53 protein-coding genes (1 of these 53 cut by a window edge) are annotated in these 55,921 nt (G+C 68.9%); 24 read left to right on the forward strand and 29 right to left on the reverse strand.

Going from position 1 to position 55,921, the window contains the following annotated elements; genetic code table 11:
• Positions 1 to 500 (reverse strand): TonB-dependent receptor plug domain-containing protein (locus ABC419_RS00005; RefSeq protein WP_412878760.1); only part of this gene is annotated, 500 nt, incomplete at its 3' end.
• A 167-nt stretch (positions 501 to 667) separates the two neighbouring features.
• On the opposite strand from ABC419_RS00005, the gene ABC419_RS00010 reads away from it, so the two are divergent.
• Positions 668 to 2,563 (forward strand): BCCT family transporter, encoded by a 1,896-nt coding sequence (locus tag ABC419_RS00010; RefSeq protein WP_412876736.1) that lies wholly within the window; start codon positions 668 to 670, stop codon positions 2,561 to 2,563.
• 72 nt (positions 2,564 to 2,635) lie between these two features.
• Positions 2,636 to 4,288: a serine hydrolase gene (locus tag ABC419_RS00015; protein WP_412876735.1), complete on the forward strand. Its 1,653-nt coding sequence runs from the start codon at positions 2,636 to 2,638 to the stop codon at positions 4,286 to 4,288.
• Between the two features lie 21 nt (positions 4,289 to 4,309).
• Here ABC419_RS00015 and ABC419_RS00020 read toward each other — a convergent pair whose 3' ends face one another.
• A complete protein-coding gene (locus tag ABC419_RS00020; protein ID WP_412876734.1) occupies positions 4,310 to 4,525 on the reverse strand; it encodes a hypothetical protein in 216 nt (71 codons plus the stop codon).
• A gap of 1 nt (position 4,526) precedes the next feature.
• Positions 4,527 to 4,868, reverse strand: a complete 342-nt coding sequence (locus tag ABC419_RS00025) for a RidA family protein (protein ID WP_200168525.1) — start codon at positions 4,866 to 4,868, stop codon at positions 4,527 to 4,529.
• Between the two features lie 117 nt (positions 4,869 to 4,985).
• Between ABC419_RS00025 and ABC419_RS00030 the strand changes: the two genes are divergently transcribed.
• A complete protein-coding gene (locus tag ABC419_RS00030; RefSeq protein WP_125899391.1) occupies positions 4,986 to 5,420 on the forward strand; it encodes an SRPBCC domain-containing protein in 435 nt (144 codons plus the stop codon).
• Positions 5,421 to 5,432: 12 nt separating this feature from the next.
• On the opposite strand, the gene ABC419_RS00035 is transcribed toward ABC419_RS00030, so the two are convergent.
• From ABC419_RS00035 to ABC419_RS00075, 9 genes are all read right to left on the reverse strand, one after another.
• Positions 5,433 to 6,425, reverse strand: coding sequence for a type II secretion system F family protein (locus ABC419_RS00035; protein ID WP_412878761.1), 993 nt, complete (start codon positions 6,423 to 6,425; stop codon positions 5,433 to 5,435).
• A 16-nt stretch (positions 6,426 to 6,441) separates the two neighbouring features.
• Positions 6,442 to 7,425: a type II secretion system F family protein gene (locus tag ABC419_RS00040; protein WP_412876733.1), complete on the reverse strand. Its 984-nt coding sequence runs from the start codon at positions 7,423 to 7,425 to the stop codon at positions 6,442 to 6,444.
• A gap of 5 nt (positions 7,426 to 7,430) precedes the next feature.
• On the reverse strand, positions 7,431 to 9,014 hold the full coding sequence (locus ABC419_RS00045; RefSeq protein WP_412876732.1) for a TadA family conjugal transfer-associated ATPase: 1,584 nt from the start codon (positions 9,012 to 9,014) through the stop codon (positions 7,431 to 7,433).
• Positions 9,015 to 10,532 (reverse strand): CpaE/TadZ family protein, encoded by a 1,518-nt coding sequence (locus ABC419_RS00050; RefSeq protein ID WP_125899395.1) that lies wholly within the window; start codon positions 10,530 to 10,532, stop codon positions 9,015 to 9,017.
• Positions 10,529 to 11,218: a CpaD family pilus assembly protein gene (locus ABC419_RS00055; RefSeq protein ID WP_125899396.1), complete on the reverse strand. Its 690-nt coding sequence runs from the start codon at positions 11,216 to 11,218 to the stop codon at positions 10,529 to 10,531. The genes ABC419_RS00050 and ABC419_RS00055 overlap by 4 nt, the downstream gene beginning before the upstream one ends.
• A 5-nt stretch (positions 11,219 to 11,223) precedes the next feature.
• On the reverse strand, positions 11,224 to 12,777 hold the full coding sequence (locus ABC419_RS00060) for a type II and III secretion system protein family protein (protein WP_412876731.1): 1,554 nt from the start codon (positions 12,775 to 12,777) through the stop codon (positions 11,224 to 11,226).
• 11 nt (positions 12,778 to 12,788) lie between these two features.
• Positions 12,789 to 13,748, reverse strand: a complete 960-nt coding sequence (gene cpaB / locus ABC419_RS00065; protein WP_412876730.1) for a Flp pilus assembly protein CpaB — start codon at positions 13,746 to 13,748, stop codon at positions 12,789 to 12,791.
• A 110-nt stretch (positions 13,749 to 13,858) separates the two neighbouring features.
• Complete coding sequence (locus ABC419_RS00070; protein WP_412876729.1) at positions 13,859 to 14,371, reverse strand: A24 family peptidase; 513 nt, start codon at positions 14,369 to 14,371, stop codon at positions 13,859 to 13,861.
• A gap of 126 nt (positions 14,372 to 14,497) precedes the next feature.
• Positions 14,498 to 14,689 (reverse strand): Flp family type IVb pilin, encoded by a 192-nt coding sequence (locus ABC419_RS00075; RefSeq protein WP_412876728.1) that lies wholly within the window; start codon positions 14,687 to 14,689, stop codon positions 14,498 to 14,500.
• A 282-nt stretch (positions 14,690 to 14,971) separates the two neighbouring features.
• On the opposite strand from ABC419_RS00075, the gene ABC419_RS00080 reads away from it, so the two are divergent.
• From ABC419_RS00080 to ABC419_RS00090, 3 genes are read left to right on the forward strand one after another with little or no spacing between them, the layout of a single operon-like run.
• Positions 14,972 to 15,376, forward strand: a complete 405-nt coding sequence (locus ABC419_RS00080) for a pilus assembly protein N-terminal domain-containing protein (RefSeq protein ID WP_200168533.1) — start codon at positions 14,972 to 14,974, stop codon at positions 15,374 to 15,376.
• An 8-nt stretch (positions 15,377 to 15,384) separates the two neighbouring features.
• On the forward strand, positions 15,385 to 15,915 hold the full coding sequence (locus tag ABC419_RS00085) for a TadE/TadG family type IV pilus assembly protein (protein ID WP_200168534.1): 531 nt from the start codon (positions 15,385 to 15,387) through the stop codon (positions 15,913 to 15,915).
• Positions 15,912 to 16,469 carry a TadE/TadG family type IV pilus assembly protein gene (locus ABC419_RS00090; protein WP_412876727.1) on the forward strand — a complete coding sequence of 186 codons (558 nt, stop codon included), beginning with the start codon at positions 15,912 to 15,914 and terminating at the stop codon, positions 16,467 to 16,469. The genes ABC419_RS00085 and ABC419_RS00090 overlap by 4 nt, the downstream gene beginning before the upstream one ends.
• Before the next feature lies 1 nt (position 16,470).
• On the opposite strand, the gene ABC419_RS00095 is transcribed toward ABC419_RS00090, so the two are convergent.
• The 5 genes from ABC419_RS00095 to ABC419_RS00115 all read right to left on the reverse strand — a co-directional run bounded on the left by ABC419_RS00095 (position 16,471) and on the right by ABC419_RS00115 (position 21,162).
• Entirely contained in the window at positions 16,471 to 17,784 is a 1,314-nt protein-coding gene (locus ABC419_RS00095; RefSeq protein WP_412877990.1) for an anthranilate synthase component I family protein, read from the reverse strand.
• On the reverse strand, positions 17,781 to 18,557 hold the full coding sequence (locus ABC419_RS00100) for a tyrosine-protein phosphatase (protein ID WP_412876726.1): 777 nt from the start codon (positions 18,555 to 18,557) through the stop codon (positions 17,781 to 17,783). The genes ABC419_RS00095 and ABC419_RS00100 overlap by 4 nt, the downstream gene beginning before the upstream one ends.
• A gap of 41 nt (positions 18,558 to 18,598) precedes the next feature.
• On the reverse strand, positions 18,599 to 18,928 hold the full coding sequence (locus tag ABC419_RS00105; protein ID WP_412876725.1) for a winged helix-turn-helix domain-containing protein: 330 nt from the start codon (positions 18,926 to 18,928) through the stop codon (positions 18,599 to 18,601).
• A 1-nt stretch (position 18,929) separates the two neighbouring features.
• Entirely contained in the window at positions 18,930 to 19,556 is a 627-nt protein-coding gene (locus ABC419_RS00110; RefSeq protein ID WP_412876724.1) for a hypothetical protein, read from the reverse strand.
• Positions 19,557 to 19,716: 160 nt separating this feature from the next.
• A complete protein-coding gene (locus ABC419_RS00115; RefSeq protein WP_412876723.1) occupies positions 19,717 to 21,162 on the reverse strand; it encodes an AMP nucleosidase in 1,446 nt (481 codons plus the stop codon).
• Between the two features lie 111 nt (positions 21,163 to 21,273).
• On the opposite strand from ABC419_RS00115, the gene ABC419_RS00120 reads away from it, so the two are divergent.
• On the forward strand, positions 21,274 to 21,810 hold the full coding sequence (locus ABC419_RS00120; protein WP_412876722.1) for an SRPBCC family protein: 537 nt from the start codon (positions 21,274 to 21,276) through the stop codon (positions 21,808 to 21,810).
• Positions 21,811 to 21,814: 4 nt separating this feature from the next.
• Here the strand turns inward: ABC419_RS00120 and ABC419_RS00125 are convergent, their stop codons facing one another.
• From ABC419_RS00125 to ABC419_RS00135, 3 genes are all read right to left on the reverse strand, one after another.
• A complete protein-coding gene (locus ABC419_RS00125) occupies positions 21,815 to 22,465 on the reverse strand; it encodes an alpha/beta hydrolase fold domain-containing protein (protein WP_412876721.1) in 651 nt (216 codons plus the stop codon).
• Positions 22,466 to 22,530: 65 nt separating this feature from the next.
• Complete coding sequence (locus ABC419_RS00130) at positions 22,531 to 24,651, reverse strand: S9 family peptidase (RefSeq protein WP_412876720.1); 2,121 nt, start codon at positions 24,649 to 24,651, stop codon at positions 22,531 to 22,533.
• Between the two features lie 88 nt (positions 24,652 to 24,739).
• Positions 24,740 to 26,836 (reverse strand): dipeptidyl-peptidase 5, encoded by a 2,097-nt coding sequence (locus ABC419_RS00135; RefSeq protein WP_412876719.1) that lies wholly within the window; start codon positions 26,834 to 26,836, stop codon positions 24,740 to 24,742.
• A 69-nt stretch (positions 26,837 to 26,905) separates the two neighbouring features.
• Here ABC419_RS00135 and ABC419_RS00140 point away from each other — a divergent pair, with 69 nt between their 5' ends.
• From ABC419_RS00140 to trxA, 7 genes are all read left to right on the forward strand, one after another.
• Entirely contained in the window at positions 26,906 to 27,784 is an 879-nt protein-coding gene (locus ABC419_RS00140; RefSeq protein WP_412876718.1) for a lysophospholipid acyltransferase family protein, read from the forward strand.
• Complete coding sequence (tsaE, locus tag ABC419_RS00145; protein ID WP_412877989.1) at positions 27,781 to 28,242, forward strand: tRNA (adenosine(37)-N6)-threonylcarbamoyltransferase complex ATPase subunit type 1 TsaE; 462 nt, start codon at positions 27,781 to 27,783, stop codon at positions 28,240 to 28,242. Before ABC419_RS00140 ends, tsaE begins: the two co-directional genes overlap by 4 nt.
• Positions 28,235 to 29,323 (forward strand): N-acetylmuramate/N-acetylglucosamine kinase AmgK, encoded by a 1,089-nt coding sequence (gene amgK, locus ABC419_RS00150; protein ID WP_412876717.1) that lies wholly within the window; start codon positions 28,235 to 28,237, stop codon positions 29,321 to 29,323. The genes tsaE and amgK overlap by 8 nt, the downstream gene beginning before the upstream one ends.
• Positions 29,320 to 30,033: an N-acetylmuramate alpha-1-phosphate uridylyltransferase MurU gene (gene murU, locus ABC419_RS00155; protein WP_412876716.1), complete on the forward strand. Its 714-nt coding sequence runs from the start codon at positions 29,320 to 29,322 to the stop codon at positions 30,031 to 30,033. Before amgK ends, murU begins: the two co-directional genes overlap by 4 nt.
• Before the next feature lie 2 nt (positions 30,034 to 30,035).
• Positions 30,036 to 33,110: a double-strand break repair protein AddB gene (gene addB, locus ABC419_RS00160; RefSeq protein ID WP_412876715.1), complete on the forward strand. Its 3,075-nt coding sequence runs from the start codon at positions 30,036 to 30,038 to the stop codon at positions 33,108 to 33,110.
• Entirely contained in the window at positions 33,107 to 36,535 is a 3,429-nt protein-coding gene (gene addA / locus ABC419_RS00165) for a double-strand break repair helicase AddA (protein WP_412876714.1), read from the forward strand. Before addB ends, addA begins: the two co-directional genes overlap by 4 nt.
• A 126-nt stretch (positions 36,536 to 36,661) precedes the next feature.
• Positions 36,662 to 36,994, forward strand: a complete 333-nt coding sequence (gene trxA, locus ABC419_RS00170) for a thioredoxin (RefSeq protein ID WP_003168818.1) — start codon at positions 36,662 to 36,664, stop codon at positions 36,992 to 36,994.
• 175 nt (positions 36,995 to 37,169) lie between these two features.
• On the opposite strand, the gene ABC419_RS00175 is transcribed toward trxA, so the two are convergent.
• The 8 genes from ABC419_RS00175 to ABC419_RS00210 all read right to left on the reverse strand — a co-directional run bounded on the left by ABC419_RS00175 (position 37,170) and on the right by ABC419_RS00210 (position 44,534).
• Positions 37,170 to 38,456 carry a bifunctional folylpolyglutamate synthase/dihydrofolate synthase gene (locus ABC419_RS00175; protein ID WP_412876713.1) on the reverse strand — a complete coding sequence of 429 codons (1,287 nt, stop codon included), beginning with the start codon at positions 38,454 to 38,456 and terminating at the stop codon, positions 37,170 to 37,172.
• Between the two features lie 15 nt (positions 38,457 to 38,471).
• Positions 38,472 to 39,368, reverse strand: a complete 897-nt coding sequence (locus tag ABC419_RS00180) for an acetyl-CoA carboxylase carboxyltransferase subunit beta (protein WP_412876712.1) — start codon at positions 39,366 to 39,368, stop codon at positions 38,472 to 38,474.
• Between the two features lie 11 nt (positions 39,369 to 39,379).
• A complete protein-coding gene (gene trpA / locus ABC419_RS00185; RefSeq protein WP_412876711.1) occupies positions 39,380 to 40,222 on the reverse strand; it encodes a tryptophan synthase subunit alpha in 843 nt (280 codons plus the stop codon).
• Entirely contained in the window at positions 40,219 to 40,710 is a 492-nt protein-coding gene (locus tag ABC419_RS00190; RefSeq protein ID WP_125899420.1) for a hypothetical protein, read from the reverse strand. The genes trpA and ABC419_RS00190 overlap by 4 nt, the downstream gene beginning before the upstream one ends.
• Positions 40,710 to 41,921 carry a tryptophan synthase subunit beta gene (trpB, locus tag ABC419_RS00195; RefSeq protein WP_412877988.1) on the reverse strand — a complete coding sequence of 404 codons (1,212 nt, stop codon included), beginning with the start codon at positions 41,919 to 41,921 and terminating at the stop codon, positions 40,710 to 40,712. The genes ABC419_RS00190 and trpB overlap by 1 nt, the downstream gene beginning before the upstream one ends.
• 45 nt (positions 41,922 to 41,966) lie before the next feature.
• Positions 41,967 to 42,605: a phosphoribosylanthranilate isomerase gene (locus ABC419_RS00200; RefSeq protein WP_412877987.1), complete on the reverse strand. Its 639-nt coding sequence runs from the start codon at positions 42,603 to 42,605 to the stop codon at positions 41,967 to 41,969.
• 149 nt (positions 42,606 to 42,754) lie between these two features.
• Positions 42,755 to 43,495 (reverse strand): pseudouridine synthase, encoded by a 741-nt coding sequence (locus tag ABC419_RS00205; protein ID WP_412876710.1) that lies wholly within the window; start codon positions 43,493 to 43,495, stop codon positions 42,755 to 42,757.
• A gap of 139 nt (positions 43,496 to 43,634) precedes the next feature.
• Positions 43,635 to 44,534 carry a class I SAM-dependent methyltransferase gene (locus ABC419_RS00210; protein ID WP_412876709.1) on the reverse strand — a complete coding sequence of 300 codons (900 nt, stop codon included), beginning with the start codon at positions 44,532 to 44,534 and terminating at the stop codon, positions 43,635 to 43,637.
• Between the two features lie 61 nt (positions 44,535 to 44,595).
• Here ABC419_RS00210 and mutM point away from each other — a divergent pair, with 61 nt between their 5' ends.
• From mutM to gyrB, 10 genes are all read left to right on the forward strand, one after another.
• Complete coding sequence (gene mutM / locus ABC419_RS00215) at positions 44,596 to 45,459, forward strand: bifunctional DNA-formamidopyrimidine glycosylase/DNA-(apurinic or apyrimidinic site) lyase (RefSeq protein ID WP_412876708.1); 864 nt, start codon at positions 44,596 to 44,598, stop codon at positions 45,457 to 45,459.
• A 91-nt stretch (positions 45,460 to 45,550) separates the two neighbouring features.
• On the forward strand, positions 45,551 to 46,039 hold the full coding sequence (locus ABC419_RS00220) for a hypothetical protein (protein WP_412876707.1): 489 nt from the start codon (positions 45,551 to 45,553) through the stop codon (positions 46,037 to 46,039).
• Positions 46,039 to 46,257, forward strand: coding sequence for a helix-turn-helix transcriptional regulator (locus tag ABC419_RS00225; protein WP_412876706.1), 219 nt, complete (start codon positions 46,039 to 46,041; stop codon positions 46,255 to 46,257). The genes ABC419_RS00220 and ABC419_RS00225 overlap by 1 nt, the downstream gene beginning before the upstream one ends.
• Before the next feature lie 40 nt (positions 46,258 to 46,297).
• The gene (locus tag ABC419_RS00230) at positions 46,298 to 47,083 is read left to right on the forward strand and encodes an enoyl-CoA hydratase (RefSeq protein WP_412876705.1); all 786 of its coding nucleotides are present in this window, start codon (positions 46,298 to 46,300) and stop codon (positions 47,081 to 47,083) included.
• 166 nt (positions 47,084 to 47,249) lie between these two features.
• A complete protein-coding gene (gene rpsT / locus ABC419_RS00235) occupies positions 47,250 to 47,519 on the forward strand; it encodes a 30S ribosomal protein S20 (protein ID WP_040346357.1) in 270 nt (89 codons plus the stop codon).
• Between the two features lie 514 nt (positions 47,520 to 48,033).
• Positions 48,034 to 49,452, forward strand: a complete 1,419-nt coding sequence (dnaA, locus tag ABC419_RS00240) for a chromosomal replication initiator protein DnaA (protein WP_234287882.1) — start codon at positions 48,034 to 48,036, stop codon at positions 49,450 to 49,452.
• Positions 49,453 to 49,659: 207 nt separating this feature from the next.
• Positions 49,660 to 50,778 carry a DNA polymerase III subunit beta gene (gene dnaN, locus ABC419_RS00245; RefSeq protein WP_003166402.1) on the forward strand — a complete coding sequence of 373 codons (1,119 nt, stop codon included), beginning with the start codon at positions 49,660 to 49,662 and terminating at the stop codon, positions 50,776 to 50,778.
• 58 nt (positions 50,779 to 50,836) lie between these two features.
• Positions 50,837 to 51,121, forward strand: coding sequence for a GIY-YIG nuclease family protein (locus ABC419_RS00250; RefSeq protein ID WP_412876704.1), 285 nt, complete (start codon positions 50,837 to 50,839; stop codon positions 51,119 to 51,121).
• A gap of 164 nt (positions 51,122 to 51,285) precedes the next feature.
• Entirely contained in the window at positions 51,286 to 52,413 is a 1,128-nt protein-coding gene (gene recF, locus ABC419_RS00255; RefSeq protein WP_412876703.1) for a DNA replication/repair protein RecF, read from the forward strand.
• 136 nt (positions 52,414 to 52,549) lie between these two features.
• On the forward strand, positions 52,550 to 54,979 hold the full coding sequence (gene gyrB / locus ABC419_RS00260; RefSeq protein WP_412876702.1) for a DNA topoisomerase (ATP-hydrolyzing) subunit B: 2,430 nt from the start codon (positions 52,550 to 52,552) through the stop codon (positions 54,977 to 54,979).
• Between the two features lie 24 nt (positions 54,980 to 55,003).
• Here gyrB and ABC419_RS00265 read toward each other — a convergent pair whose 3' ends face one another.
• Positions 55,004 to 55,921, reverse strand: the 3' portion of a protein-coding gene (locus tag ABC419_RS00265; RefSeq protein ID WP_412876701.1) for a GGDEF domain-containing protein. 435 nt of this gene lie beyond the right edge of the window; 918 of the gene's 1,353 nt are visible here — the last part of the coding sequence; its start codon lies off the right edge, out of view — the gene reads right to left on this strand; the stop codon is at positions 55,004 to 55,006.

The following is a 55,921-nucleotide window of genomic DNA, read 5'->3' on the forward strand; positions in this document are numbered from 1 at the left end:
ATGACACCGCCGGAACCCTCGGGACTGTAGGCGGCGGATGGATTGGTCATCACCTCGATGCGGGCGTAGCGGTCGGCCGGCAGTTGCAGCACCGCATCGGCGCGGTTCGGGCCCGACAGGATCGCCGAGGGACGGCCATCGACCAGGATGGTGACGTTCCCATCGCCGCGCAGGGAGACGTTGCCCTGAGGATCGACATCGATGGAAGGCACATTGCGCAGGGCCTCGGCCAGGGTGCCGGTCGCCGCCTGAAGATCGTCGGCCAGGCTGTAGCTGATCGAATTGATCGAGGTGCGGACATCATTGGCGCGGGCGCTGACGACGACGTCGCCCACGGCCGCGGGTTGATCGTCCTTGTCTGCCTTCTGGGGCGGGGTCTGCGCCGGCGGGCGCTGGGTCTGCTGTGCGCCGACGGCGGGCTGCGCCGTCTGCGCCAGAACGCCCGTCGCAGGCAGGGCCAAAACCACCCCCAGCAGGGGCGCGAACTTGTATTTCGTCATGGCTGGGCGTCCTCGCACGGACGTCCCTCAACGTCCTTCACAGTCGCCGATATCAGCCCCTCGACGTATAACCGAGTTACATCTTTTTCATCCCGAAGGCGGGTCTGTGGCTTCGATTTGGAACCCCAAGCGTAGCCGTGCGTTGGGGGCCCATGCTGACATCCAAAATGAACCCTCGAGTTTTCTGGGGGGCCAGCGCCATTGCAGGCGGGCTGTTGCTGCTCGCCCTGACGGCGCCCGCCACGTCCGGCCTGCTGTTCGGACGCGCCCAGGCCTGGGTAATCGACACCTTCGGCTGGTTCTACGTGGCCTCCGTGGCGGGGTTCCTGCTGTTCGTGGCGGTGCTGGCCGTGGGGCCGACCGGGCGGCTGAAGCTGGGACCGGACGACGCCGAGCCGGACTTCCCCTATGTTTCATGGCTGGCCATGCTGTTCGCAGCGGGCATGGGCATCGGCCTGATGTATTTCGCCGTCGCCGAGCCGGTGCAGCACTACATCGCCCCGCCCGAGGCCCAGCCCGGCACCCTGACGGCCGCGCGCGAGGCCATGGTCATCACCTACACCCACTGGGGCGTCCACGCCTGGGCCATTTACGCCGTGGTGGGCCTCAGCCTGGCCTATTTCGCCCACCGCAAGGGCCTACCGCTGACCATGCGCTCCAGCCTCTACCCCCTGCTGGGCAAGCGGGTGAACGGGTGGGTCGGCGATGCGGTCGACATCTTCGCCATCTGCGGCACCCTGTTCGGCATCGCCACCTCCCTGGGCCTGGGCGTGGCGCAGATGAACTCAGGTCTGCACTACGTCTTCGGCCTTCCCAGCAATGTGATGATGCAGGTCGGGCTGATCGCCGTGGTCATGGGAGCGGCGACGATCTCGGTCCTGACGGGCGTGGACAAGGGGGTGCGGCGACTGTCCGAGCTGAACCTGGTCATCGCCGTCTGTCTGATGCTGTTCGTGCTCGTGGCGGGACCGACGCTGTTCCTGCTGCGGGCTTATGTGCAGAATTTCGGCCTCTACCTGGATCATTTCTTCGTCCGCACCTTCACCCTCTACGCCTATGAACCGCGTGCCTGGATGGCGGACTGGACTCTGTTCTACTGGGCGTGGTGGATCGCCTGGTCGCCGTTCGTGGGCATGTTCATCGCCCGCATCTCGCGCGGGCGCACCGTGCGGGAGTTCCTGATCGGCGTGTTGCTGGTGCCGACAGGCTTCACCTTCCTGTGGATGACGGTCTTCGGCAATTCGGCCATGAGCCTGGACCTCGGCATCGCGGCCGGGGCCATTTCCGAGGCGGTGCAGGCGGACCTGTCGACAGCCCTGTTCCGCTTCCTTGAGTATCTGCCGGGGACGGCGATCACCTCGATCCTGGCCATCGCCCTGGTGGCGGTCTTCTTCGTCACCTCGGCGGATTCCGGCTCCCTGGTCATCGACACCCTGGCCTCGGGCGGAGCCGAGGAGACGCCGCGCTGGCAACGGGTCTACTGGTGCGTGCTGCAAGGACTGGCGGCGGCCCTGCTGTTGCTGGCCGGGGGCCTCGGCGCCTTGCAGGCGGCGACCCTGGTGGCGGCCCTGCCCTTCGCCGTCATCATGATCCTGGCCTGTTTCGGACTGGCGCGACAAATGAACGCCGACCTGAGGGGCGAAGCCGTCGAGACCGAGGCGCCGCCGCTGCGCGAACAGCTCAAGCGCATCCTGGCCCCCGCCAGCCGCCGCGACATCGACCGCCAGATCGCCCGCCACGGCGCCCCGGCGCTGGAAGAGGTGCGCGCCGCCGTCGCTGCCGAGGGGCTGGAGAACAGCGAGGTGCAGAGCGACGACAACGGCGTCTGGCTGAGGGTCGAGCACGCCAACGGGCGGGACTTCCTGTATCGGCTGGGCGCCCGATCCAGACCCCTGCCCGCCCTGACCGCGCTGGAGGCCCCCGAGAACCGTCGCGCGCTGGAGTGGCGGCTCAGCGCCGTGACCGGCGACGGCATGCGTCCGCGCGACGTGACCGGCTTCACCCGCGCCCAGATCGTGGCGGACGTGCTGGAGCATCTGCAAAGGTGGCGGCTGGCGGCATAGGGCGCGCGACGCCCCTTGGCCCCGCGAACGGGCGGCGTTAGCGTCGCCATTCAGTCTTCAGGAGCGTCCTTGATGTCCATCCGCCTGTCGCGCCGCGCCGCGCTGATCTCTTCCGCCGTCGGCGCCGCCGGCGCGGCCCTGCCCGCTACCGGCTGGGCGCAGACCAGCGCGGACACGCGCACGGATGAGCAGATCGCCGCCGCCGCCGACGCCTGGGTGCAGCGGTGCATGGCCGCCTGGCCGGACCAGCCCGCCGTCTCCCTGGCCCTGGTGCGCGACGGCAAGACGGTGCTGGCCAAGGGCTATGGCGTGCGCCGTCAGGGCAAGGCCGAGCCCGCCGACGAACACACCCTGTTCGCCATCGCGTCGAACTCCAAGAACGTCACCGCCGCCTGCCTGGCCATCCTGGTCGATGAGGGCAAGGTGAAGTGGGACGAGCCGATCCGCACCTATCTGCCCGGCTTCACCCTGTCGGACCCGATGGTGGGCGAGCGCATCACCGTGCGCGACACCCTGAGCCACCGCGCCGGTTTCGGCCTGGGCGCCGGCGACCTGCTGTTCTGGCCCAACAGCGACCGGACGCGGGCCGAGGTGCTGGCCCAGGCCGCCTTCGTGCCGATCGAGGACGGCTTCCGCGAGGACTACCACTACTGCAACCTGATGTTCGTGGTGGCGGGCGCGGTGATCGAAAAGGTCTCGGGCCTGTCGTGGGAGGACTTCGTCCAGACCCGCATCTTCAACCGCGTGGGCATGAGCGAGAGCGTGCCCCTGGCGCGTCTGGCCGACCCGAAGAAGAGCGCCCTGCCTCACGGCCGCGTCGGCCCGCCCCTGCGCTATCAGGGGGCGATGACCCAGATCGCGGAGTCGATCGTCGAGGTGTGGAACTGGGATTCGGCGGCGGCGGCGGGCGGCATCTGCGCCAGCGCGACCGACTGGGCCAAATGGATCACCGTGCGCCTGAACGACGGCAAGCTGGCCGACGGCTCGCGCCTGTTCTCCGAAGCCGCCGCGCGCGAGATGTACAAGCCGAACATCGTCGTCTCCTCGTCCAACGGGCCGACGGCGGCCCTGCCGAACCGGGCCGTGGCCTCGACCTACGCCATGGGCTTGCAGGTTCAGGATTATCGCGGCGAGCGACTGGCCACCCACGGCGGCGGCTCGCCCGGCGGCATCTCCGCCACGGTGCTGATCCCCGGCCGCAAGATCGGCTTCTCGGTCTTCACCAACGCCGAAGAAAGCTTCCTGCTGCGCGCCCTGCGATCGGGCCTGTCGGACATCGCCATGAACAAGGTTGACGTCGACTGGATCGCCGATTCCAAGCGGATTGAGGCCGAAGGAACCGAGAAGTCGCTGAAGGCCGCCGTCGAGATCGACGCCAAACAGGCGGCGGGCGCGGCCCCGTCCATGCCGCTAGACGCCTACGCCGGAACCTGGCGCGACCCCTGGTACGGCGACATCGTCATCGAGCCGAAGACCGAGGGGCGCGGCCGCAACCGCAAGTCCGGCCTGTGGCTGCGCTTCACCCACACCCCGGCGTTGCAGGGCTGGCTGGAGCCCTACGACGGCGAGACCTTCCGCACCCGCTTCCCCGACAAGCGCGAGGAAGACGCCTTCATAACCTTCAGCATCGGCACGGCCAAACCCGCGACCGCCACGGTCAAGGGCGTCTCACCCGACATCGACTTCAGCTACGACTATCAGGATCTGCGGCTGACGCGAGCGTGAAGCCTCGGACGCCGTCCAGGCTCACCCTTCGCCCGCCGCCTCCAGCCGGGCGATGCGGCGGTCCATGTCGGCGACCTGATCCTTCAACCGTTGCGCCTCGGACGCCATGTCGACCGGCGTGCCGTCGTCATAGGTCAGTTGCGCGCCCTTCTCGATCAGGTCGAGACGGTAAAGGGCGGTGACGCGGGTCGCTTTAAACCGCTCCAGCTCGCTTTCCGGGGAGGTGACGCGGGCCATGTCAGCGCGCCGCCACGACGATGACTTCGACGAGGTAGTCGGGCGTGGCCAGCTTGGCCTCGCAGGTGGCGCGGGCGGGCGGATGGGCCGGATCGACCCAGGCGTCCCAGACGGCGTTCATCGCCTCGAAATCGGCGATGTCGGCCAGCCAGACCTGGGCCGACAGGATCTTCGTCTTGTCGCTGCCGCACTCGGCCAGGATCGCCTCGACCTCGGCCAGAGCGGTGCGCGTCTGGGCGGCGACGTCCTCGCCCGGCTCGCCGACCTGTCCGGCCAGATAGAGGGTCTGGCCGTGGACCACGGCCTGGCTCATGCGGCTGTCGGGCTGGATGCGGGTGATCATGGCGGCTCCTTGCGGTTGACGCCGGACTTATACGCGGCGAGACGAACGCTCCAAGGACAAACGCCCGGCGCCTCCGCATCTTCCTAAACCCCAAAAGCCGTGTCACAGGATGCGGCCATGGAAACGATCCGCATCGAGAACCGCATCGGCGTGCGCGCCCCGGCTGAACGCATCTGGGACGTGCTGACTGATTTTGCAGGGTGGAGACGCTGGAACCCGCACGAGACGGACATCGAAGGCGTCCTCGGTTTCGGTGCGGCGATCCGCCTGACCGAACGCCTGCCGGACCTGGGGGAGCGTCGGATCGAGGCCCGGTTGGGCGAATGGCAGCCGAACGCCCAACTGGTGTGGGCCGAGCGACGCGGCTTCCTGTTCCGCACCCTGCGCTACTATGAAATCGACGAGTTGGAGCGCGGCAGCTGCATCCTGTCTCACGGGACCATCTTCAGGGGCCTGCGCGCCGAGCTATTCCATGACAAGCATCGGGCGCGCATCCGCCCGGCCTATGAAACAATCGGTGAAAATCTGAAGCGGATCGCCGAAGAGGGCTGACGTCGCCGAACGTCAACCGCCCTTGATCGTATCGGTGATGTTGATGATCGCCGGTCCCAGGATGACGACGAACAGCACCGGCAGGAAGAACAGAATCATCGGCACGGTCAACTGGGCCGGCAGGGCCGCCGCCTTCTTCTCGGCCGCCGCCAGACGCAGGTCGCGGTTCTCCTTGGCCATGACGCGCAGCGCCGAGCCCAGCGGCGTGCCGTAGGTCTCGGCCTGGGTCATGGCCGTGGCCACGGCGCGGATGCCCGGATGCTGAGTCCGCTTGGCCATGCCCTCATAGGCCAGTCGGCGTTCGGGCAGATAGCTCAGCTCGGCCGACAGCAGGGACAGCTCCTCGGCCAGTTCGATGGACTGACCGCCGACTTCCTGGCTGACCTTCTGGATCGCCGCCTCGATGGACATGCCGGACTCCACGCAGATCAGCAGCAGGTCCAGCGAATTGGGGAAGGCCGCCACGATCGACTGGCGTCGCTTGTCGATCAGATTTTTTAGATAGATGTTCGGCGCATAGAAGCCCACGCCCGCCGCCAGAATGACGATGGAAAACAGGGTGAAGCCCGGCAGGTCCGGCTTGATGACGACGAACAGGTAGAAGGCCGTCAGCGCCATCAGGATGAACGGCAGCGAAAAGCGGAAGAAGTAGAAGGTGTTCAGCGGCCCCGGCCCACGGAAACCCGCCTGGATCATGTTCTCGGCGACCTTGGGGTCTTCCAGCAGCTTCACCAGATTCAGCCGCGCCACGACCCGACTGCGGAAGCTGTCGTCCGTGCGGCGCAGGCCGCCGCCCGTCTCGCCCGCGCCGCCGCGCATGGCCTGACGCGAACGCCGGCGCAGTTCCTCGCGACGCTCGGCCACCGCCTTCATCCGCTTGTCCAGCCGCGCCCCGCCGCCGATGAAGGAGCCCAGCATGGTCAGGACGCTGGCGAAGACGGCGACGCCCACGCCGATGCTCAGCAGGTTCTGCGGGTCTGTGATGAAGCGCATGAAGGCGTTCATGATCCGGGTTCCCCCCTCAGAACTTGAAGTTGATCATGCGCTTCATCACGAAGACGCCGGTGGCCATCCACAACACCGCGCCCAGCAGCATCACATGACCCCGAACATCCGTGAACAGCAGCATCATGTAGCTGGGGCTCGTCACCGTCACCATGATCATCACCGCCGGCGGTAGGGAGCCGATGATGCCGGCCGACGCCACGGCTTCGGACGACATGGCCTTGATCTTTTCGCCCATCATCCGGCGGGCGCGCAGCACCGAGGTCAGATTGCTCAGCGCCTCGGCCAGGTTGCCGCCCGACTTCTGCTGGATGGCGATGACGATGGCGAAGAACTTCAGCTCCGGCGTCGGCATGCGCTGATACATCTTGTCCAGCGTGTCGGCGAGCGTCAGCCCCACCCCCATGCCTTCGACCAGCAGGCGAAATTCCCCGCCCAGCGGCTCGGGGCTTTCACGCGCGATGACCTTGAAGCAGTCGTGGACGGGCAGACCCGTCTTGATGCCGCGCACCAGAACGTCCACGGCGTCGGGGAAAGCCAGGGAGAACTTCTTCATCCGCGCCTTGGCCTTCATGTTCACGATCCAGCGCGGCACGCCCAGACCCATGGCCACGCCGACGCCCAGCACGATGAAGATGTTGGCGCCCAGAACAAAGGCCAGCAGCGAGCCGCTCAGCCCCATCACCACGCTGATGATGACAAAGGTCCGCATCGACAGGCTCAAGCCCGCCTGCTTCAGTTTTGCGCTGGTGGTCATCCGCGCCTTGCGCTCGCGCCGGTCGACTTCGCGCAGCTGGACCATGATCTGCTTGCGGCGCGCTTCGGGCGTATTGGCGGCCGCGGCGCGCTTGGCCGCCGCCACGGCCTCGGTCCGACCGGCCGCCAGGCCCTTGGCGCGCTTGACCGCCTGCCCCGAAGAGTCGTCGCCGCCGACCAGCACCCAGCCGACGCCGCCGATGGTGATGAAGGCCAGGACCGCCGCGAGGATCGGAAGAAGCATCGGCCCTACTCCGCCGCGTCCAGAGCTTCGGCCAGTTCCCGTTCCAGCCCGTAATAGCGGGCGCGGTCCCAGAAGCGCGGGCGGGCGATGCCGGTCGAACGATGGCGGCCGGTGATCTTGCCGTGCGTGTCTTCACCGGTGATGTCGTAAACGAACAGATCCTGAGTAACGATGACGTCGCCTTCCAGCCCCACCACCTCGGTGATGTGGGTGATGCGACGGCTGCCGTCGCGCAGGCGCGCGGCCTGAACGATGACGTCGATCGAGCCGACGATCATCTCGCGGATGGTCTTGGACGGCAGACCGTAGCCGCCCATGGTGATCATGGATTCCAGACGGCTGATCGCCTCACGCGGGCTGTTGGCGTGCAGCGTGCCCATCGAGCCGTCGTGGCCGGTGTTCATGGCCTGCAGTAGGTCGAAGGCCTCGGGGCCGCGCACCTCGCCGACGATGATGCGTTCGGGGCGCATCCGCAGGCAGTTCTTCACCAGGTCGCGCATGGTGATCTGGCCCTGCCCCTCCAGGTTCGGCGGGCGGGTCTCCAGCCGCACGACGTGGGGCTGCTGCAACTGCAGCTCGGCGGCGTCCTCGCAGGTGATGACGCGCTCGGTCGGGTCGATAAAGGCCGTCAGGGTGTTCAGCAGGGTCGTCTTGCCCGAGCCGGTGCCGCCCGAGATGACCAGATTGCATCGCGCCGCGCCGATGACGCCCAGAACGCGCGCCCCCTCGGGACTGATGGAGGCGAACTCCACCAGATTGCGCATCGTCAGCTTGTCCTTCTTGAACTTCCGGATCGTCAGCGTCGGTCCGTCGATGGCCAGCGGCGGGGCGATGACGTTGACGCGGCTGCCGTCGGGCAGGCGGGCGTCGCAGATCGGGCTGGCCTCGTCCACGCGGCGGCCGACCTGGGACACGATCCGCTGGCAGATGTTCATCAGCTGGGTGTTGTCGCGGAAACGGACATTGGTCAGTTGCACCTTGCCGCCGACTTCGATGAAGACCCGCCCGGCCCCGTTGACCATGATGTCGGCGATGTCGTCGCGCGCCAGCAGCGGCTCCAGCGGGCCGTAACCGAGGACGTCGTTCAGGATGTCCTGGACCAGGTGCTCCTGCTCGGCCACCGACATGGAGACGTTCTTGATCGCCACAAGCTCGGCGACGATGTCGCGGATTTCCTCGGACGCCGCCTTCTGATCCAGCTGGGCCAGCTGGGCCAGGTCGATGGTGTTCATCAGGGCGTTGAAGATGGTCGTCTTCGTCGCGTGATAATAGTCGCTCTGCTCGCGCACGATTTCGGCGACGGCCTGGGCGTTCTTCAGCTGGGCCAGCCCCGCCGTGGCGCGCGGCCCCGCGCCGCCGGACGTCGGACGCGCGACCGGATCACCCTGCCCCAGCGCGTGCTCGAACGGGTCTGGCCGCTTGGGAGTCGCCGGCGTCAGCGGGTCCAGTTCCTCAGGCGGGAAGGCGTCGACGGGATCCAGCGCCCTGTGCGACGACCGTTCCGCAACCGCGGCCAGGTCCGGCTCTGGCGAAGCGGCCGGACGCAGCGGCGCAACCGCAGCTCCCGATGCTGTCCGTTTCCCGAACACCTAGCCGCGCTTCTTGCTGAACAGGCCGGCGAACAGGGACGATCCCCCGGCCGAACCCTTGGCGGCGCGCGCCTGTCCGGCGGTCGTGGGCAGTTCACGATGGGACACGATCTGGGCCAGGGTCTCGAACGCCTCGGCCGCCTTGGTTCTGGCCGCCGAGTCCACGATCATCTGGCCGTTGTTGGCGGCCGCGCCGAAGACCTTGGCGTCGAAGGGAATGACCAGGCTGGGGTGAACGCCCAGCGCGGCCCCGAAGTCCTTGACCGGGATCTCGGGACGTCCGGGAACGCCGACCTGGTTCAGCACCAGACGCGGCGGCGCGTCGTTCGGTCGCCCCTGCCTGATCAGATCGATCATGTTCTTGGCGTTGCGCAGGGAGGCCAGATCCGGCGTCGCCACCACCACCACCTCGTCCGCCGAAATCAGCGCCCGACGCATCCAGCCCGACCACAGGTGCGGCAGGTCCAGCACGACAAAGGGCGCCGTGGAACGGATGCGGCTCGTCACCTCCTCGAAGACTTCGGGCCCGAAATCCCAATCGGCGTCCAGGGTCGCGGGCGCCGCAAACAGGCTCAGCTTGTCGGTGCAGCGAACCGTCATCCGGTCCAGCAGGGTCGCGTCCAGGCGCTCGGGCTGCTTCAGGGCGTCAGCGACGCCGCCCAGCGGATCCTGGTTGAAATCCAGCCCCGCCGTGCCGAACGGCAGGTCATAATCGACGATGACGGTGTTGACGCCGATCCGCTCGCTCATGGCGTAGGCGGTGTTGTGCGCCACGGCCGAGGCCCCCGCCCCGCCGCGCGCGCCGACGAAGGCGATGGTACGCCCGACGAAGGGCTGGGCCGGATCGGCGAACAGGCCGCCGATAGCCGCGATGAGCTGCAGCGGTTGAATCGGAGCGACCAGGTACTCGCTGACCCCGCGCCGCATCAGTTCGCGATACAGCAGGATGTCGTTGGCCGCGCCGATGATCACCACCTTGGTGCCCGCGTCGCAAACCTGGGCCAGGGCGTCGATCTCAGCCAGAAGGCTCTGCGCGTCCTTCAGACTTTCGACGATGACCAGGGGCGGCGTCGGTTCGCCCTGATAGGCCTCGATAGCCGCCTGAACGCCGCCGAGACGGATCTGGGTGGCCGCCCGCGCCATGCGGCGATCCTGGCCAGCGCGTTCGGCGGCGGCGGCCGTGTCCTGGCGCTCGGCGAAGACATGGACCCCGATACGCGGAATGGAGACCTCGACCGTCGCGCCGATCGGGCTAAGGCCGGACGACGTCGCCAGGGGCGCGGGCGCAGCGTCCACGACGGGCGACGCGGCGGGTTCAACCGGCGCCGGCTCGATCTCGGGCCGGACCGCCTCAGCGGCCATCGGGGCCGCAGTGTTCATGGAAACCGCAGATCCCGCCCCCGGAGACGCAGCAGCGCCGCCCCGGTCGTTGCGAAGGTCCAGAAACTCGTCGTCCAGATCAAAACCATCCAGGGCATCGAACACGCTCGGCGCTTGGGGCTTGGCCAGGTTGCTCATTGAATGGCCTGTGAGATGCGCATCTGCGACAGCAAAGGCTCTCGCGTCGCTGAGGTGGCGGAGCCCTTGCGATAGGCGTCGAACACGACAGAGCGGCGCCCGGCTTCGGACGGCGTCATGCCGCGCGGCGCGACAATGTCGCGCGGGTCGGCGATCTGGGCGGCCAGGTTGGCGGTGACGGCGCAGCCGAAGTTCGAAGCGGACTGGTTGTCGCCGCTGCGGCCAAGATTGCCCCACTGCGTCCCGCACTGCGGAACCACGGCGCGGACCGTCTCGAAGCCGACCAGCACCGGCGCACGCGGGTCCGGCGCGGCGTAGGCCGCGACCTTGATACGGTTCTCGGGCACGCCCGCCTGGTGCAGAGCCGCCTTGACGCCCCAGGCCGCTTCGCTCGCCACCGGGTCGCCGCCCGACGGCGCCTCGATCACCAGCACAGGCGCGCCCTCCATAGCGAAGCGGTTGACCAGATCGCCCAGCGCCGCGCGCTGATTGCCGGACAGGCCCGTCTCGTGAACCGCCAGGGCGATACGCTCCAGCCCCGGCTCGACCTGGAGCGAGAAGCGCGATGTCGGCGTCAGGGGCGGCTCGCCGCCCAGACTCGCCGGGCCGCCGACGCAGGCCGACAGCGCCAGCCCGCCCAGGGCCAGGGCGATCAGGGGAAGAAAACGCGAGGCAGGTCGGGTCATGGCGTTCACTCGATCACATAGCCGACGGGTCCACGCCATCCGGCGCCCGCCTGGGCGGTCGGCGCAGGTGAGCCGTAGACCTGGTTCAACTGGCCGAAGAAGATGGTCTGGGCGTCATGCGCGATGCGCAGGCCATCGGCCGGCGTCTGCATCCGGCCCGGCGCCGTCGGCGTGACGATGTAGGGTTCGACGATGACCACCAGCTCGGTCTCGCCCATCAGATAGTCACGCGATCGGAACAACTGGCCCAGCACCGGGATGTTGGTCATGCCCGGCAAGGAATCCACCGCCTGACGCGTGCTTTCCTGCAACAGGCCTGCGATCATCATCGATCCGCCCGAGGGCAGCTCGACGGTGTTTTCACTGCGCCGCACGGACAGGCCGGGCAGGGTGACGGAAGAGGGCGTGCCGGCGCCGATGGTCAGGCCGCCGCTGGGCGTCAACTCCGACACCTCCACCTTGACCTGGAGACTGATACGTCCGCCGGAAAGCACCACCGGCCGGAAGCCCAGCGCCACGCCGTAGGGTTTGTACTGAACCACGATCTGACCATCGCGATCACGACCCGTGGGAACCGGAAACTCGCCGCCGGCCAGGAAACTGGCGGCCTCGCCGTTAACCGAGGTCAGATTGGGCTCGGCCAGGGTGCGGACCAGGCCGACCCGCTCGAACGCCTTCAGGGTCGCCGAACCCTTGTTCAGGCCGTCCGAGCCGGGCCCCGTACCCGGCTGGGCCGTCTCCCAGTTCACGGGATCACCCGGGCCGCCATCGACGATGACCGGACACATGGCGCCGTCCGGCCAGCCCGGCCCGATGCACGGCGCCTCCATCTGGAAGTTCTTGGTGGTGTCGCGGGCGATGCCCCCGGCGATCCCGCCCAGAAGAGAGCCGTTGACGCCCCAGGTCGCGTTGTTGCCCAGCAGCCACTGGGTGTCGCCGACACGACCGATCACGGCCTGGGTGTCAAAGCCCAGTTGCTTGATGACGTTGCGCTGCACCTCGACCACGCGGACCTTCAGCGTCACCTGGTCCGAACCGGCGACCGTGATCATGTTCATGACCTTCTCGGGCGCGGTGACGAAGGCGCGCGCCACCTGGGCGGCGCGGTCGGCGTCGGCGGGGCTGGCGGCCACCCCGGTCAGGATGATGCTGTCGTTGACCGCCTCGGCCTGCAGGTTAGAGCCCGGCGCGACGCGGTTCAGCGTATCCTGAAGGGCGCTGACGCCCGCATCCACCCGTACCCGCAAGGCCAGGATGGCGCGCCCCGAAGCGTCCAGGAAGACCGCGTCCGTCTCGCCGCCCTCCAGGCCGATCATGGTGATGCGGCGCGGCGTGTGCAGCATGGCCTCGGCCACGCGCGGATTGGAGATGATGATGTCCCTTGCGTCGGCGGGCAGATCGACGGCGAAGGAGGTGCCGCGCGGCAGGTTGACCAATTGCGGGGGCGAGCCCGCCGTAACCGCGGCGCGCGTCGTCTGGGCGTCGGCCTGATCCATGGGCGCGCTCGCCCCGCTCAGGGCGAGCGCGGCGACGCAGGCGGCGGCGGCGAAACGGTTCATGCTGGAGATCCTCATGGCGTCGCCACGTCCTGGGGCGCGCCGCCGCCGCGATAGACCTTCACCACCGAGCCCTGTCGTTCGCCTCCGCGTCGCACGGCGCCGGGGACATGACCCGAAGGCCCCGCCGTATCGGCGTAGGAGCGCAGCACCAAGGACAGATCGCCCTCGGACCGCGCCAGCGCCAGTAACTCGGCGTCGCGCTCGCTGACCGCCAGGGTGGCTGTGGCGCCGACCACGGCCTGCTCGTCCTCGGCGGCGCGGGTGCTCTGGTCGATGGCCAGAACCTTCATGTTGCGCATGATGGTCGCCGTGGTGAAGCGCGGCCCGGCGCCGCTGTCGTTGTTCTTGATTTCGCGCGTCATCAGCACGTCCACCCGGTCGCCGGGCAGGATGAAGCCGCCGGCGGCGGTCTCGACGGTGACGCGAATGGCCATGGCGCGCGTGCCCGGCTCCAGATAGGCGGCCATGTAGCCGCTGTCACCGGCGCGGACGATCTTGCGCGCCACGATAGGCTCTCCGGCCAGGATGGGTTCGCGCACCACGGCGCCGATGTAGTCGGCCTTGGCGCCAGGGCCGTTCAGTTCGGCGGCGGCCTTCATGGCCCGATCAACCGCCTGGGCGCGGGCCTCCTCGCGGGTCGGCTTGTCCTTGGCCTTGCCATCGACCGCCGCGTTCTCTGCGGCGGCGCCTTCAGGCTTGGCCGGAAGCGGGGTCGAGCCGTCGGTGATGAAGAGGGGATTCAGCTCCTCGACCGGCCAGTCCTTCCAGCTCAGGTCGGCGTCGGCCAGGCGGCGCCCCGGCTCCAGATCGCGCGCGGCGACCAGCACCTTGGCCATCGGCCGCGCCTCGACGGCGGCCGCTACGGACGCGGCCGGTTCGCGGCCGGGCGACCCCATGGCGCGCACCACCAGCGCCAGGCCGACGGCGGCCAGGGCGGCGATGCAGATGACGGCGATTTTGGCGGGCTTCATCGACGGTCTCCGGCAGACGCGGATCCGCGCGGATCGCCCCCTGCCGTTAACAATGATGAGGGATCGAGGTTAACGCGTCCCTAAGCGGGACAGGCCTTGGCGAACATCGATCATCCGGCGATGAAGGCGGCCATCACAGGGCTTTCCGGATAGGCCAGAAGCGCGCCGATGGCGATGGCGACGCCATAAGGGATGTCTCCCTTGGGCTGCATCAGCCGCATCATCCAGCCCGGCCCGGTCTGGGCCAGAATGGGCAGACGGCTGCGCGCCGTCAGCAACAGCATGCAGAACGCCCCGCCCGCCAGGCCCGTGTAGAGCAAAAAGTGCAACGTGCCCGACAGGCCCATCCACAGCGTGGCCGCGGCCAACAGCTTGGCGTCGCCGCCGCCGATCCAGTTCAGGGCGAACATGCCCGCTCCGATGAACAGGCCCGCCACAGCCATCCCGGCCGAAACCCCGACCACGCTCAACGGAAACCCCAACGCCAGCGCCGTCGGAAAGAAGCCGACCACCAGGGCGATCGAGATCCAGTTCGGAATCTTCATCGTCGTCAGATCGTACAGGGCCGCGACGACGGCTAGAACCGGAAGAATGGCGAGGAGAAGAAGCGAAAGCTGGTCCATGCCGTCAGCCTGACCTCAAGTCTTTAAGACTCTGTTTCCTGGTGAAGTTCTGCAAGATGACTCTCGGTCAAAGGAAAACGGCCGGAGCTTTCGCTCCGGCCGTCGCAACCAAACCTGGATAAGGTCTTAGCCTTCCTCAGCAGGAGCAGCCTTGTCCAGTTCGGTGTTCACGCCGTCGAACATGCCTTTGACCTTCGGGCCAATGGCGACAAGCGCGCCGATGATGATACCCACCGAGATCAGGGCGGCGATCAGGCCGTATTCGATGGCCGTGGCGCCGGATTCGTCCTTGGCGAAGCGGTTGATGAAATTACGCATGAGATGTCTTCCTTTGTTATAAGCGAGCAACAGTTCCACCATTCAGGGTCACCGGCTTTGCCCGCTTGACCCCCGTTTGCATGACGACAATGCCGCCTCGTGGATTAAGGACGAGTAAAATCTACCAGCCTCCCGCATGAATATGATGGTTACTTTGATGTTTACTATAAAAGTCCCTGCCGACCGGCATTCTCTGGAATTTCAGGAAATCTTGACCTTTGGGTCGCACCTTTCGTGCGCGGCGTCGCGCGCGCCGGTTCCTTTGACTCCGGAGGCCCCGACATGCCGGCATCGGCCAAGCCCAAGGGCGCAAGCCTGATCCGCACCCTGTTCGTCGCCTTGCCGATCGCGCTGGGCGCAGCGCCGGCATCGGCGCAGGAGCGGCCGCTGGAGGTTCGAATTCATCAGGCGACGCGCGTCAATCTGAGCGCAGCCGCCGGATCGGTCATCGTGGCCAACCCCGGTATCGCCGACGTGGCGGTGACGGACGCCCGGACCCTGTTCATCACCGGCAAGGATTACGGCGTGACCGAGATCATCGCCGTCGACGCCCTGGGTCGGCCCCTGTTCCAGCGCCAGGTCGTGGTGGCCCCCGCCGGAACCGGCGCCGTACGAGTCTGGCGCGGCCGCGAGGCGACCGAAGTGACCTGCGGCACGGCTTGCGCCCCCGCCGGGCGCGGCTCATAGGCCCGGCCTTGTCAACGCGCCGCCAGGCTCGGGATCGACGCGAAGGCTCGACGGCGATCGAGTTCGGGCTGGTTGCGATCCCGTTCTTCCTGCTGCTCTTCGGCATTCTGGAGATCGGCCTGATGCTGCTGGTCGACGCCCTGGTCGAGACGGCCGCCTCGGACGCTGCGCGGCAGATCCGCACCGGCCAGGCCCAGGAAGAGAAGCTGACGCCGGAACAGTTCAAGACCCACTTCTGCTCTGAAATGGGCTTCTTCTCCAGCAACTGCGGCAGCCGCGCCTTCATCGATGTGCGCGTCATCGACGATTTTTCGCTCAACGATCCGAACAAGCAGCCGCCTGACCCGATGAGCGGCGCGCGGTTCGACTCCAGCCAGCTCGGCTTCGAACCCGGCGCGCCGGGCGAGCGGGTTCTGGTGCGCATCTGGTACGAACAACCGATCTTCACCCCGGTGATCGCCCAGGCCGTATCGCGCACCAAGGATAACCGGGTGATGCTGACGACCACCCTGGCTTTCCGCAACGAGCCCTACCAATGAGCCGGCGCCCGCGCTTCACCCCCCTAAGGCGTCTGCCTCGCGACCAGGGAGGCGCGACAGCGATCGAATTCGCCCTGATCGCGCCGATCATGATTCTGCTCTATTTCGGCCTGGTCGAGTTCAGCCAGGGCTTCATGGCCCAGCGCCGCGCCAGCCACGCCGCCTCGGTCGTGTCCGATCTGATCGCCCAGAGCGAGCGGACCAGCCGCGCAGGCATCGACGCGGTCTTTGCGGTCGGCGGACTGATCATGCGCCCCTTCCCCGCCAGCGAGCTATCGGTCCGGGCCTCCAGCATCGCCGTCGACGCCAACGGCAAAGCGACGGTGGAATGGAGCCACGGCAACGGCAAGGCGCTGGCCCCGCTCCAACGCGACGATCCGATCACCGACCTGCCGTCCGACGTGGTCGAGAAGGAACAGACCATCATCATGGGCGAGACGGAATACGTCTATCAATCGCCCTTCGCCGCGGTCCTGCCCAAACCGGTCACGCTGTCTCGCCGTTACTTCTTGCGCCCGCGAACCGTCGATCGCGTCGTCTGCACCGACTGCTGACCTAACCGACCAGAGCCTCCTTCAGCGCCAGGATCTTGGCCTCGGTCTCCAGCCGCTCGGCGTGCGGGTCGCTATCGGCGACGATGCCCGCGCCGGCCTGGGCGCGCCAGCCCCAGCCCGCCGCATCCTGCACAAAGGCCGCCGTCCGGATCAGCACAGACGCCGTCAGCGCCTGATCACCGTCCAGCCCCAGGCCGAACAGGGAGCCGCACCACGGCCCGCGCGGCGGCTCATGGCCCGCGATCACCTTCATGGCCTGATGCTTGGGGGCCCCGGTGATGGAGCCGGGCGGAAAGGCGGCTTCCAGCACGTCGGCCGGGCCGAAACCGTCCGCCGCCTGGGCGCTGACCGTCGAGACCAGATGATGCACGGTCGGATGACGCTCGACCTCGAACAGGCGCTCGACCCTGACCGAGCCCGGTCGCGCCGCCCGCGCCAGATCATTCCGCATCAGATCGACAATCATCAGGTTCTCGGCCCGATCCTTGGCGCTGGCGGCCAGTTCAGCGGCCAAGACGGCGTCGATGGCCGGATCGGGATCACGCGGACGCGTGCCCTTGATCGGCCGGGTTTCCATCCGCCCATCGACGCCGTCAAAGGTCAGGAACAATTCGGGCGAGTTCGACACGATGGCCCGCCCGCCTAACCGCCAGAAGGCGCCGTAGGCCGCGCCGCGCGCCGCCGATAGCCGAAGAAAGACGTCGAACGGGTCTCGCCCGGCCTCCAGCCGCCCGGACCAGGCGCGAGCGATATTGGCCTGGAACAGCTCGCCGGCTGCGATACGCGCCACGACGTCCGCCACCGCCGCCTCATAGACCTCAGGCGGCGCCTCGCCGTCAAAGGCGGATGCGGGCGCGGACGGCGCATCGGGCGCTTCGGTCAGCGTCAGCCATCCCGCCGCCCGGCGGACCTGCTCACGCGCCTCCGCCGCCGTGCGCCCGCGCCCCACGGCGTGGACGACCTTTTTCTGATGATCGAAGGCCAGCACGGCCGGATAGCGGGCCAGCATCAAGTCCGGCCAGGCCCCGCTCCGCTCGCCCGTCGCGGAACGCGCGCCGGCGTCATAGCTCATCAACCCGACAACGCCGCCTCCCGCAAAGCTCAGATCACGCAGAGCCTGGAACAGGGCCGCGTCATCCGCCCGCCCCGCCACGCTCAGATCCGGCTCGCAGGCGACAAAAGACAGCCTCCCGCCGTGCGCGGCGGGATCGCCCGCCCCGGCGATCAGCGCCAGCGCGCCCTCGCGCCGGTTCAACCCCGCCGCGACAGCCAGCGGATCGACCCAGCCGCACGGCTCGATCTGCAGAGCTTTCAGCGACACAGCCGCGCCCGTATACGATCGGCCCGGTCCGCATCCACGCCCAGAGCCTGATCCAGATAGGCGCGGATCGAGCCGTGCCGCATCTCGATGGCGGTGAAGGCGGCGTGCAGATAGCCGCCCTCCACCCCGAGAAAGGCGACGACGGCCCCGTGCGAAGCCATGCGGCCGGTGAAGGCGGTCAGCTTGCGCGCCATCTCCTCGGCCCGCTCGTCCAGTCTCACAGCCTGATTGGTCAGCAGGTAGTCGGCCATCAGATCGTCGCGCGATACGCCCAGCAGGCTGTGGGTCAAGGCCGCCAGCAGGCCGGTCCGGTCCTTGCCCGCCGCGCAGTGGATCAGCACCGGCCCCTCGACCTCGGCCAACAGGCGGAAGTAGCGGCCGAACAGGTCGACATGAGCCGCTTCGAAGGGCAGGCGGCGATAGGTCTCGGTCATGAAGGCGCGACCGGACGCCTCGGTCAGGTCGGCGGTCTTCAGAAAAGTCAGGTGCGGCGCCTCGCCGCCGTCGTCATGGTCGCTTTCGATCAGCGTCCCGGCCCAGCCGACCGGACGGCGCGAAGGTTGGGCGCGGCGCTCGCTGGGCCGACGCAGGTCGACCACGGCAGCCAGCTTCAGCGTCTCCAGTTGCGCCACGTCCGCCTGCGTCGCCCGCGCCTGATGCGCCGAACGATACAGCCGCCCGCGCGCCAGAAGACAGTCATCCACGGCGTAGCCGCCATAGTCGCGGAAGTTGTCGATGGCCTCGAACGGCGAAAGGCGGTCGCTCATGACCGCCTTCCTTAGACTGTTCCTCGAACGACGCCAGTCGCCTAACGCCCCGCCACCAGGGCCGACATGGCGTCCAGATAGGTAAGGAAGGCGTCGCGGCCTATCTCTGTCATGCTGGCCCGCGTCAGGGGCTTGCGGCCCTGAAAGCTCTTGGACACGGCGACGAAGCCCGCCTCCTCCAGCTTGCGCAAATGCACCGACAGATTGCCGTCCGTCGTCTGCAGCCGGGCCTTCAGTTCGCCGAAGTCGGCGCTCTCCACCCCGGACAGATAGGCCATGATCCCCAGACGCACCCGGCCGTGGATCACCTCGTCGATGCGGGCGATGTCGAAGTCGTCGCCCGCATCAAGCGCCGGTTCAGAGGCCGCCATGTTAAACCACCTCCGTCGGTTCCTGACGCACCAGGATCAGGCCCGGGATCAGCGCGAACAGGAACACTCCAGCCGCATAGCCCAGCCACATCAGGGGACTGCCGATCAGAAAGGCGATCAGCGGCGTCGCGATCCAGCAGCCGATGGCCAGATACCACTGCCACTTCTGGCCGCTCATGGTCGCCGACACCGCCCAGGCGGAGCCGTAAAGAGCGAAGATCAGCGAAGGGAAGATCATGGCCGGCGCCTCGCTTTGCGTCTTCCATCCGATCACCCCCATGGCCAGGGACATGACGAAGATGCCCAGACCGGCGCCCATCCAGCCCGCGCCGGAGGCGCGATTGCCCGCCGATTGCGCGCCCGGTTTGCGATCCGCCTGCCGGATCCCCACGACCAGAGCGCCGAAGAAGATCAGCATGGCCGTTCCCCAGACAACCGGGTAGGCGACAGGCGAAACGCCTATCAGGCCGCTGTCGACGCCGTAGTGAACGATAGCCGCCACGCCGAACACCAGGCCTGCGGTGATCAGAATGCGGCCGCCCACCAGCGGCGCCTGCCGCCCCTCCTGGGCGAGGGCCTTCATATAGGCGATGTCGTCGTGAACGGATTGAACCTGGTCGCGGGTCATGGCGTCTCTCCCTGCCTGTTGAAAGCGAGAATGGGCCAAGAACTTTATTCTGTAAAGTTCTTTCTTGAAATTGCGCCGCACGACCCTTCACCCTGCCCAGCGCCCAAGCAAAAAGGGCGCCGGGGGAGCCCCAGCGCCCTCTTCAGGTCAACGGGTCGTCTTACCGGAACGGCGGCTCGTCGAAGGCGCGTAGCTTGCGCGAGTGCAAACGGGCGCCTTCGGCGCGCAACAGGTCCACCGCCTGAATGCCGATCTGCAAATGCTCGGAGATCGAGCCTTCATAGAAGCGGTTGGCCTGGCCCGGCAGCTTGATCTCGCCGTGCAGCGGCTTGTCCGAGACGCACAGCAGCGTCCCGTAGGGCACGCGGAAGCGATAGCCCTGGGCCGCGATGGTAGCGCTTTCCATGTCGATGGCGACGGCGCGGCTCTGGTTGAAGCGCAGGGCCGACTTGGAATAGCGCAGCTCCCAGTTGCGATCGTCGGTGGTGACGACCGTGCCGGTGCGCAGCCGCTTCTTCACCTCTTCGCCCGGCGCGCCCGAGACCAGCTTGGTCGCGTCATAAAGGGCGCGCTGCACCTCGGCGATGTTGGGGATGGGGATGTCGGCGGGCAGAACGGCGTCCAGAACATGGTCGTCGCGCAGATAGGCGTGGGCCAGCACATAGTCGCCGATGGTCTGGCTGCCGCGCAGGCCGCCGCAGTGACCGATCATCATCCAGGCGTGCGGACGGGTGACGGCCAGGTGGTCGCAGATCGTCTTGGCGTTCGACGGCCCGACGCCGATGTTGACCAGGGTGATGCCCTGACCGTCCGGCCGCGTCAGATGATAGGCGGGCATCTGATGGCGACGCCAGGCCGCGTCCATGATGGCGACTTCCGGGTTCGGCGTGGCGCGGTCGATGACCACGCCGCCGGCGCACGACAGGGTCTCATAGGGGCTGTCCGGATCGGCCAGCTGGGCGCAGGCCCAACGCACGAACTCGTCGACGTAGCGATGATAGTTGGTGAACAGCACATAGGACTGCACGTCCTCGACCGGGGTGCCGGTGTAGTGACGCAGGCGGGCCAGCGAGAAGTCGGTGCGCAGGCCGTCGAACTGGGCCAGGGGGAAGTCCTCGCCCGGCTCGAACAGGCCGTCCGAGATTTCATCGCCGATGTGGGCCAGATCCGTGGTCGGGAACCAGCGGGCGATGGCCGCCGTCATGGAGCTGTCCAGCACCACGCCGGAGCCGTCCAGCACATAGGGGAAGGGGATTTCCTGTTCCGACGGCTCGACCGTGATCCGGGCGCCGTATTCGTCGGACAGCAGCGTCAGCTGCTCCAGCAGATAGGCGCGATACAGGTCGGGGCGGGTGACGGTGGTCGTATAGACGCCGGGGCGCGACAGGCGGCCGAAGGCGCGCGTCTCGAGATCCTGCGGGCGATCACCGAACCAGCTGATGGTCAATCGGGGATAGGCGAACAGGCCGGCGGCCCGGGCTTCGGGATCGGCGCGCTCGCCGGTCTCGAGAAAGCGCTTCACTGCGGTGCGCAGGTTGGCGACGGATTGGCTGTAGAGGGTTTCGAGGCGGTCCAGCGCCGCCTGGGGGGTCATCTTGTCTGTCATGGCTTCCTCTAGCGGAAAACCGTGACCTTGGCGAGACGGGGGAAACACGCTGACACGACAGTTGACCGCAGACGCGCCCGCGCGCTTCCTCGTGCAACTGGAGGATTTCCCATGGTTCGATGCTCGTTTCCGCTCATCGCCGCCGCCCTGCTGGCCGTCATCACTGTTCCGGCGCCCGCCTGGGCCGAGGTGAAGTCGGCCGCGCCGCATGGCTTCGAGGTCGGCGGGGCGCTGACCCTGAACGCGCCGCCCGCGCGGGTCTGGGCGCTGTTGACCGCGCCCGACGCCTGGTGGAGCCGCGACCACCGCTGGTTCAAGAACTCCGCCCTGTCGCTGGACCTGTCGCCCGGCGGCTGCTGGTGCGAGCGGGCGGCGGACGGCCGCGTCTCGCGCCATCTGGAGACGGTGCTGGTCGAGCCGGGATCGAAGCTCGTGCTGCAGGGCGGCCTCGGTCCGCTGCAGGGCCAGGGCGCGGCGGGCGGCCTGACGTTCAGCCTGAAGCCGGAAGGCGACGGGACGACCCTGACCTGGACCTATGTCGTCGGCGGCTACGCGAGCGGCGGGCTGGAAGCCTGGGCCGCGCCGGTCGACGGAGTGCTGTCGGCCCAACTGGCCAATCTGAAGACGCAGGCCGAGCGGGCCGACTGACGCCTCAGCCCAGCGCCTCGCGCAGGAAGGCGATCGCGCCCGTCCTATCGCCCGCCGCTCCGCGCCAGACCGACGCCGCGTCGGAGGCGCCGCCATAGGCGGACGGGTCGGTGAAGGTCGCGTCCGGCCGCTGCGGCGCGCCCAGGGCCGCCGCCGCACGCACCGCGCCGGGCGCGCCGGCCGCCGCCAGATAGCGCCGGTCCAGCGCCAGCATCAGCGCTGCACGACCGCCCTCGCCCTGGCCCAAAACGCCGATCCGCCTCGCATCGCCTCCCAGATCATCCGCCCGCCGCGCCGCCCATGCGACCGCCGCCGCCGCATCGGCGATGTAGGCTGGATAGGGACTGCCCGGCGCCGCGCGGCGGTCGGCCAGAACCACGACGAAGCCGCGCTCGGCCAGATCGCGCGCCGTGCGTTCATCCGCCGCCTCGGGCGCGCCGTCCGGCAGCAGGACCAGGATCGGCGAGCCGCCCGCCCGCGCCGGGCGATAGAAGCGCAGGCTCTGACGCGGGTCGGCGCCATAGGTCGCGCGCGCCGTGCGCCAACCGGGCGGCCCCAGCGCCACAGACGGCGCCACGCCCTCGCCGACGAACGGCGCGCAGGCGGCCGTCGCCACGGTCGCCAGCAGCGGCGCCAGAAGCCCTCGTCTCGTCATTCCGCCTCCCCGAAAGCCGAAGGGGCGCGGCCCTGTCGAACCGCGCCCCGAAGTCAAGCAGAGCCTTACTTGGCCAGATGCTTATCCAGCCAGCCGAATACCTCATTGTGCCACTGCAGGCTGTTGGCCGGCTTCAGCACCCAGTGGTTCTCGTCCGGGAAGAAGACGAAGCGGCTCTCGATCCCGCGCCGTTGCAGGGCGGTGAAGGTCGACAGGCTCTGCGAGGTCGGGATGCGGAAGTCGAGGTCGCCCTGAACCACCAGCATCGGATCGCGCCAGTTCTGCACATGGTTGGCCGGGTTGAACTTCTGATAGCCCTCCGGATTCTCCCACGGCGTGCCGCCGTATTCCCATTCGGTGAACCACAGCTCCTCGGTGCCGTAGCCCATGCCGAAGGTGTCGAAGACGCCGTCGTGGTTGACCAGGCATTTGAACTCGCCCGGCCAGTTGCCGGCGATCCAGTTGATCATATAGCCGCCGTAGGAGGCGCCCAGGGCGCAGGCGTTGTCACCGTCCAGGAAGCCGTACTTCGACTGGGCGAAGGCCCAGCCCTTCTGCAGGTCTTCCAGCGGGCGGTCGCCCCAGTGCTGGCTGATGGCGTCGGTGAACTCTTGGCCGTAGCCGGTCGAGCCGTGGAAATCGATCATCACCACCGCATAGCCCGCGCCCGCATAGGTCTCGGGGTTCCAGCGGTAGGACCAGCCGTTGCCGAACGAGCCCTGCGGCCCGCCGTGGATCAGGAACGCGACCGGATACTTCTGGCCCTCGACATAGTTGGCGGGCTTGATGACGTAGCCGTGGACCGTCTCGTCGTTCCAGCCGGGGAAGCTGAACTGTTCGGCCTCGCCGAAGGCCTTGGTCGCCAGCTGCGGGTTCACGTTCGTCAGGCGGCGCGGCATTTCGCGGCCGCGATAGGTCTTGAAGAACAGGTCGCTGGGCGAGGTCAGGGTGTCGACCGCCATGACGAAGCCCGAGGGCGTCTGCTGGAAGGCGCCGACGTGGCCCTCGCCCGTCAGCGGCGTCACCACCCCGTTGCGCGCGTCGATGGCGAACAGGCGGGTCTGACCGACGTCGCCGGCCGTGGTGTAGAGGGTGTTCCCGTCCTTCGACCATTGCAGGGTGTCAGCCGAACGGTCCCAGTTGGCCGCGATCTGGCGCGTCTGGCCGGTGGCGACGTCGCGCAGGAAGATCGAATATTTGTCGGCCTCGAAGCCCGGACGGGCCATGGCGCGGTAGGCCATGGTCTGACCGTCGGGCGAGAAGACCGGGCCGGTGTCCCAGGCCGGGTTGGCCTCGGTCAGATTGGTCAGTTGGCCCGGCGCCGAGACGGCGACGCTGTAGAGGTCGAAGTTCGTGCTCCACGGCTCGCTGTTCCCGGCCTTGCGCGCCGAGAAGACCAGCGACCGCCCGTCAGGGGCGAAGGTGAACTCGCTCTCGTCGCCGAACGGCTTGGAGGGGGTGTCGCCGTCAAAGCCCTCGGTCACCCAGACCGGCTCGCCGCCCGCCTTGCCGTCGGCGCCGATCGACTGGACGAACAGGTGGTTCTGGGTGTGGTCGTTCCACGTATCCCAGTGACGCACGAACATGCGGTCATAGACCTGGCCGGTCGACTTGCGCTCGGCCTCGGTCTTGCCGCGCGCGACCGAGGCGTTCAGGTCCGCCGCATCCGGATAGACGGCCAGAGACACGGCCACGGCATCGCCCGCGCCATTGATGCGATAGGCGTTGACGTCGGTCGGCAGGGCCGTGACCTGCGTCGCCGTCGCGCCCTTGTCGGCCGAGACCCAGACCTGGCTCGAACCCGAACGGCCCGACAGGAAATACAGCTTGCCGTCGGCGCCCCAACGGGCGGTGTTGGCGCCGCCTTCGGAGATGGCCAGCTTCTGCGGCTGGCCCTCGCCCTTCAGGCTCAGGATGTAGAGGGCGCTGGAACGCTTGTTGGCCGCCACGTCGGTCTGGGTCAGGGCATAGACCACCCACTCGCCGTCCGGCGACACCTGGGGATCGCCCAGCCGGTTGGCCGAGATCATGTCCTGATAGGTGAAGGCCGTACGGGCCTGGGCCGTCGCTGGGGCCGTCGCAGCCGCCGGAGCGACCAGCGCCCCCTCAGCCAGGGCCGGCAGGGCCGTGGCGGTCAGCAGGGCGGCGGCGCTGAGGCCGGACAGGAGATGGGGCAGGCGGCGCATTCAGGCGCTCCTCATGCGGATGTGAAGTCTGGCCGAAGGCCTAACACCGCCGCGCGCCGCCCGCAAAGTCTCCTGTTCAGCTCGCGGTTTACTGACCTTCCTTCGTCCAGTCGGCCGTCCAGTCCAGGATCTCCTGCTGCCACTCGACCCAGGTCTGCGGCTTCAAGACCCAGTGGTTCTCGTCCGGCACATGGACGAAGCGGCTGGGGATGTTCAGCCGCTGCAGGGCCGAGAAGGTCGCCAGCCCCTGCTCCATCGGCACGCGGAAGTCCTTGGAGCCGTGCAGCACCAGCATCGGCTTCTTCCAGTCGCCCGCATAGGTCTCGGGATTGTGGGCGTCATAGACCGCCTTGCGGTCCCAGGTCGCGCCGCCGAACTCATGGATGAAGGTCGAGATGTCCATGGCGTTCATCAGCTGGGGCACGTCGAACACCCCGGCGTGGTTGACCAGACAGCGCCACGGCTCGTTCCACTGGCCCGCGATCATATTGACCATATAGCCGCCGTAAGAGGCGCCCAGCGCGCAGGCTCGCTGGCCGTCGATCCACGGATTGGCCGACAGCGCCGCCTGCCAGCCCTTTTGCAGATCTTCCAGCGGACGGTCGCCCCAGTGGTCGTTGATGGCGTCGGTGAAGGCCTGGCCGTAGCCCGGCGAGCCGTGGAAGTTGACCATCACCACCGCATAGCCCGCCGCCGTATAGACCTGGGGGTTCCAGCGGTAGGACCAGCTCTCGGTCCAGGGCGACTTGGGCCCGCCGTGGATCAGATAGACGGCCGGATATTTGCGGCCCTCGACGAAGCCTGCGGGCTTGAACACCCAGCCGTGCGCCGTCTCGTCGTTCCAGCCCGGGAAGCGGATCTCCTCGGGACGCGGCAGGTCGATGCGGGCCAGCAGCTCGGCGTTGTGGTGGGTGGCCTGACGCGCGGCCTGGCCGTTCCGGGCGATGAAGACCTGCGTCGGGGCCGTGAAGCTCTCATGAGCGTAGGCCAGGACGCCGCCGACCTCGTCGAAGTCGCCGACCGAGCCGATGTCGGTCAGGGCCTTCACCGCGCCGCTGCGGGCGTCGATCTCGAACAGGCGGTTCTGACCCTCGTCGGCGGCCGTGACATAGAGCGCCCGGCCGTCCGAGCGCCAGGTCAGGCCGCTGGGGCCGCGATCCCAGTTCGTCAGGGCGCGAGCGTTCGCGCCGTTCGCATCGGCCACCATGACCACCGGCTGATCGCCGCCGACGTTCTCGCGCGGGGCCGCCAGCCAGGCCAGACGGCGTCCGTCGGGCGACAGGGCGGGCGCCCCGTCCGGTCCCGAATGGCCCTCGGTCAGATTGACCGGCGCGCCGCCGTCCAGGCTCAGGCGATACAGGTCGCTGTCGTTGGTGAAGGCGGCGCGGTCCGCCTGCTTGCGCGCCGCATAGATGAAGGCGCGCCCGTCGCGTGCGATCGTCAGTCCGCCCTCGCCGACGCTGACGTCGCCGTCCAGTCCGGCGGTCAAGTCGCGCGGCTGACCCTCGGCGAAGCCCGAGCCGTTCAGCGGCTGCAGGAAGATGTGGCTCTGGCGGCCGTCGGCCCAGCGTTCGAACACCCGCAGCGGCATCCGGTCATAGACCTGCTGGTTCGACTTGGCCCGTTCGGCCAGACGATCCTTGGTGCACTCCAGAGTCTCACAGTCCGTATAGACCGACACGCCCAGCACCAGGGCCTTGCCGTCCGGCGTGAAGCGGAAACCCGACAGGGACACCGGCAAGGTCGTCACCTGAGCCGCCGCCATGCCCTCGCGGTCCGTCCGCCACACCTGGGTCGATCCCCCGCGCGGCGACAGAAAGTAGATCGACTGCCCGTCCGGCGCCCAGCGCGCGCCCGAGACGCCGCCCTCAGAGATCGGCAGGCGACGCGGCGCCGTCGCGCCGTCGACGTCGGCCATCCACAGGCCGGTCAGGTTGCGGTTGCCGTCCCAGTCGGTGCGCGTCACGGCGTAGATGACGCGGCGGCCGTCAGGCGAGACGCGCGGATCGCTGACCCGCTCCATCATCGCCAGATCCTTCAGGCCGAGGCGGTCCGAGGCCTCGGCCGGAGCCGGCGCAACCGCCGCGGCCGGCGCTTCCTGGGCCAGAACCGGCGTCGCGGCCAAGCCGCCCGCCAGCAACAGCATCTGGACGGCCGCAGCCGTCATCCAGTGTGATCGGGTCATTACGCTACACTCCCCCAAAGAATGGTCAGGCTTCCTGCATAGGCGGCGATCCGGTCCTAGCCAAGCTGGATGGCGCTTGCCCGACGCCGCCGCCTCGGCGACAAGCAGGCGATGAGTCCGGCTCCGCACATTGTCGACATCCTGATCGCCGAGCGCGCGCCCCGCCTGACGGGATCAAGCGCCTGGCCCCTGGCGCGGCCCGCTCTCTACGGCCTGCTCGACTACGCCAAGGCGCGGCGCATGGCCGACGCCATCGGCCCCATGGGCGGTCGCCAGGCGCTGGACTACGTCTCCGACCTGCTGGAGCTGACGGTGCGGACGGCGCATCTGGATCGCCTGCCCGCCTCGGGCCGCTGTCTGGTTGTGTGCAACCATCCGACCGGCATCGCCGACGGCCTGGCCGTGCATGACGCCCTGCGCACGGTGCGAAACGACCTGATCTATTTCGCCAACGCCGACGCCCTGCGCGTCTCGCCTCGCCTGGCCGAGACCGTCGTCCCCGTCGAATGGGTCACGGCCAAGCGCACGCGCGAAAAGACCCGCGCCACCCTCCAGGCCGCGAAAGAGGCGTTCGAGGCCGAACGCTGCGTCGTCATGTTCCCGGCCGGACGCCTGGCCCGCGTCGGCCCGGACGGCCTGCTGACCGACCCCGAATGGGCCGCCACCGCCGCTTCGCTGGCCCGCAAATACGAGGCGTCGGTGATCCCGATCCACGTCGCCGGTCCGACCAGCCGCCTGTTCCACCTGTTCGACAAGGTGTCGCAGGAGTTGCGCGACATCACCCTCTTCCACGAACTGCTGAACAAGAAGGGCCGCGCCTTCGACCTGATCGTCGGCCGCCCCATCCCGCCGCTGGCCCTGGACGTCGACGCCCAGGCCGCCACCCTGAAACTGAAAACCTTCGTCGAGCGGACCCTGGCCGCCGATCCTGATGCGACCTTCGCCTGATGATTTTCGATCTTCCCGACGCCGACGCCACCACCCGCCTCGGCGAAGCCGTCGCCCCCCTGCTGGCGCCGGGCGAATCCGTCCTGCTCTACGGCCCGCTGGGCATGGGCAAGTCGACGCTGGCGCGCGGCCTGATCCGCGCCCTGACGCGCCCTGACGAGGACGTGCCGTCGCCGACCTTCACCCTGGTCCAGTTCTATGAGAGCGACCCGCCCATCGCCCATTTCGACCTCTATCGCCTGACCCGTCCGGAGGAGGCCTTCGAGGTCGGACTGGACGAGGCGTTGGACGAGGGCTGCGCCCTGATCGAATGGCCCGAACGCCTGGGCGACGATCCCGGCCGGATGCTCGGCCCCGACCGGTTGACCATCGAAATCTCCGAGGACGGCAAGGGCCGCCTTGCGACCGTAACTGGCGCAGGCTCATGGGAAGCCAAACTGAAGGAACTCCATGTCTGACCGCGAAGCCCTCCGTCTCGATTTTCTGCGCTCGGCCGGGCTGGCCGGGGCCGTCCGCGCGCCTCTGCCCGGCGACGCCTCGACGCGGCGTTACGAGCGGCTGACCACGCCGTCCGGCGCATCCCTGATGCTGATGGATCAGGCCCCCGCCGCCGAGAGCCGGCCCTGCGATCCGTCGTGGACGCCGGACCAGCGCCACGCGCACGGCTGGAACGCCGTCGCCCGCCTGTCGGCCGGACGCATCGAGGCCTTCGCCGCCGTCGCCGCACATCTGAAGTCGCTGGGCCTGTCCGCGCCCGAGATCATCGCCGTCGACGCCCCGAACGGCCTGGCCGTGATCGAGGATTTCGGCGACGCCCTGTTCGCCCGCGTCATCGAGGACGGCGCCGATCCCGCCCCCCTCTATCGCGCCGCCGTCGAGGCTCTGGCCGTCCTGCACGCCGCCCCGACGCCCGATGTCCTGACCGGCCCGGCGGGCGACTGGCCCCTGCTGACCTATGACCAGACGGCGCTGCAGGGCGGGGCCGACCTGTTCGTCGAATGGCTGCCCAAACTGATCCCCGCCCTCAGTTTCGACGAGGCCGCCGTCGCCGAATGGCGCGCGGCCTGGGCGCCGATCACGGCGATGGGCGAGGCGGGCGCGACCGTCATGGCACACCGCGACTATCACGCCGAGAATCTGATCCGGCTGGACGGCAGGACCGGCGCCGCGTCGGTCGGGATGATCGACTTCCAGGACGCCGTGAAGGCCCACCCGTCGTGGGATCTGCACTCCCTGCTGCAGGACGCCCGCCGCGATGTGGCGCCCGAGTTGGAGGCGCTCGCGCTCGACCACTACTTCACCCTGCGCCCCGAGACCGACCGCGAGGCCTTCATGGCCGCCTACGCCGGTCTGGCCGCCCTGAACGAGGCGCGCATTCTCGGGATCTTCGCCCGCCTGATCGCCCGCGACGGCAAGCCCCGCTACGCCGCCTTTATGCCGCGCATGTGGGCGCACCTGAACGCCAATCTGACGGCGCCCGGTCTCGAAGCCGTCGCCGCCTGGATGGACCGCCACGTGCCGAAGGAAGTGCGTCGATGACCGCCCCCACCACCGCCATGGTCCTGGCCGCCGGGCTCGGCACGCGGATGCGCCCGCTCACCAACGACCGGCCCAAGGCTCTGGTCGAGGTCGGCGGCAAGGCGCTGATCGACCATGTGCTCGACCGGCTGGCCGAGGCGGGCGTGACCGACGTCGTGGTCAACGTCCACTGGTTCGCCGACCGGCTGGAAAGCCATCTGGCCGCCCGCACGCGGCCGAGCATCCGCATCTCTGACGAGCGCGCCGAACTGCTGGAGACCGGCGGCGGGCTGAAGAAGGCCCGCCCCCTGCTGGGCGACGATCCCGTCTTCGTCGCCAATATCGACAGCGTGTGGATCGACCGCGGCGACGCGCTCGGCGATCTCATCCGCCTGTGGAATCCCGAACGCATGGACGCCGCCCTGCTGCTGGCCCGGCGCGAAGGCTCCATCGGCTTCGAGGGCGGCGGCGACTTCTTCCTGTCCGACGACGGCGCCCTGGCCTTCCGCGGCGAGGCGGCCAGCGCGCCCTACGCCTATATGGGCGTCCACATCACCCGGCCCGACTACGCCGACCACGGCCCTGACGGCCCCTTCTCGCTCAGCCCCCTGTGGCGCGCCTCGGCCGCCGAGGGCCGCCTGTTCGGCTGCGTGCTCGACGGCGACTGGATGCACGTCGGCGACCCGCAGGCGCGCGATGGAGCCGAGGCGCGGCTGAAGGCGGAGATCTGACCATGACGGGGGGGCGCTTCGATCCTTTCTCGGGTGACGGCCCGCGATGGCGCGCCGTGCCCGCCTGGCGCCCCTTCCTCGAAGACCTGGCGGCGGGGGTGCTGGACTGGCTGGGCGACGCCCCGCCCGAGACCCTGACCGACGCCACCATCCTGCTGCCCAACCGCCGCGCCGCCCGCGCCTTCTCCTTCGCCCTGGGCAAGCTGGCGGGCGAGCGCCCCGTCCTGCTGCCGCAGGTGCGGCCGCTCGGCGATCTGGAGGAGGACGAGCCGCCCTTCGCGCCGGGCGAACTGGGTCTGGACCTGCCGCCCGCCATCGCCCCCCTGACCCGCCGGTTCGAGATGGCGCGGATGATCGCCGAGGACTTCGAGCCGGGGATGAAGCCCCTGCGCGCCCTCGAAATGGCCGATGCGCTCGGCGCCTTCCTCGATTCCTGCCAGCTTGAGGAAGTCTCCGACCTGTCGCGCATCGCCACCCTGGCCGAACAGGATCTGGCCGAGCACTGGCGCGAGAGCGCCCGCTTCCTCGGCCTCGCCGTCGAGGCCTGGCCCAAACGGCTGGAGGCGCTGGGACTGGTCGATCCCGCCTGGCGCCGCGCCACCCTGCTGCGCCGCCTGGCCGAGGCCTGGGATGCCCGCCCGCCGCAACAACCCGTCATCGCCGCCGGCTCCACCGGCACCGTCCCGGCCGCCGCCGATGTGCTGAGGGCCGTGGCCAAGTCGCCGCAGGGCGTGGTCGTCCTGCCCGGTCTCGACCTCGATCTGGCCGCCGACGCCTGGGACCGCATCGACGACCAGCACCCGCAGGCGGCGCTGAAGGCGCTGCTGGCCCGCGCCGAGGTCGCGCGCGAGGCCGTCCAGCCCTGGTTCCAGCCCCCCCTCGAACCGGCCGACGAGGCGCGCGGTCTGGCCCGCCAGCGCCTGATCAACGAGGCCCTGCGCCCCGCCGAGGCCACCGACGACTGGCGCCGCGAGATCAAGCGCCTGCGCGCCCGCTCGGCCGAGGCGGGCCGCGCCGCCGATCCCATCGCCGAGGGCCTGTCGGGCCTGACCGTCCTGTCTGTCCGCGCCGAGGAAGAGGCCGCGACCGCCGTCGCCCTGATGATGCGCGAGAGCCTTGAGCACCGCACGCCCGACGGCCGTCCGATCACCTGCGCCCTGGTGACGCCGGACCTGCAGCTGTCGCGCCGCGTCGAGGCGCGGCTGACGCGCTGGGGCATCGTCGCAGACTCCTCCACCGGCCAGCCGCTGTCGCGGATGACGGCGGGAGTGCTGGTCGACCTTTGCGCCCGCTTCCTGGCCGAACCGCTGAAGCCCCAGACCCTGCTGGCCCTGCTGAAGCACCCGCTGGTCCGCCTCGATCTGGGCGAGACGTCGCTGGTCGACGCCGCCGAAGCGCTGGAGGAACACGCCCTGCGTGGCCCTCGTCCACGCCGCTGGCCCCAACTTCACGAACGCCTGCTGAAGGCGGCCGAGCCCCGACGCGGCGGTCTTCCGTTGGCCGACTGGAAGCTGGCCCGGCTGAAGGGCGCGCAGGCCCTCGCCGACCGGCTGGAGGCGCTGGCGGCCGCCCGCCCCTGTCCGCCGGACGAGGCCGCCCAGACCCTGACCGCCCTGATCGAAGTCCTGGCCGGTCAGAACGCCTGGGCCGGGCCCGACGGCGAAGCCGCGGCCTCCCTGCTGTCGGCCCTGGTCGAGGGCGGCGGCCCGCTGGGCGACACCACGCCCGCCGAATTCGCCGATCTGATCGCCGCCTTGCTGGCCGAGACCACGGTGCGCACCGGCGGCGCCACCCATCCGTCCTTGCGGATCCTAGGCGCCATCGAGGCGCGGCTGGCACGAGCCGACCGCATGATCCTGGCCGGGCTGGAGGAAGGCGTCTGGCCCAACGCCGCCCCGGTCGATCCCTTCCTGTCGCGGCCGATGCGCGCCGCCCTGCCCCTGCCCGCGCCCGAGCGGCGTCTGGGCCAGACGGCGCAGGACTTCGTCCAGGCCGCCTGCGCCGACGAGGCGATCCTGGTCCACTGCGAACGGCGCGGCGGCCAGCCTGCCGTGCGCTCGCGCTGGCTGTGGCGGCTGGAGATGCTGACGCGCGGCGCCCATGCCGATGACACGCCGGTCAGGCTCAGCGCCCCGGCGGGCGTCTCCGACTGGACCGAAGCCCTCGACGTTCCGCTGCACGGCCCGGCCCGGCTGGCCCCGCGCCCCGCACCCACGCCCCCGGTCGAGCGCCGCCCGCGCAGCCTCTATGTCACCGGGGTCGAACGCTGGGTCCGTGACCCTTACGCCCTCTACGCCCGCCGCATTCTCAACCTCGAACCGATGAACCGCCCCGGCGCCTCGGCCGAAGCGCTGGATCGCGGCAACGCCGTGCACAAGGCCATCGAACGCCTGACCGAGGACTGGCCTCACCATCTGCCCGACGATCTCGACGCCGTGATCGAGCGCCTGCTGCTGGAAGAACTGACCGCCCACGGCTTCGAGGACGCCGCCATGGCCCGCGAGGCGCCGCTGGCGAGGAACGCCGCCCGTTGGCTGGCCGGGTTCGAGACCGAGCGCCGCGCGCGCGGCGTGGCCCTGCTGATCGAGCAGCAAGGCGCATTAGAGTTTGACGCCCCTGGCGGCCCCTTCACCGTCAAGGCCTACGCCGACCGCATCGAGATCGGCGCCCTGACCGCCGCCGTCATGGACTTCAAGACCGGCCAGGTTCCCTCGGCCAAGCAGATCAAGGAGGGCTTCGCGCCTCAACTGACCTTGACCGGCGCCATCCTGGCCGCCGGCGGCTTCAAGGCGACGAACGGCCCCGTCCCGCCCGAAGAGCTGGCCTACGTTCGCGTCATCGGCCGCAAAAAGGCGGGCGAGGTCGCCGTACGCGCCGCCGGACCTGAGGCGCAGGCCCTGTCCGACGACGCCCTGCAAGGCCTGATGGCCCGCGTCGCCGAGTTCGACCGGCCGGAGACGCCCTATCTCTCGTGGGCCGCGCCGCATCTGATGGGCAGCTACAGCCCCTACAACCTGTTGGCCCGCGTCTGGGAGTGGCACGTCATCGGCGGCGGCGAAGAAGGAGAGGCGGAATGAACCTCCACGTTCGGGGCGCCCTCAACCCGCAGACCCGCGCCGCCGATCCGGCGCGCTCGGTCTTCGTCACCGCCAACGCCGGGTCGGGCAAAACATCGACGCTCGTCAGCCGGGTGGCGCGCCTGCTGCTGGGCGGCGCCGCGCCCTCGGCCATCCTGTGCGTGACCTACACCAAGGCCGCCGCCGCCGAGATGCAGGCCCGCCTGTTCGAGACGCTCGGCAAATGGGCCGTCATGGACGACGGCGAACTGTCGGCCGAACTGGCGAAACTGGACGACAGCGACCCCGCCGCCCTAAATCCCGCCCGCCTGTCCGAGGCGCGCCGCCTGTTCGCCCGCGCCCTGGAGACGCCAGGCGGGCTGAAAATCCAGACCATCCACGCCTTCTGCGAAAAGCTGCTGCGGCGCTTCCCCATCGAGGCGGGCGTGTCGCCGCGCTTCACCGTGCTGGAGAATGAGGCGGCGATCGCCCTGTCCCACGCCGCGCGCGAAGACCTGGCCCGCGCAGCCCTCGCCGACGCCGAGGGGCCGGTCGGCGAGGCCTACAGCCATTTCGCGGTCGAACTGGACTGGGGGCGGTTCCAGGATCTGCTGGCTCTGATCGAGAACAAACGCGCCGAACTGACGGACTATGTGACCCGCGTCGCCGACGGCCGCGCGCCCGGCCCCTACGTCCTGACCGGCGCCGATCCGCAAAAGACGCCCGAGGACATCGAGGCCAATTTCCTGCGCTGGCTGGACCGGGGCGAGGTCCGCCGCATGGCCGAGCTGATGGCCACCGGCTCCAAGACCGACAAGGACCGCGCCGCCGAACTGATCCACGCCCTCGACCACGACTGGAGCTTCCACGGTCTCGGCGTCGTCTTCCTGACCGGCTCGGGTTCGCCCCGCAAGTCGATGGCGACCAGCAAGGCCCCGCCCGACGCCGCTGAGTGGATGACCACCCTTCAGGACAAATTCCTGGCCGCCCGCGACCAGTTGCGCGCGGCCAAGGTCGCCGACGACACCATCAGGCTGCTGACCCTCGCCAACGCCCACGCCGCCCTCTACGAGGCGGCCAAGACGGCGCACGGCGCGCTGGACTTCTCGGACCTGGTGGCGCGCACGGTCGAGCTGCTGACCGTCCGCTCGACCGCCGCCTGGGTGCTGTACAAGCTGGACGGCGGCGTCGATCACGTCCTGATCGACGAGGCCCAGGACACCGCGCCCGAACAGTGGGCCATCATGCGCGCCCTGACCGGGGAGTTCTTCACCGTCCCGGACACCGACCGCACCGTCTTCGCCGTCGGCGACGAGAAGCAGTCGATCTACTCCTTCCAGGGCGCCCGGCCCGAACGGCTGCGCCAGGAATCCCAGGTCTATGACAGCCTGATCAGCGGGGCGGGCGGCGCCTTCGAGGGCGTGCCGCTGGAGACCTCCTACCGCTCGACCGAGGCGGTGCTGACCTTCGTGGACGCAGTCTTCGGCACGCCCGAACGCGCCCGCGCCCTGGTCGGAGAAACGGGCGAGATCCCGCACCATACCGCCGCCCGCAAAGGCCAGCCCGGCGCCGTCGAACTGTGGCCCCTGTTCATCGACGAGGCCCCGCCGGAGCGCGACGCCTGGACCGACCCCGTCGATCAGGAAGGAACCGCCAGCGCCCGCAAGCGCATGGCCCAGACGCTGGCGTTCGAGATCAAACGACAGGTCGAGACCGGCGCCGTCGTCTTCGACAAGGGCGGCGCCGCGCGTCCCTGCGGCTACGGCGACTTCCTGATCCTGGTCCGCCGCCGCGATGCGACGTTCGAGGAGATCATCCGCGCCCTGAAGGCGGCGGGCGCGCCGGTGGCGGGCGCCGACCGGCTGAAGCTGTCGCAGCACATCGTCTTCGACGACCTGAAGGCGCTGGCCCGGTTCGCCCTCTTCCCCGGCGACGATTTGACGGTCGCCGAGGTGCTGCGCGGTCCCTTCTGTGACGTGGACGAGGACAGCCTGTTCGATCTGGCGGGCCGCGAGAAGCGCGACAGCCTGTGGCGCGAACTGAAGCGCCGGGCGGAGGAGCGGCCCGAGTGGGGCCGGGCGCTGGACCTGCTGCGCGCGGCGCGCAGCGCCCGCGACCTCGATCCCTTCGGCTTCTTCTCCAGCCTACTGAACCGGGTCGACGCGACAGGCCAGTCCGGCCGCGCCCGCATCCTGACCCGCCTGGGGCGCGAGGCCGAGGAAGCCGTCGACGAGACCCTCAATCAGGTGCTGGCCGCCGAGGGGCGCGGCGGAACCGATCTGGAGACCTGCCTCGCCCTGCTGGAAGCCGCCGACGTCGAGGTGAAGCGCGAACTGGAAGGCCCGCGCGGCGAGGTCCGCGTCATGACCGTCCACGGCGCCAAGGGGCTGGAGGCGCCGGTCGTCATCCTGCCCGACACGACGATGAAGGCGAAGGCGCAGGGGCCGTCCCTGATGCCGGTCGCCACCGAGAGCGGCGAAGCCTGGCTGATGTGCCCCGGCTCGTCGAAGGAGGACTGCCCCGCCTCGGCCGACGCCCGCGCAATCCGCGAGGCGCGGGTCGGCGATGAATCCCTGCGCCTGCTCTACGTCGCCCTGACCCGCGCACGGGATCGGGTGATCGTCATGGGACGCGGCTCCAAACGCGCGCCCGAGGCCGGGGACTGGTGGTCGGTGCTCGAAGAGACCTTCGACCGGCTGGGCGATCAGGTGCGCGAACTGGACGGCGGCGTCCGTCGCTACGGCGCCGATCCCGACAACCTGCCCGCCGCCGTCGCCGCCGCCGAGATGCGCGCGGAGGCCCCCGCGTGGGCGCGGACCAATCCGCCGCGCGACGCCGCCGCCCGCTTCGCCTCGCCCTCGCAGATGCAGGAGCAGAAGCGCATCCCCGCCCCGTCGCCTTTGGCGCGCGGCGAAGGGCCGGGCGCGGGGCTTGGCCGGTTCCGGCGCGGCGACCTGATCCACCGCCTGCTGGAGCGCCTGCCCGACCTGCCCGCGCCCGACCGACCCGACGCCGCGCACCGGATGCTGGCCCGCGAGCGCGACCTGACCGAGGACCAGCGCGCCGAGATGATCGCCGCCGCCTTCGGGGTACTGGACGACGCTCGCTTCGCCCCCGTCTTCGGTCCCGGCAGCCGCGCCGAGGTCGCCCTGACCGGGACCGCGCCCGACCTGCCCGACGGCGTGTCGATCTCGGGCCGCATCGACCGGCTGGTGGTCACGCCGCAGCGAGTGCTGGTGGTGGATTTCAAGTCCAACCGTCCGGCCCCAGATCAGGCCGAGAACGCCGATCCCGCCTATATTCTGCAAATGGCGATCTACGCCGCCGTCCTGCGCCGCCTCTATCCCGACCGCGCGGTCGAGGCGGCCCTGGTCTGGACCGACGGGCCGAAGCTGATGGTGGTCCCGCAAGACCTGATGTACGCCGCTCTCGAAAATGCGCGTTGATTTGTCCGGGATTCGCACCCACATCTGTGGCCGAACGCTGGCGCCATCGTCAGCGCGCGATTATCAAATGCGCTCAAGCAGCGAGCCGCCGCGCGGCGAGCGATAGCGCTCTTAAGGAGATCATTCATGGCGACTGTGAAAGTCACCGACGACAGCTTCGACGCCGACGTCCTGAAGTCCTCGACCCCCGTGCTGGTGGACTTCTGGGCCGAGTGGTGCGGCCCCTGCAAGCAGATCGGCCCGGCGCTGGAGCAGATCGCCGACGAACTGGCGGGCAAAGTCACGGTCGCCAAGGTCAACATCGACGACAGCCCCATGGTCCCGTCCAAGATGGGCGTGAAGGGCATTCCGACCCTGATGCTGTTCAAGGACGGTCAGATGACCTCGATGAAGGTCGGCGCCATGCCGAAGGGCAAGATCGTCGAATGGCTGGCCGAAGCCGGCGTGAAAGCCGACTGAAAATCTCCCTCCCCTTCATGGGGAGGGCGGCTGAGCCCGCAGGGCGAAGTCGGATGGGGGCGGCGTTTCGAAAGAGGCGCCGCCTCTTTCTTTGTTCGCTTCGCCCAAGCCCTCCCCACCCGGTCGCTTCGCAACCATTCTCCCCATAAAGGGGAGGGAGAGGCGGCGCGTTTGCTTATACGGGCCAGGTCTCGCGGCTGGCGCCCAGCACCTCGCCCGCCAGATACAGCGAGCCGCAGATGACCACTCGTCCGGCGCCCAGGGCCAGGGCGCGGTCAAGCGCCGCGTCCACCGATCCCGCCGCCAGGGCGCCGAAGCCCCGTCCCTGCGCGACGGCGGCCAGGGCCTCCGGCTCGGCGGCCGCACCCTCGAAGCCGACGGTGAAGACCTGGGCGTCGATCCCCTTCAACGCCTCGAAGAAGCCGCCGGCGTCCTTGTTGGCCAGCATGCCGACGATCAGAGCCGTCGGGCGCGGCGCGCGCGCCTGGCGGTCGGACAGGGCGCGGGCCAGCGCGCGGGCGGCGTGCGGGTTGTGCCCGCCGTCCAGCCACAGTTCGGCGTCGGCCTTCTGAGCCTTGTCGGCATAGGGACCGTTGGTGAGCCGCTGCATCCGCGCGGGCCAGCGCACGGCCTTCAAGCCCTCGGCGACAGCGGCTTCGGGCAGGTCCAACTCCAGCGCGGCGGCGATGGCGACGCCGGCATTGTCGAACTGGTGCGCGCCGGACAGGGCGGGTGCGGGCAGATCGAGGAACCGCTCCTGATCCTGATAGACGAGGCCCCCGCGCTCGGCCCAGGCGTCGAAATCCACGCCCATGACGGTCAGGGGCGAGCCGACCTCGGCCGCGCGGCGCGCGATCACGGCCATGGCCGCCTCGGACTGGCGCGCCACGACGCCGCGCGCGCCCGCCTTGAGGATGCCCGCCTTCTCGCCCGCCACGCCCTCGATGGTCGTACCCAGAAACTCGGCGTGGTCCAGATCGACGGGGGTGATGACGCTGAGCAGGGGCCGGGCGATGACGTTGGTGGCGTCCAGCGATCCGCCGAGGCCCACCTCGACGACGGCCAGATCGGCGGGCGTCTCGCTCATGGCCAGAAGGCCCGCCGCCGTGGTGCTCTCAAATACGGTGGCCTGGCCGCCGGTTTCGGCCATCGCCGCCTCGACCCGGTCGAGAATGGCGTTCAGCGCCTCATCGGTGATCAGCGTCCCAGCCAGCCGGATACGCTCGTTGAAACGCACCAGATGCGGCGAGGTATAGGCGTGGACGCGCAGTCCCGCCGCCTCGGCGATGGCGCGGATCAGGGCGACCGTCGAGCCCTTGCCGTTGGTGCCCGCGACATGAACCACCGGCGGCAGTTTATCCTGCGGATTCCCGAGCGCGGCGCACAAGGCCCGCATCCGATCCAGCGACAGGTCGATGCGCTGGGGATGCCGGGCGCGCAGGCGTTCCGAAATCGGGTCCATGGCAAAAGCCTGCGGTTAGGCAGCCTTCTTCTGGGCCGCGCCGCCCATCAACATGGACAGGATCAGGCCCAGCATCGTCGGCAGGTCGCCGCGCGACACCACCTTGTCCACCATGCCCTTGTCCTTGAGGTATTCGGCGCGCTGGAAGCCCGGCGGCAGTTTCTCGCGGATGGTCGTCTCGATCACGCGCGGACCGGCGAAGCCGATCAGGGCGCCCGGCTCGGCCAGGTGGACGTCGCCGAGCATGGCGTAGGAGGCCGTGACCCCGCCCGTGGTCGGATCGGTCAGCACCACGACGTAGGGGAGCTTGGCCGCCTTCACTTCCTGAACGGCCAGGGTGGTGCGGGCCATCTGCATCAGGCTGAGCGCGCCTTCCTGCATCCGCGCCCCGCCGGCGGCGGTGTAGCAGACAAAGGGCACATTGCGCTTCACCGCCTCACGCGCGGCGGCGATGAAGGCCTCGCCCGCCGCCATGCCCAGCGACCCGCCCATGAAGGTGAAGTCCTGAACGATGACCACGGCGGGCGCGCCGCCGATGCGGCCATAGCCGATGGCCATGGTGTCCTTGCGGCCCGCCGCCTTGCGCGCCGCCGACAGACGGTCGCGATAGGGCTTGCCGTCCGAGAACTTCAGCGGGTCTTCGGGCACGTCCGGCGTGTCGATGTTCTCGAACAGGCCGTCGTCGAAGGTGGCCTTCAGGCGCGTCGGCGCATTGATCCGCATGTGACGGCCCGACGGCGTGACCCACAGGGCCGCCTCCAGGTCCGAGCGGAACAGCATCTCGCCCGTATCGGGATCCTTGACCCACAGATTGTCCGGGGTGTCGCGCGGGCTGACGATCTTGCGCACGCCGGGCGCGAAACGCGACAGCCAGCCGCCGCGAGCCTTGTTCTCGGGATTTTTATCGACCATGGGCGGGGCCTTTAAACGGTTTCCGTCACGGAAGCACTAGTTCTCGCCGTCTTCACAGCATCGGCCAGGGCCTTCACCTTGGCCAGAACGCGAGGAACGGCGGGTTCGTTCGCCTCGAGAGCGGCGGCCACTTCGTCGACGAAGACCGAGCCGGCGACGACGGCGTCGGCGACGCGGGCGATCTCGGCGGCGCGTTCCGGCGTCTTCACGCCGAAGCCGACAGCGACGGGCAGGTTCGTTGCGCGGCGCACGCGCTCGACGGCAGGCGCCACATCGGCGGCCACGGCCTCCTTCACCCCTGTCACCCCGGCGACCGAGACATAGTAGACGAAGCCCGAGGTGCCCTCGGCGATGACCTTCAGACGCGCGTCGTCGGACGTCGGCGTGGCCAGGCGGATCAGCGACAGATCGGCGGCCTTCAGCGCAGCCAGCAGGGGCGCCGCCTCTTCCGGCGGGCAGTCGACGACGATGATTCCGTCCACCCCGGCCTCGGCCGCATCGCGGGTGAAGACCTCATAGCCGTAGGATTCCACCGGGTTCAGATAGCCCATCAGGATCAGCGGCGTGTCCTGATCGCCCTTGCGGAAGTCAGCGACCAGATCGAGCGTGCCGCGCAGGGTCATCCCCGCCTTCAGCCCGCGCAGGGCGGCGCGCTGGATCGGCGGCCCCTCGGCCATCGGGTCGGAAAAGGCCAGACCCAGTTCGATCAGATCGGCCCCTGCGGCGGGCAGGCCCTTCAGGATTTCCAGCGCCTCATCCCGGCTGGGATCGCCGGTCATGACATAGGGCACAAAGCCGGCCCGCCCCTCGGCCTTCAGCTTGGCGAAACGGGCGTCGATGCGTGCGGTCGTCATTGCGGCAGCGTGCCCGCGACCGGCGACGCCGTACAGACGTCGCCCGGAATGACCGCGAAGCCCAGATAGCCCGGCGCCGTCGCTTCGGCCGGCTTTTCCTGATCATAGAAGGCGACCATCTGCATGCCGTCGCAGCCGCCGCCCTCGCGACGCTTGACGAAGATGACGCGGTTGTCGTCGCCGTCGGCGGGCAGCCAGCCCTGCCCCTGCAGATGCGTCGTATAGGCTTCGGCCAGGGCGCCGATCTGATCGATCTGAGCGGTCACGCAGAAGGCCGCGGTGCGCAGCAGGCCGCCGCAATCGGCGGATTCCGTCGCCGGAGGCAGTACCGGCACGCCCGTCGCCGGCGGCCCGGGCGGAATGGTCGGCGCTGTCTGCACCGGCGCCTGGGCCGCGGGCGCTTGTGGCGCAGGCGCCGTGTTCTGCGCCAGGCTCAGGGTCGGCGAAACGGCCGCCAAAGCGGCGGCGATCAGCAAGGTCTTCATCATTACAACTCCACGCCCAGGTGTTGCGCCACGGTGTTAATGTCCTTGTCGCCTCGACCCGACAGGACGACCACCAGATCGCCGCCCTTGCCGATCTGCTTGGCGACTTCGCCCGCACGCGCCAGGGCGTGCGAGGACTCCAGCGCCGGGATAATGCCTTCCAGCTTGCACAGCGCCTGGAACGCCTCCAGCGCCTCATCGTCGGTCGCCGACAGATACTCGGCGCGGCCCAGATCGTGCAGCCAGGCGTGCTCCGGTCCGATGCCCGGATAGTCGAGGCCCGCCGAAATGGAGTGGCCCTCAAGAATCTGGCCGTCGGCGTCCTGCAGCAGATAGGTGCGATTGCCGTGCAGCACGCCCGATCGCCCGCCCTTCAGGCTGGCGGCGTGTTCGGGGGTGTCCAGGCCGTGGCCCGCCGCCTCGACCCCGATCAGGCGCACGCTCTCGTCTTGAATGAAAGGGTGCATGGCGCCGATGGCGTTCGATCCGCCGCCGATGCAGGCCATGACGGCGTCGGGCAGGCGGCCGATCTGGCGCTGGCTCTGAGCCTTGATCTCCTTGCCGATCACCGACTGGAAGTCGCGCACCATGGCCGGATAGGGGGCCGGGCCCGCCGCCGTGCCGATGATGTAATAGGTGTCGGCGACATTGGTGACCCAGTCGCGCATCGCCTCGTTCATGGCGTCCTTCAGCGTCGCCGCACCGGCCGTCACCGGGTTCAGCTCGGCCCCCAGCAGCTTCATGCGGAAGACGTTCGGCTGCTGCCGAGCCACGTCGACGGCGCCCATATAGACCGTGCAGGGCAGGCCGAAGCGGGCGCAGACGGTGGCCGAGGCGACCCCGTGCTGACCGGCGCCGGTCTCGGCGATGATGCGCGTCTTGCCCATGCGGCGGGCCAGCAGGATCTGGCCCATGCAGTTGTTGATCTTGTGCGCGCCCGTGTGGTTCAGGTCTTCGCGCTTCAGCCAGATCTTGGCGCCGCCGAAATGCTCGGTCAGCCGCTCGGCGAAATAGAGCGGGCTGGCGCGGCCGACGTAGTGCTCCAGATAGCCGTCGAGTTCGGCCTGGAAGCTGGGATCCGCCTTGGCCGCCGCATAGGCCGCCTCCAGCTCGTGGATCAGCGGCATCAGGGTCTCGGGCACGAAACGACCGCCATAGGGGCCGAAACGCCCCTCGGCGTCAGGCCAGGCGTAGGAATTCGAGAGAGCGTTCACGGTCTGGGGCACAACGTAAAGTCTTCAGGGAGGAAGGCGACGAAATCAGGACCGCGATGCGGCGTCCAGAAAAGCTTTGATCAGGGCCCGGTCCTTAACACCCGGCGCGCTTTCGACGCCAGAGGAGACATCAACCATCGACGCCCCCGAAATCCGCACCGCCTCGGAAACATTTTGCGGATCCAGCCCGCCCGCGAGGAACCAGTTTGCCGCAAGCGCCCGGTTCTGCATCAGCCTCCAGTCGAACGAGGCCCCCACCCCGCCGGGCAGGTCGGCACCTTTCGGCGGCCTGGCGTCGAACAGCAGATGATCGGCGACGCCGGTCCAGTCGGCGACGCTGGCGAAGTCCGCCTCGTCCTGAATCGGCAGGGCCTTGATGACCCCCGCTCCCGTCAGCCGTCGGGCCTCGGCCGCGCGCCCAGGCGTCTCATGGCCATGCAACTGGATGAAGTCGGGCCGCAGGATCAGGGCGACCTCGCTCAGCAGGGCGTCGTCAGGATCAACCAGAACGGCGACCACCTTCGCTTTTCCGCGCGCCCTGTCAAACAGGGTCGCAGCGTGCAGCGGCGGGATGTGGCGCGGGCTCTTGGGAAACACCACCGCCCCGACAAAGGCCGCCCCGCCCTGAAGCGCCGCATCCAGCGTATCCGGCGTCGTCAAGCCGCAGATCTTGGTCAGTGTCATGGCGGTGAGGTGCGCGAGCATGAGGAAGAGGTCAAGCACGCCCTTCTTCTCCCCGCTCACCCCGGCGGACGCCGGGGCCCAGTTCTTTGGCGGCAAACGCGGCGCGTCAGGCTCTCACTGGATCCCGGCGTCCGCCGGGATGAGCGGAGTTAGGAGACGAAGATCGAAGCGATCTCATCCTCGCTCAGCAGCCGCCACGCGCCCAGCGCCAGATCATCCGGCAGCACCAGCCCGCCCAGCCGCTCGCGGTGCAGGGCCTCGACGTGGTTGCCCGCCGCCGCGAACATCCGGCGCACCTGATGATAGCGCCCCTCCGTCACCGTCAGCAGGGCCTCGGTCGGCGACACCCCCTCCAGCACGGCGGGCGCCAGCGGCTTGTCCTCGCCCTCCAGCACCAGCTCGCCCGAGGCGAACAGCGCCCCTTCCGTCCCGTTCAGGGGCCGCGCCAGCGTTGCGCGATAGACCTTGGCCACATGGCGCTTGGGCGAGATCACCCGGTGCAGCAGGTCGCCGTCGTCGGTCAGCAGCAGCAGGCCGCTCGTCTGCTTGTCCAGCCGCCCGATGGTCGAAATCGCCGGATCGCGCCGCCGCCAGCGGTCGGGCAGGACGTCATAGACCAGCGCCCCGTCCTCCTTGTGCGAACAGGTCATGCCCAGCGGCTTGTTCAACAGGACGACCAGACCGGCCACCGGGTCCAGCGGCTCGCCGTCGATCTCCATGCGCGTCGGCAGGTCGGGCGTCACCGGGATGCGCTTGGACACATCGGTCAGGTCGGCGCCGTCCAGCACGATGCCGCCCGCCTTGCCCAGCCGCGCCATCTCGGCCCGCGAGCCGTAGCCCATCGACCCCAGCAGCTTGTCCACGCGGGAGGTAAGGGTCTTCTTGCTCATGCGCCTGCTCCCCCTGCCGTCATCCTCGGGCTTGACCCGAGGATCCAGAGACTCGACGTCGCCGTCGGCGTGCAGCCTTCGACGCTCGGCGTATATGGACCCTCGCGACAAGCCCGAGAGTGACGATGAAGAGGGAAGTTCACTTCACCGCCTCGAAAACCTTGTAGCCGCCCTGATCGACCACCATCCGCACCCGCTTGAAGGCGGCGTCCAGTTCGGCCTCATAGGGCAGGTGGCGGTTAGCGACGATCCAGGCCGTCCCGCCCTTCCGCAGCATCTCGGCCGCCTTGCGGATGAAGTTCTGGCCCAGCCGCCGGTCCTCGGCGCCGCCGTCATGGAAGGGCGGATTGCTGACGATGAAGTCCAGGTCGCCCGCCGCTTCCAGCGTACGCACATCGGCCCAGTCGAAGCCGGCCCGCGCATCCTCGACATTGCGCTTCGCCGCCTCGACCGCGCGTCGGTCGATGTCGATCAGCCGCAGGGCCGTCACGGCGGGCGCGCGCAGCACCACCGTCGACAGCGCCCCGAAGCCGCAGCCCAGATCGGCGCCCGCCCCTTTCAGCGACGGCAGCACCTGCGCCAGCAGCGCCGTGCCCGGATCGATCCGGTCCCAGGCGAAGACGCCCGGCTGAGACCAGGCCTCCAGCCCCGACACCACGCGCGGCGCGCCCGCCTCGATCGTCGCGTCCAGCCCCTCCGCCGCCTCGGGCCGAATGACGATGCAGCGACGATGGTGGGCCTTGGCCGTCTCTGCGACCTCCAGCCCGAAGCCCTTCAGCTCCTTGCCCAGACGCGAGCCGCCCTTGTCCTTGGGCGCCATGACGTCCAACCGACCGCCGGGCTTCAACGCCTTCAGCGCCAGCGCCAGCGTATAGCGCCGCTCAACCGCGCCGGGCGGCGCATAGAGCATCACCCCGTCGGCCGATCCGGGCGCGACCGTCTCCAGCGCCGTCGAGCCGGGGATCAGGGGCGAGGTCTGGGTCGCCGTCGAGGGCGGATCGAACACCGCGGGCGGGCGGCCATAAAGAAGCATGGTCATCCGCTGCCTATAATCCCTTCTACCCTCGCCCGAGAAGCCGCCCGCGCCTAAGCTGACGCCCATGCCCGAATTACCCGAAGTCGAAACCGTCCGTCGCGGCCTGGAGCCTGTGCTGGAAGGCGCGCGTCTGACCGCGCCGCGCCAGAACCGGCCGGACCTGCGCTTCCCTTTCCCGGAGCGCTTCATCGAGCGGCTGGAGGGGGCGACGATGCTGCGTCTGGAGCGGCGGGCGAAATATCTGCTGTTCCCCCTGTCGACCGGCGAGACCTGGATCACCCACCTGGGCATGACCGGCCGCTTCACCCTGGAAGGCGTCGCCCCCGGCGCGTTCAAGACGGACGCCCCCGTCGTCGGCAAGCATGAGCATATGAGCCTGACGGCCGACCGGGGCGGGGTGCTGACGCGGCTGGGCTACGCCGATGCGCGCCGTTTCGGCTTCATGGGCCTGATTCCGACCGAGCCGGTCGAGGGCCACGCCTGGTTCGCCAGGCTGGGGCCCGAGCCACTGGGCAACGCCTTCTCCGGCGCGCATCTGGCCGAGGCCTTCGCGGGCAAGGCGCAGAACATCAAGGTCAGCCTGCTGGACCAGAGCATCGTGGCGGGTCTGGGCAACATCTATGTGTGCGAGGCCCTGTACCGCGCCCGCATCTCGCCCCTGACGGCGGCGGGCAAGGTCAGCCGCCCCCGGCTGGAGCGATTGGCGGTCGAGGTCCGCAACGTCCTGGCCGACGCCATCGCGGCGGGCGGCTCGACCCTGAAGGACTTCGCCAATGTCGAGGGCGGACAGGGCTATTTCCAGCACCGTTTCGACGTCTATGGCCGCGAGCATGAACCGTGCCGCACCGAGGGCTGTCGCGGCGTGGTGAAGCGCATCATGCAGGGCGGCCGCTCGACCTTCTTCTGCCCGGTCTGTCAGAAGAAGTGATGTCTAAAAATTTGGACTCTATGTAAAAAATAATAGACAATACGTCCGCTTTGTGTGACATTGCTCCGCGACAGCAGCCAGGGAGCGCGTCATGAGCTTTCGCGAGAAGCACCTGTGGGTGGCCATCATCGCCGGGTTGGCGGTCTGGGGCGCCTACGCCTGGAGGTTCGGCGAGCGGGTGCTGGCCGGAGGGCTGAAGCAGGCGGACTTCGCCGCCGACATGGGCGGTCTGTTCATCCTGGGCCTGATCGCTGTGGTGGTTCTGGAAAGCGGGCTGACGGCCCTGGCCATGCTGACGACGTCCAAGGCCGAGCGCCGGGCGCGCGACGAGCGTGAAGGCGCAGCGACGCTGCAGGCCAGCCATGTGTCTCTGATGCTGTTGATCGGCCTGCTGGTGACGATCTCGGCGGTCGCCTATGGCGTCGGCTTCTGGGGCAGCCTCAAGCCTGAGGGGTTGGCGCGGTGGATGATCCCCGGCAACGGCCTGGTGCTGGCGGCCAATGCGGTCCTGGGCTGCGTCATGGCGTCGGAGCTGGCGCGCTGGGCCCTGTCCCTGGCCCTGTTGAAGCGGGGGCGGTGATGAGCAAGCCGCCGCCGCCCATCCGGAACCGCATCCGCGAACTGCGCTTCCATGCCAATGAGATGACTCAGGCCGACCTGGCCGCGCGCATCGGCATGACGCGCCAGACCATCGTCGCCATGGAGCAGGGCAAGTACTCGCCCAGCCTCGAAGCCGCCTTCCGCATCGCCCAGGTCTTCGGCGTCGAGATCGGCGAGGTGTTCCAGTGGGAGGGCTGAGGCGCTAGACCTCCCTGCAACGAGCATAGAGGAGCGCCTGATGGCCGACGCCTATTCCACCCTGCTGATCGAACGCCACGCCGACGGCTATGCGGTCGTCACCCTGAACCGGCCCGAGGCGCTGAATGCGCTGAACACCACCTTGACGGGCGAGCTGGGCGACTTCCTGGAGAGCGTGGCTGATGACGACAGCGTGCGCTGCATCGTCCTGACCGGCTCGGTGAAGGCCTTCGCGGCGGGCGCCGACATCAAGGAGATGGCGGATCAGGCCTATGCCGACATGTATCGCGGCAACTTCTTCGCCCGCGCCCACGATCGGGTGGCGAGCTTCCGCAAGCCGATCATCGCGGCGGTGTCGGGCTATGCCCTGGGCGGCGGCTGCGAGCTGGCGATGCTGTGCGACTTCATCATCGCCTCGGAGACGGCCAAGTTCGGCCAGCCCGAGATCAACCTGGGCGTGGCCCCCGGCATCGGCGGCTCGCAGCGCCTGACCCGCGCCGTGGGCAAGGCCAAGGCGATGGACATGTGCCTGACCGGCCGGATGATGGACGCGGCCGAGGCCGAGCGTTCGGGTCTGGTCTCGCGCGTCGTGGCGTCTGACGCCCTGTTGGACGAGGCGCGCGCCGCCGCCGCCAAGATCGCCGGCCAGTCGATCCTGGCCGTCATGGCCAACAAGGAACTGGTCAACGCCGCCTTCGAGACGACCCTGGCGCAAGGGGTGGTGTTCGAGCGCCGCCTGTTCCACTCCCTGTTCGCCTTCGATGACCAGAAGGAGGGCATGGCCGCCTTCGTCGAGAAGCGCAAACCGGCTTTCACGGGTCGCTGAATCCGTGTCGGGGCCGGACGCTTCGGGGCGCAAACCCCGGCCCCGACTCAATTCGCGCCGGATCGCGTTGACCGTTCGGGGGCTTTCCGCTATAGCCGCCCGCTCTTGAGATTTTCTCGCCGTGGACGTGTGGTTTGCGGCGTTTTCGTTCGAAGGTTTTTACCCGATGGCCAACAATGCAGGCGCCCGCAAGGCGATCCGCAAGATCGAAGCGCGGACCGAAGTGAACAAGGCCCGCCGCACCCGCGTGCGCACCTACCTGCGCAAGTTCCAGGAAGCCCTGACGGGCGGCGACGTCGAAGCCGCCAAGGCCGCCTTCATCACCGCCCAGTCGGAACTGATGCGCGCCGTGTCGAAGGGCGTGGTTCACAAGAACACCGGCTCGCGCAAGGTCAGCCGTCTGGCCGCCCAGCTGAAGAAGCTGTCGGCCGCCTGATTTCGCAGGGCGCTCGGACGGGTCTTCACGGCTTCGTCAAACGGCGCAATGTGACGGCTACGGAGGGCCTGTAACGGGCATTTCGTAAAAGAATGTAAGAATTTCAACGGCGAGGAAGCGCAAGCTCCCTCGCCGTCTTGCTGTCTGCTCCTAAGTCGCGCTTACGGATTCGGGTTCTCGATTGAGGCGAAATCGCCATTTTCCCAAGCCCTGCCGAGGTTTGCCGGAGTCAATCAATTTAAGTGCGAATCTCGACTCGAATCAGCGTTGATCTCCGCCGCGCCGGGGGTAAGTTGAAGGGGTAACGCGCTTCCGTCCTGTTGGGATGAAGACGAGGGAAATCAATGGTTTCCCTTGGCGCGAGATGTCTGTCTGTGAGTACGACCCCGCTTGCGAAGCCCCGCTTCGCGAGGCGAGAGAAGTCGTCCCTGGACGTGGCGTCTCGAAGGGCGTTCGTCGGTGATAACTCTTGTGGCGGGTGTTCTGAATGATCGGGGGCGCGGTAATGGCGGGAATGACGGATCCCAACCGTATCTGGACCGAGGCGGCGGACCGCCTGAAGGCTGAGATCGGGGATGGTCCCTTCAGCTCCTATATCGCGCCTTCCGCCGTGCGCGTGGATTCCCAGGGCAATCTGATCCTGGTGACCCCGACGGCCTATGCCCGCGACTGGGTGCGCAAGAACGCCCTGCGTCGCATGAACGAGCTGTGGCTGGGCCTGGACGGCCTGTCGCGCCGCCTGGAGGTGCGCTGCCGCGCCGAGATGGGTTCGGCCCCGCCGTCGGGCCTGCGCGACGCCCCGCGCCTGGCTTCGATCAGCCCCGCCCCGATCGCTCCGGCCGCCGCCGCGCCCGCCTTCGCCGCCGCGACCGACGGCGCCCGCGCCGTGCGCGCCGCCGGTCTGCAGGAGCGTCTGACCTTCGACAGCTTCGTCGAGGGCCACGGCAACGCCTTCGCCCTGGCCATCGCCAAGCAGGTGGCGACCTGGGCCGACGGCCACTTCAACCCCGTCTTCTTCTGCGGCCCCTATGGCTACGGCAAGACCCACCTGCTGAACGCCATCGCCTGGGAGGCGCAGCGCCTGCGCCCGGACGCCAAGGTGGTCTATCTGACCGCCGAACGCTTCCTGTCGACCTTCGTGCGCGCCATGCAGGACCGCTCGACCGCCGCCTTTAAGGAAAGCTTGCGCTCGGCCGACATGCTGCTGCTGGACGACGTCCAGTTCGTCGGCGGCAAGACGAGCACCCAGGAAGAGCTGCTGAACACCCTCACGGCCCTGATCGAGGACGGCAAGCGCATCGTCCTGTCGGCCGACCGCGCGCCCATGGCCCTGACCGACGTCGAGCCGCGCCTGCGCAGCCACCTGGCGGCGGGCCTGACCTGCCCGGTCGAGGCGGCGGACCGCGACCTCAAGGTCGCCGTGGCCCAGTCGCGCCTGAACGCCCTGGCCCAGCTGGGCGTCGTCACGGGCGAGGCCCGCGCCGACGTGCTGGAGCATCTGATAGACCGCACCCCCGGCTCGATGCGCGAGCTGGAAGGCGCCGTGAACACCCTGGCCGCCGTCGCCGGCAGCCGCCTGTCGGCCCTGACGGTGGACGAGGTCCAGTCCCTGCTGGGCGCCGCCCTGCGCACGGGCCCCGAGCGCCGCATCACCGTGGACGAGATCCAGAAGACGGTGGCCGAGCACTTCAACCTCAAGCAGGCCGACCTGCTGAGCGAGCGCCGCACCCGCGCCATCGCCCGTCCGCGTCAGGTCGCCATGTATCTGTGCAAGCAGCACACGACCCGCTCCTATCCCGACATCGGCCGCCGCTTCGGCGGGCGCGACCACACCACCGTCCTGCACGGGGTCCGCAAGATCGAGGAGCTGATGCCCAAGGACGATCAGATCGCCCGCGACGTCGAGGCCCTCACGCGCAAACTGCGCGGGTAAAAGGAAAGCGGCGCGCAAACTGCGCGGGTAAGCTCTCCCTCCGCTCGTCCCGGCGAAGACTGGGATGAGCGGATTTCCGGGGCGCCCAGCCTGTGGAAATCGGGGGCAAGCGCCTCTGCCCGTTGCCCCCCGCGCTCAATGCGCTAGTGTTCCTGCCCATATTTACGGCGACGCTGCTTCGGCGGCGTCGCGACCGGGCGAGACCAAATGCAGCTGACCATCGAACGATCCGCGCTTCTTCGGGCCCTGGGGCACGTCCAGAGCGTGGTCGAGCGTCGCAACACCATTCCGATCCTGTCCAATGTGCTGCTGAGCGCCGGGCGCGACCGCCTGTCGTTCGCCGCCACCGACCTGGACATGGAGATGGTCGACGAGGCCGAGGCCCAGGTGAACGTCGAGGGCCAGATCACGGCCCCGGCCCATACCCTGTATGAAATCGTGCGCAAGCTGCCGGACGGCGCCGAGGTGTCGCTGACCTATTCGGGCGACGATCCGCGTCTGGTGGTGGCGGCGGGCCGTTCGCGCTTCAACCTGCCGGTGCTGCCGGCGGGCGATTTCCCGGTCATGTCGACCGAGGCTTCGGGCGCGCGCTACACCCTGCCCAAGGAAGACCTGGCCCGCCTGATCGACAAGACGCGCTTCGCCGTCTCGACCGAAGAGACGCGCTACTATCTGAACGGCCTTTATCTGCACACCGTGGCTGACGGCGGCATTCCGCTGCTGCGCGCCGTGGCCACCGACGGCCACCGCCTGGCCCTGGCCGAGACCCCGGCGCCGGAAGGCGCGGCGGGCGGCCCCGGCGTCATCGTGCCGCGCAAGACCGTGGATCAGGTCCGTCGCCTGCTGGACGACGGCGCCGGCCCGGTCGAGGTCCAGGTCTCGGCGCAGAAGATCCGCTTTGAGTTCGGCGAGGCCAGCCTGACCTCCAAGGTCATCGACGGCGCCTTCCCCGACTATTTGCGCGTCATTCCCAAGGGCAACGACAAGCAGGCCGACATCGACAACAGCCTGTTCGCCAAGGCCGTCGACCGCGTGGCCACCATCTCGGCCGAGAAGAGCCGCTCGGTGAAGCTGGCCTTCGACAACGACCGGGTGAAGCTGACCGTGCGCAACATGGAGGCCGGTCAGGCCGAGGAAGAAGTCGAGATCGGTTATTCCGACGAACCGTTCGAGATCGGCTTCAACGCCCGCTACCTGCTGGACGTCGCCGGCCAGATCACCGGCGAGACGGCCCACTTCAAGTTCGCCGACCCGGCCAGCCCGACGCTGGTGCTCGACCCGGCCGACGTGGGCGTGCAGTATGTGCTGATGCCGCTGCGGGTGTAACCACACCGCTCACCCCGGCGGACGCCGGGGGCCAGTGAGAGCCGCGCCGGGAGGTTGGATGTATTTCTACACCTACATCCTGGCCGGTCGCCGCAACGGCACGCTTTACACCGGCTCGACCGATAACCTGCTAAAGCGGGTCGTCGAGCATCGCGAGAAGCGGCGCGGCGGTTTCACGGCGAAATACGATGTCTCCCGCCTCGTCTGGTATGAGCACCACGGCACGCGCGACGAGGCCTTTCGCCGTGAGCGCCAGATCAAGGAATGGCGCCGTGAATGGAAGCTAGACCTGATCGAGCGGATGAACCCGGCTTGGGATGATCTGCTGCCGACATTGTTTTGATGTGTGCTGGATCTATACCCCGCTCATCCCGGCGGACGCCGGGATCCAGTCCTTTGGCTTCAAGCGCGCAGAGCGTGGTTCGCACTAGGCCCCGGCGTCCGCCGGGGTGAGCGGTTTCTTCTTCAGCGCCTCTACGCCAAATCGGTGTATCTGCTGATCAACGCATGATCACCACCCTCGCCCTCACCGACTTCCGCTCCTACGCGGGCGCGACCCTGCCGGTTTCCGGCGGAACCGTCGTGTTGCATGGGCCGAACGGGGCGGGGAAGACCAATCTGCTGGAAGCCGTCAGCCTGCTGACCCCCGGCAAGGGGCTGCGCGGGGCGACGGCGGCCGAGATGGGGCGGCGCGAGCCGGGCGAGGCGGTCGGGCGGCCGTGGGCCGTGGCGGCGACGCTGCGAGCCTCGGACGGCGACGAGGTCCGCCTGGGCACCGGCGTCCAGACCATGGGGCCGTCGGCGCGGCGCATCGTGCGCATCGACGGCGAGACGGCGCCGCCGGGACGGCTGCTGGACCATCTGCGCCCGGTCTGGGCCACGCCCGAGCAGGACCGGCTGTTCTCGGACGCGCGGGCCGAGCGGCTGCGCTTCTTCGACCGGCTGGTTTTCGCCGCCCATCCCGATCATGCGGCCGTCGTTTCGACCTATGAAAAGGCCCTGCGCGAGCGGTTGCGGCTGCTGACCGATGAGACGCGCCCGGCCGATCCCCTGTGGCTGGACGCGCTGGAGGCCCGGTTGGCCGAGAGCGGGGCGCGGGCGGCCGTGGCGCGTGCCGGCGCGCTGAAGGCGCTTCAGGCCGGGATCGACGCCCGCGCCGACCGCCCCTTCCCCCAGGCCGATCTGGGCCTGGCCGGTCCGGCCGAGGGGATGGCGGCGGCGGGCGCAGACGAGGCCGACATCGTCGAGGCGCTGGGCGAGGGGCTGATGCGCGCCCGCGCGCGCGACGCGGCGGCGGGACGCAGCCTGTTCGGCCCGCACCGCTCGGACCTGACGGCCCTGCACCGCGAGAAGAACCGCCCCGCCGCCGAGGGGTCGTCCGGCGAGCAGAAGGCCCTGGTGCTGAACCTGATCCTGGCCCAGGTGGCGCGTCTGGCGGATCAGCCCGCGCAGCCCGTCTTGCTGCTGGACGAGGCGCCCGCCCATCTGGACGAAGCCCGCCGCGCCGCCCTGTTCGACGAGATCGAGGCGCTGAAGCTGCAGGCCTTCATGACGGGCACCGAGCGGCCGCTGTTCGCGGCGCTGGAGGGGCGCGCGCAGTTCGTGGCGGTGGAAGGCGGCGGCCTGTCCGTCTAGGGCTTAAAGGCTCGCTTTTCCCGTCGAATTTCCTATATATCGAGGACTTCGGGGCGCGCTGATTTGCGCCCCTGAGACGGGCGGTCGAAGGGCCGCCTCTTCCCTGTCCGCCCACGGACCCTGAGCCGACGTTTTCATGACCGAACAGACTGCTCCCTCGCCTGAGTACGGCGCCGATTCCATCAAGGTTCTCAAAGGCCTGGACGCGGTGCGCAAGCGCCCCGGCATGTATATCGGCGACACGGACGACGGCTCGGGCCTGCACCACATGGTCTATGAGGTGGTGGACAACGCCATCGACGAGGCCCTGGCCGGCCACGCCGACCTGGTGACGGTCACCCTGAACGAGGATGGTTCGGTCACCGTGACCGACAACGGCCGCGGCATCCCGACCGCCATCCACGCCGAGGAAGGCATTTCCGCCGCCGAGGTCATCATGACCCAGCTGCACGCCGGCGGTAAGTTCGACCAGAACTCCTACAAGGTGTCCGGCGGCCTGCACGGCGTGGGCGTGTCCGTGGTCAACGCCCTGTCGGACTGGCTGGAGCTGGTTATCTATCGCGACGGCAAGAAGCACAGCGTCCGCTTTGAACGCGGCGAGACGGTGCGCTCGCTGGCCGTCGTCGGCGAGGCGCCGATGCGCGAGGACAAGGGCCGCCTGCTGACCGGCACCGAAGTCACCTTCTTCCCCTCGGTCACGACCTTCAGCCACATCGACTTCGACCTGAAGACGCTGGAGCACCGCCTGCGCGAGCTGGCCTTCCTGAACTCGGGCGTGGTCATCAAGCTGTCGGATCATCGCGGCGCTGAGCCGATCGAGATCCTGCTGCACTATGAGGGCGGCGTCGAAGCCTTCGTGCGCCACCTCGACAAGTCCAAGACCCCGATCCTGAAGGACGTCATCGTCATTCGCGGCCAGAAGGACGGCATCGAGCTGGACCTGGCCCTGTGGTGGAACGACAGCTACCACGAGACCATGCTGTGCTTCACCAACAACATCCCGCAGCGGGATGGGGGCACCCACCTGTCGGCCTTCCGCGCCTCGCTGACCCGCGTCATGGGCAGCTATATCGAGAGCTCGGGCCTGGCCAAGAAGGAGAAGGTCGCCCCGACCGGCGAGGACGCCCGCGAAGGCCTGACCTGCGTCCTGTCGGTCAAGGTGCCGGACCCCAAGTTCAGCTCGCAGACCAAGGACAAGCTGGTCTCGTCCGAGGTGCGCCCGGCGGTCGAGAACCTGTGCTCCGAGGGGCTGTCCGAATGGTTCGAGGAACACCCGGTCGAAGCCAAGCTGATCGTCTCCAAGATCATCGAAGCGGCGTCCGCCCGTGAAGCCGCCCGCAAGGCGCGCGACCTGACCCGTCGCAAGTCGGCGCTGGAGATCAGCTCCCTGCCCGGCAAGCTGGCCGACTGTCAGGAACGCGACCCGGCCAAGTCCGAACTCTTCATCGTCGAGGGTGACTCGGCCGGCGGCTCGGCCAAGCAGGCGCGCAACCGTGAAAACCAGGCCGTCCTGCCCCTGCGCGGCAAGATCCTGAACGTCGAGCGCGCGCGCTTTGACCGGATGCTGTCGTCGGACCTGATCGGCACCCTGATCCTGGCGCTGGGCACCGGCATCGGCCGCGACGACTTCAACGCCGACAAGCTGCGCTATCACAAGATCATCCTGATGGCGGACGCCGACGTCGACGGCGCCCACATCCGCACCCTGCTGCTGACCTTCTTCTATCGTCAGATGCCGGAGCTGATCGAACGCGGCCACGTCTACATCGCCCAGCCGCCGCTCTATAAGGTGTCGAAGGGCAAGCAGCACCGCTACGTCAAGGATCAGGCGGAGATGGACGCCTATCTGATCGAGGAAGGCAGCGCCGAGGCCGCGCTGGAGCTGGCCTCGGGCGAGGTGCGCGCCGGACGAGACCTGCAGGAGCTGGTGCGCGAGGCCAAGGGCTTCAAGGCGCTGGTCGATCGGCTTGCGACGCGGGCTCCGGCCTTCGCCATCGAACAGGGCGCCCTGGCCGGTCTGTTCAGCGAGAACGCCGGCGAACTGGCCGACCGCGCCGCGCGCGCGGCCGAACGGCTGAACCTCTACGCCGAGGAAGGCGACGGTCCGTGGAGCGGCGAACTGGCCGCCCAGGGCGGGGTGGCGTTCAACCGCGTGCGCCGCGCCGTCAGCGAGACCATCGTGCTGGACGAGGTGCTGGGCCGCTCGCTGGACGCCCGCCGTCTGGCCGAACGCGCCGCCGCCTTCGACGGCCTGTTCTCGGCCCCGGCCGTCTATCGCCGCAAGGACAAGACCACGACCATCCGCGGCCCGCTGGACCTGCTGGCGGCCGTGCTGGACGCGGGCAAGAAGGGTAGCGCCATCCAGCGCTACAAGGGTCTGGGCGAGATGAACCCGGAACAGCTGTGGGAGACCACCCTGGACGCCAACGCCCGCACCCTGCTGCAGGTGAAGGTGGAGCATGGCGACGACGCCGACGACCTGTTCGCCAAGCTGATGGGCGACGTGGTCGAGCCGCGCCGCGAGTTCATCCAGGACAACGCCCTGGACGCCGCCGTCGACGCCTGATCTCGTAGGCGGTTCGCGGCGCCGTCAGGCGCCGCGACGGTCCAGTTCGACCCGGTTCCGGCCGTTCTGCTTGGCGCGGTACAGGGCGTCGTCGGCTGACTTGATCAGATAGTTCTCGTCCGGGTGGCCGTAATGTTCGGCGACGCCGACCGACACCGTCACGTTGAAAGGCGCCAAGCCCGCCGCCGTAATGGCCTTGGCCGCCAGGGCCAGGCGCATCCGCTCGGCGATGGTCGCGGCTTGGTGCAGGCTGGTCTCGACCAGGACCACCAGGAACTCCTCGCCGCCGTAGCGGAAGACGAAGTCGCTGGGGCGGACGTTTTCGGTCACGGCCTCGGCCACCTGGCGCAGCACCTCGTCGCCGACCGGGTGGCCGTGCGTGTCGTTGATCCGCTTGAAGTGATCCACGTCCAGCAGCAGCACCGACAGGGGCGTGTGATTGGCGTTGGCGAAACCGATTTCGCGGCTGAGGATCGACGAGAGGAAGCGTCGGTTCAGGGCGCGCGTCAGCGGGTCGCGGCCGCCCTCCATGCCCGCCAGCCCCTGGAACATCTCGTTCAGCAGGAAGGCGACCTCCTCGACGGCGGCTTCGAGCGCCTTGAGGGGCGCGGCCAGGTCGGCCGGGGCGGCGTCCGGCGTGAAGCGGGGCAGAAGCTCGCTGTCGATCCGCTCCATGGTCGCGTTCAGCCGCGCCAGATGCGGCGAGCCGTCGAACAGGAAGTCGGCCCGGTGGCGGATCCACAGGCCGAACGGCGAGGCGCCCAGCGCGCCAGCCCCATCGACGCCGCCTGATCCCAGGATGCGGAACAGGGTCTTCTGGCTCCACTCCATCAGGCCCGCACGCTGGCTTTCGCGCTCGAAATGAATGTCCTGATCCAGGGAGAACAGCCGATAGGCTTCGTCCAGGCGCGCGCGGTTGCTGGCGCCCTTCTCATAGGACTG

The sequence above is a fragment of the Brevundimonas phoenicis genome (assembly GCF_047237745.1).
Taxonomy (GTDB): domain Bacteria; phylum Pseudomonadota; class Alphaproteobacteria; order Caulobacterales; family Caulobacteraceae; genus Brevundimonas.

Excerpts from the sequence above, each read along its gene's own strand:
- ABC419_RS00015 (WP_412876735.1), top strand. The coding sequence starts at position 2,636 with ATGTCCATCCGCCTGTCGCGCCGCGCCGCGCTGATCTCTTCCGCCGTC.
- addA (WP_412876714.1), top strand. The coding sequence starts at position 33,107 with ATGAACCTCCACGTTCGGGGCGCCCTCAACCCGCAGACCCGCGCCGCC.
- ABC419_RS00060 (WP_412876731.1), bottom strand. The coding sequence starts at position 12,777 with ATGAACCGTTTCGCCGCCGCCGCCTGCGTCGCCGCGCTCGCCCTGAGC.
- ABC419_RS00075 (WP_412876728.1), bottom strand. The coding sequence starts at position 14,689 with ATGCGTAATTTCATCAACCGCTTCGCCAAGGACGAATCCGGCGCCACG.
- ABC419_RS00200 (WP_412877987.1), bottom strand. The coding sequence starts at position 42,605 with ATGACACTGACCAAGATCTGCGGCTTGACGACGCCGGATACGCTGGAT.
- recF (WP_412876703.1), top strand. The coding sequence starts at position 51,286 with ATGATCACCACCCTCGCCCTCACCGACTTCCGCTCCTACGCGGGCGCG.
- ABC419_RS00025 (WP_200168525.1), bottom strand. The coding sequence starts at position 4,868 with ATGATCACCCGCATCCAGCCCGACAGCCGCATGAGCCAGGCCGTGGTC.
- ABC419_RS00210 (WP_412876709.1), bottom strand. The coding sequence starts at position 44,534 with ATGACCATGCTTCTTTATGGCCGCCCGCCCGCGGTGTTCGATCCGCCC.
- ABC419_RS00030 (WP_125899391.1), top strand. The coding sequence starts at position 4,986 with ATGGAAACGATCCGCATCGAGAACCGCATCGGCGTGCGCGCCCCGGCT.
- dnaA (WP_234287882.1), top strand. The coding sequence starts at position 48,034 with ATGACGGATCCCAACCGTATCTGGACCGAGGCGGCGGACCGCCTGAAG.
- trxA (WP_003168818.1), top strand. The coding sequence starts at position 36,662 with ATGGCGACTGTGAAAGTCACCGACGACAGCTTCGACGCCGACGTCCTG.
- ABC419_RS00040 (WP_412876733.1), bottom strand. The coding sequence starts at position 7,425 with ATGCTTCTTCCGATCCTCGCGGCGGTCCTGGCCTTCATCACCATCGGC.
- ABC419_RS00110 (WP_412876724.1), bottom strand. The coding sequence starts at position 19,556 with ATGACCCGCGACCAGGTTCAATCCGTTCACGACGACATCGCCTATATG.
- ABC419_RS00010 (WP_412876736.1), top strand. The coding sequence starts at position 668 with ATGAACCCTCGAGTTTTCTGGGGGGCCAGCGCCATTGCAGGCGGGCTG.
- ABC419_RS00220 (WP_412876707.1), top strand. The coding sequence starts at position 45,551 with ATGAGCTTTCGCGAGAAGCACCTGTGGGTGGCCATCATCGCCGGGTTG.
- ABC419_RS00090 (WP_412876727.1), top strand. The coding sequence starts at position 15,912 with ATGAGCCGGCGCCCGCGCTTCACCCCCCTAAGGCGTCTGCCTCGCGAC.
- ABC419_RS00180 (WP_412876712.1), bottom strand. The coding sequence starts at position 39,368 with ATGGTCGATAAAAATCCCGAGAACAAGGCTCGCGGCGGCTGGCTGTCG.
- murU (WP_412876716.1), top strand. The coding sequence starts at position 29,320 with ATGACCGCCCCCACCACCGCCATGGTCCTGGCCGCCGGGCTCGGCACG.
- rpsT (WP_040346357.1), top strand. The coding sequence starts at position 47,250 with ATGGCCAACAATGCAGGCGCCCGCAAGGCGATCCGCAAGATCGAAGCG.
- cpaB (WP_412876730.1), bottom strand. The coding sequence starts at position 13,748 with ATGAAGCCCGCCAAAATCGCCGTCATCTGCATCGCCGCCCTGGCCGCC.
- trpA (WP_412876711.1), bottom strand. The coding sequence starts at position 40,222 with ATGACGACCGCACGCATCGACGCCCGTTTCGCCAAGCTGAAGGCCGAG.
- ABC419_RS00190 (WP_125899420.1), bottom strand. The coding sequence starts at position 40,710 with ATGATGAAGACCTTGCTGATCGCCGCCGCTTTGGCGGCCGTTTCGCCG.
- ABC419_RS00100 (WP_412876726.1), bottom strand. The coding sequence starts at position 18,557 with ATGAGCGACCGCCTTTCGCCGTTCGAGGCCATCGACAACTTCCGCGAC.
- mutM (WP_412876708.1), top strand. The coding sequence starts at position 44,596 with ATGCCCGAATTACCCGAAGTCGAAACCGTCCGTCGCGGCCTGGAGCCT.
- ABC419_RS00020 (WP_412876734.1), bottom strand. The coding sequence starts at position 4,525 with ATGGCCCGCGTCACCTCCCCGGAAAGCGAGCTGGAGCGGTTTAAAGCG.
- ABC419_RS00140 (WP_412876718.1), top strand. The coding sequence starts at position 26,906 with ATGGCGCTTGCCCGACGCCGCCGCCTCGGCGACAAGCAGGCGATGAGT.
- ABC419_RS00130 (WP_412876720.1), bottom strand. The coding sequence starts at position 24,651 with ATGCGCCGCCTGCCCCATCTCCTGTCCGGCCTCAGCGCCGCCGCCCTG.
- ABC419_RS00125 (WP_412876721.1), bottom strand. The coding sequence starts at position 22,465 with ATGACGAGACGAGGGCTTCTGGCGCCGCTGCTGGCGACCGTGGCGACG.
- dnaN (WP_003166402.1), top strand. The coding sequence starts at position 49,660 with ATGCAGCTGACCATCGAACGATCCGCGCTTCTTCGGGCCCTGGGGCAC.
- ABC419_RS00070 (WP_412876729.1), bottom strand. The coding sequence starts at position 14,371 with ATGGACCAGCTTTCGCTTCTTCTCCTCGCCATTCTTCCGGTTCTAGCC.
- ABC419_RS00115 (WP_412876723.1), bottom strand. The coding sequence starts at position 21,162 with ATGACAGACAAGATGACCCCCCAGGCGGCGCTGGACCGCCTCGAAACC.
- ABC419_RS00080 (WP_200168533.1), top strand. The coding sequence starts at position 14,972 with ATGCCGGCATCGGCCAAGCCCAAGGGCGCAAGCCTGATCCGCACCCTG.
- ABC419_RS00135 (WP_412876719.1), bottom strand. The coding sequence starts at position 26,836 with ATGACCCGATCACACTGGATGACGGCTGCGGCCGTCCAGATGCTGTTG.
- amgK (WP_412876717.1), top strand. The coding sequence starts at position 28,235 with ATGTCTGACCGCGAAGCCCTCCGTCTCGATTTTCTGCGCTCGGCCGGG.
- ABC419_RS00050 (WP_125899395.1), bottom strand. The coding sequence starts at position 10,532 with ATGAGCAACCTGGCCAAGCCCCAAGCGCCGAGCGTGTTCGATGCCCTG.
- ABC419_RS00205 (WP_412876710.1), bottom strand. The coding sequence starts at position 43,495 with ATGAGCAAGAAGACCCTTACCTCCCGCGTGGACAAGCTGCTGGGGTCG.
- addB (WP_412876715.1), top strand. The coding sequence starts at position 30,036 with ATGACGGGGGGGCGCTTCGATCCTTTCTCGGGTGACGGCCCGCGATGG.
- ABC419_RS00225 (WP_412876706.1), top strand. The coding sequence starts at position 46,039 with ATGAGCAAGCCGCCGCCGCCCATCCGGAACCGCATCCGCGAACTGCGC.
- gyrB (WP_412876702.1), top strand. The coding sequence starts at position 52,550 with ATGACCGAACAGACTGCTCCCTCGCCTGAGTACGGCGCCGATTCCATC.
- ABC419_RS00250 (WP_412876704.1), top strand. The coding sequence starts at position 50,837 with ATGTATTTCTACACCTACATCCTGGCCGGTCGCCGCAACGGCACGCTT.
- ABC419_RS00230 (WP_412876705.1), top strand. The coding sequence starts at position 46,298 with ATGGCCGACGCCTATTCCACCCTGCTGATCGAACGCCACGCCGACGGC.
- ABC419_RS00105 (WP_412876725.1), bottom strand. The coding sequence starts at position 18,928 with ATGGCGGCCTCTGAACCGGCGCTTGATGCGGGCGACGACTTCGACATC.
- ABC419_RS00120 (WP_412876722.1), top strand. The coding sequence starts at position 21,274 with ATGGTTCGATGCTCGTTTCCGCTCATCGCCGCCGCCCTGCTGGCCGTC.
- ABC419_RS00055 (WP_125899396.1), bottom strand. The coding sequence starts at position 11,218 with ATGACCCGACCTGCCTCGCGTTTTCTTCCCCTGATCGCCCTGGCCCTG.
- ABC419_RS00175 (WP_412876713.1), bottom strand. The coding sequence starts at position 38,456 with ATGGACCCGATTTCGGAACGCCTGCGCGCCCGGCATCCCCAGCGCATC.
- ABC419_RS00035 (WP_412878761.1), bottom strand. The coding sequence starts at position 6,425 with ATGAACGCCTTCATGCGCTTCATCACAGACCCGCAGAACCTGCTGAGC.